Consider the following 57,671-nt stretch of genomic DNA (forward strand, 5'->3'; position numbering starts at 1 on the left):
CGGTCTCGGCCCACGGGACAGGCACGGTCCTCACGCCATGCTCCGGGCATGTCACGCGCGGCACGCCGGCATGGATGAACGCCTTGTACTGGAAGAAGTTCAGATGCCGTCCACACGCGCCCGCGCGTGTCATGCACCGGGCACTCGTCCCGCCGGCACCCCGGCTCGGGACAACGGAACCCGCGAGCCCGCCTCGAAACCGATCCCGATATGCAACTCCTGCCTGCCGTCGTCGCCGTCCCGGAAATCCACCGACTCGACCCTCCAAGGCTCCCGCAACTGAAGCGCGGCCGTGAACAAACGCGAGGTATCCATGCCTCCAACCTACCCGACAGACACCACACCGCACACCATCACCCACCACAAACAGCGAAAGGCCTTTTTTCTTCTATCCTGTGGGCAGTTTTGGATTAGAGAGGAATTTCAAACATCATGTCTTCACGCGCGTTCGCTGTGCTCAAACGCGCCTCGGCCGGCCTGTGCTCGTCAGCCGCGGCGCTGTTGGCCGTGCTCATGATCGCCGCGCTCGCCGTCGCCCCGTTCGGGGGATCGGCCCGGAACGGTCAGAGCGGCCCGCTGGCGATCCTCGCCCCGCAGACCGCCTCGGCGGCCGAATCGTCGACCAGCTCCGCCACCGACTACGAGTCGTGGACCGCCGTCGCCAAGGCGATGGACAAGCAGCTCAAGTCCGGCGTCAAGGAATACAAGTCCGGCAATACCGCTGGCTCCACCTCCGACTTCATGGCCGCGTACAACTCGATCTACGTGGCCTCCAATTTCACCGCCGTCGTCAGCCAGACGATCGGCGCCGACAAGCAGGCCGCCCAGCAGCAGGCGTTCCAGGACATCCAGAACCTCTCCTACGTGCCCGGCAACGATGCGCAGATCGATGAGAAGATCGCGGCCCTCACGGCCGACCTCGACGCCACCGGCCAGCAGCTCGACGCCAATGCGCAGCTCGCCAAGCCGCGCGCCTACGCCAAGGCCCTGCAGGATCAGCTCGCCAAGGAGCGCAAGGAGCTCGACGCCAAAAAGAAGAAGAACCCCGGCAAGGGCAACCGCTCCTGGACCGACGTGGCCAACGAGATGGTCCCGATCCTCGACAACGCCTACAAGGCGTACGAGAAGGGCGACGGCGCCAAGGGCGCGACCCTCGTCAACAACGCCTACTACCAGTACTACGAGAAGCTCGGCTTTGAGAAGAACGTGATGAACGCCATCAGCGGCAGCCGCGTCTCCGAGGTCGAATACCAGTTCAAGATGTCCCGCAAGGCGATGAACACCGGCGCCTCCCTCAAAGAGACCAAGAAGCTCATCGACGACCTGAAGGCCATGCTGGTCAAGGATGCGGGCATCCTCGACGGCGGTGCCGCGGACAAGGAGGGCGGCTTCACCAAGTTCATCACCAGCGCCGTCGGCCAGTCGTTCATCATCCTCGTGCGCGAGGGTCTTGAGGCGCTGCTGGTCGTGGCCGCCGTGATCGCCTACCTCGTCAAGTCCGGCAACAGGAAGCTCACCAAGTGGATCTACGTCGGCGTGCTCGTCGGTCTCGCCGGATCCGGCGTCATCGCCGTGATCTTCGGCCTGCTGTTCGGCGGCTCCGGCCCGCAGCAGGAGATCATGGAGGGCGTGTGCGCGCTCATCGCCATGTGCATGCTGCTGTGGACCAGCAACTGGATGCTCAACAAGAGCTCGGTCGAGGCATGGAACCGCTACATCAGGACCAAGACCGAAGCGGCCGTCAAGACCGCCTCCTCGCAGGTCGAATCCGGTGAGCAGATCGCGTTCGGCACGGTCGTCTCGCTCGCGATGCTGAGCTTCCTCGCCGTGTTCCGCGAGGGTGCCGAAACCGTGATCTTCTATGAGTCGATCTACTCGATGAGCCAGGATTCGAAGGGCATGTGGACCGGCGGCATCGCCGCGGCCGTCGTGCTCGTCATCATCTTCCTGATCATCCGATTCACGTCGGTGAAGATCCCGATCGGACCGTTCTTCCTCGTCACGTCGATCCTCATGTCCGTGCTCGTGGTCGTCTTCGCCGGCGGCGGTGTGCACGCGCTGATCGAGGGCGACCTGCTTCCGGCCATCTACCTGCAGGGCGTGCCAACGAACGACTGGCTCGGCTTCTACCCGTACGTCGAGTGCATCGTGGCGCAGGTGCTTGCCGCCATCGCCGTGATCGCGCTGTTCGTGGTCGGCTTCATCAAGCAGCGCAGGCTCAAGGCGTCCGCGAACGCCGGAGCCGTTGCCGCGAAGTGACCGGCCGAATCCACCATCCACCCATACAGACTTTCCCCGAGTAATCGATAATTCAACAACCAACCAATCTGTGAACTCCAATCACAACCCCAACATAGGAGAGAACAAGAAATGATGAAGAACAAGAAGATGGCCGCCCTGCTCGGCCTGCTGCTCGCCGGTTCGATGACCTTCACGATGGCCGCCTGCGGCTCCTCCAACACCAGCACCGCCGACACGAAGTCGGACTCCTCCTCGCAGTCCTCCGACTCCTCCAGCTCGGACTCCTCCAGCTCCGATGACGCCGCCGCCTCCGACGCCGGTGCCGGCTTCGAGGAGGTCCCGGTCGGCCCGTCCGGCACCGCCGAGGAGCAGGATCAGGAGGTCGGCCCGCTGACCGTCGGCGCCGTCTACTTCCAGCCGATCGACATGGAGCCGTCCTCCATGGGCCTCAAGGCCGCGGACGCCTCCTTCCACCTCGAGGCCGACATCCACGCCAACGAGAAGGGCACCGAGCTCGGCTACGGCAAGACCGACTTCATCCCGGACCTGACCGTCAACTACACGATCATCGACAAGTCCACCGGCAAGGAAGTCGAGGGCGGCACCGCCACCTCCGGTACCTTCATGCAGATGAACGCCTCCGACGGCCCGCACTACGGCGCCAACGTCAAGCTCGACAAGGCCGGCACCTACCAGCTGAAGCTCTCGATCGAGTCCCCGGCCAAGAAGGGCTGGATGCTCCACGTCGACCCGGAGACCGGTGTCAAGGGCCGCTTCTGGACCGAGCCGATCGAGGTCACCTTCGACAACTGGGAGTACACCCCGCGTCAGTGGTGAGTGCGTAAAGCAAACAGCCCGGTGGGCTGTTTGTAGCACTCATGGGCGATGCGGCAGCGTCGCCCGGGACAGTCGGCCGAAGGCCGTCCTCCAGTGCACGGCGGAGTGGCCGAGCCGTTAAGAAAACGCCAGAGGCGTTTTTAGGCGAGGACGAGCGACAGCGAGCCAGAAATGCAGTCGTTCGCGAACGCGAACGTCCGTATTATCGGTGACGATTCGCCGTTACTATTCCGATCACTCCGCCGCATGACAACCCAACAGAGCCCCCTCAACTTCAAGAGGGGGCTTTCGGCCGATAAGGCGCATAGTATTCTGCGCCCGGAAGTCCGTTATCGCATTGACTACCCCTCAGACCCGCTTTCGCGGGCCAGCTCCCCTGACAAGGGGAGCCGAGGACGCGCAGGACAATCCAAACCCCACAAGGAAAGGGCGCGAATGCTTGAACAATTCGTTGCGGTGATGCCGGGGACGCTGGCCCCCGCGTTGCTGATCATGTGCCTGAGCGTGATGCTCACGGTCGGCGAGGGCAAGGACAAGCCGATCAGCTCCCATTGGCGCCTGTGGGGATTCATCCTCGGCACGATCGCGGCGATTGTGTTCGCCACCCTGCGCGCCACCGCCGTCATCAACCAGCGCACCTTCGTCAACCAGCCGGTCCTCACGGTCGCCGTCGTCGTCGACCTGCTCGCGATCGCCGCGGTGATCGCCTCCCCGTGGATCGTCAAGGACTGGCGCAAACACGCGATCTGGATGCACCTCGCGAACGCGGTGTCCGCGATCGCGATCGCCCTGACCCTCTTCTACGCCCTGCCGGACGTGATCCTCCAGCTGACGATCTGGGTGGAGCCGGACGCTCCGGTCTTCACCTCCGACATGCTGCTGCGCGCCCTCGGCTTCCTGCTCGGGCTCGCGATGTCGGCGATCGTCGCCCTGATCTTCCGCACGATGCGTTCGACCGCCGTGCGCATCTCGTTCACCGTCGCCTCGGTGCTGATGATGGCGATCCTGTTCATCCAGCACGCGACCGGCCTGCTGCAGATGATTCAGGCGCACTCCCTGTACTTCCCGCGATTCCTGTTCCAGCCGCTCGTCTTCTCGATCAACCACAACCAGCAGATGATCATGGTGCAGGCGCTGGTGTTCGCGATCCCGGCCGTCGCCTCGATGATCGCCGGATTCCGCATGACGACGAAGCCCGAGCCCGGCGTCAACGAGGCGACCGTGCGCCGTCACAAGGCGTTCCGTCGCCACGCGATCGCCTCGGCCGTGTGGAGCCTCGTCGCGATGATCGGCGTGACTCTGACGCTCACCGTCGGCGTGTCCGCCACCACCCAGCAGATCACCCTTTCCCCGCCGGAGGACTACTCGTTGAAGGACGGCGTCGCGACGATCACGTTCGCGCAGGTCGAGGACGGCCACCTGCATCGCTTCGAATACAAGGCGAAGGACGGCACCGAGATGCGCTTCATCATCATCAAGAAGAACGGCGGCGCGTACGGCATCGGTCTCGACGCATGCGAGAACTGCGGCGACGCCGGCTACTACGAGAAGGACGGCAAGATCATCTGCAAGAAGTGCGAGGTCGCCATCAACCTGGCGACGATCGGCTTCAAGGGCGGATGCAACCCGATACCGTTCCCGTTCAAGATGGGCGGCGGCAAGATCACGATCCAAACCGCCGATCTGGACGCGCTGAGCGCCCACTTCCAGTGATGCAGTCAGCGATGCATTGAGACGGAGGCAACATCATGTTCTTTCTGCGTATGATCGCGCGGTCGTTCACGCGTCAGCTGCGTCGGCGACTGCTCATCGCCCTGACCGTGTGCCTGTCGGCCACGGTGTCGGTGGCGATGCTCGGCGTCGTCTTCGACGTGGGTGACAAGCTCAACGCCGAGCTGTCCACGTACGGCTCGAACATCACCGTCCAGCCGAAGGCCGACGCGGTGGTCTCCGACCTGTACAACACCGAGGCCGGTGCGGCGGCGGGCGACCAGTCCGACCCGACCGCGTTCCTCAAGGAGTCGGACGCGCCGAAGATCAAGACGATCTTCTGGGCGTTCAACATCACGAACTTCGCGCCGCAGCTCAACGTGCACGCCACCGTCGACGGCGTGGACGTGCCGATCGTCGGCACGTGGTTCAACAAGACCCTCAAGCTGGCATCCGGCGAGTCGACCGTGGTCGGCGTCGACGGCATGCGCTCGTGGTGGAAGCTCGACGGCGCATGGCCGAAGGACGACACCGATCAGGGCGTCATCGGCACGACCCTCGCCGGGAAGCTGGGAGTCAAGACCGGCGACACGATCACCCTCACCAAGAAGACCGCCGACGGCAAGACCAACGAGCAGAAGATCAGGCTCACCGGCGTCTACGACTCCGGCGACGACGACAACGGCTCGCTCTACATCGCCTCGTCCACCGCGCAGGTGCTCGCGAACCTGCCCGACTCGGTCGACAAGATCGAGGTCAAGGCGCTGACCACGCCGGAGAACGATCTGGCGCGCAAGGCCTCGCAGAACCCGGCCGCGTTGAGCCAGGATGAGTGGGAGACGTGGTACTGCACTGCCTACCCGAGCTCGATCGCCTACCAGATCGAGGAGGTGATTCCGGGGGCCGTCGCCAAGCAGGTGCGTCAGGTCGCCGCCCTGCAGGGCAACGTGCTGCAGAAGACGCAGGCCGTGATGATCCTGATGACCGCGCTGAGCCTCGTCGCCGCGGCGGTCGCGGTCGCGAACCTCATGGCCGCGTCGATCTCCGAACGCTCCAGCGAGCTCGCGCTGCTCAAGGCGATCGGCGCGACCGACGGCGCCGTCTCCCGCCTGATGCTCGCCGAAACCGCCGCGATCTCGCTCGTCGGCGCGCTCGTCGGCGCGCTGCTCGGCTCCGGCGTCGCGCAGCTCATCGGACAGGTGGTGTTCTCCTCGGGCATCACGATGCGCCCGATGGTGTTCGTGCTCGTGTTCGTGCTGCTCGCGTTGACCGTGCTCGTCGCCGCATCCTCGTCGATCCGCTCGATTCTGAGCGTCAAGCCCGCGGAGGTGCTCCATGGACGCTGAGTCGGAGCGCGTGATGCGGGGAATCGCAAACGACATCGTGATGGAGGGAGCCGACCTATGACCAATACCGGTATGTTCTTCCGCATGCTCTTCGGCGCGGTGTTCCGCCGCCGTTCGCGTGCGATCATGGCCGTCGTCGCGTCGCTGGTCGGCGCGGCCACGCTGTTCTGCCTCGCGGCGATCTGCATCGCCGTGCCGCAGCAGATGAACGATGAGATGCGCGCATACGGCGCGAACCTCATCGTCACCCCGACCGGCGAGACGGATGATTCGTCATCGTCCGACTCGGCTGGTTCCTCCGCCGCGAAGTCGGGCATCGACGCGGCGATGGTCAAGCACACCACCGAAATGGTGCGCGCCAAGGGCTCCGCCAAGTACGCGACCTATCGCTACGAGAACGTGCGCGTCAACGCCGCGCCGTACGTGATGGCCGGCGTCGACCCCGCGCAGGTCGAGAACCTCAACCACCACTGGAACGTCGAAGGCTCCTGGCCCACCGACGGCAAGGTGCTCATCGGCCGCGACGTCGCCGACGCGCTCAACGCCAAGATCGGCGGTGGCATCACCATCGGCTACCGAGCCTCCGACAACGCCTCCTCCTCCTCGGCCTCCGCCGGGACGTCCTCTTCCTCCTCGGCCCAGTCCGGTGCGACGGACTCCTCTTCCTCGGCCCCCTCTGACGAGGGGGCCGGCTCGGCGAATGCCGAGACCGGGGGAGAGACCTCCGCCCAGCCCACGCAGGACGGCCGCGTCTCCAGCGACATCATGGACACCAAGGGCACCGAATTCCGCGTCGCCGGCATCGTCGACACCGGCGGCAGCGAGGATTCGATCATCTACGCGACCAACGCCGACGTCGACAAGCTCACCGGCGTCACGCGCGGCGTCGACGTGATCGAATACTCCGCCTCCGCATCCGGCGACGACCTCGCCGCCACCGTCAAGTCGATCAACGACATGACCTCGATGCACGTCAAGGCGCAGCAGGTCACCAAGATCACCTCCTCCGACACGCGCATCATCACGATGCTGCAGACCCTGTTCTGGATCGTCTCCATCGTCGTGCTCGTGCTCACCCTCGTCGGCGTCTCCACGACGATCAGCTCGATCGTCTCCCAGCGCAGCTACGAGATCGGCCTGAGGAAGGCGCTCGGCGCATCCAGCGCCTCCATCGGCGTGGAGTTCTACGTCGAAAGCGCGCTGTACGGCCTGATCGGCGGCCTCATCGGCACCGGCATCGGCTATGCGCTGGCCCGTGTGCTCACCGGCGTCGTCTTCCAGCGATCGCTGCCCGTCAACTGGCCGCTCGCGATCGGATCGGTGCTCTTCAGCGCGCTGATCGCCGTGCTCGCCTCCATCCCGCCCGTCTCGCGCGCCTCGCGCATCGACCCCGCCATCGTGCTGCGCGAGGAGTAATCGCGCACAATCGCGAAGAACAAAGGAATCATCATGCTGCTTGAACTCGATCACATCTCGAAGATCTACGGCGACCTGCACGCCGTGGACGACCTGAACCTCACCGTGCCGCAGGGCGAATGGCTGGCGATCGTCGGCTCGTCCGGCTCCGGCAAGACCACGCTCATGAACATGATCGGCTGCATGGACTCGCCGTCCAAGGGCTCCGTGAAGCTGGAGGGCCGCAAGCTCGAGGACTTGAACGCCGCGCAGCTGGCCGACGTGCGCAAGAACATGATCGGACTGGTGTTCCAGAAGTTCTACCTCGTGCCGCATCTGACGGCCGTCGAGAACGTGATGGTCGCCCAGTACTACCATTCGGTCGTCGACGAGAAGCAGGCGCTCGAGGCGCTCGATCGCGTCGGACTCAAGGATCGCGCCCACCACCTGCCCGGCCAGCTTTCCGGCGGCGAGCAGCAGCGCGTGTGCATCGCCCGCGCGCTCATCAACGATCCGAAGCTCATCCTCGCCGACGAGCCGACCGGCAACCTCGACGAGAAGAACGAGAAGATCGTCCTTGACCTGTTCCGCCAGCTGCACGATCAGGGCACGACGATCATCGTCGTCACGCACGACGCGCTGGTCGCCAGCTGCGCCGAACGCGAGATCATGCTCAACCACGGCGTGCTCGTCGGCGAGAAGTGGAACGATGAGAAGGCCCGCGCCGCATATGAGGCCGAGGGCGGCCGCCCGGCGTTCACCGGCTCCACCGAGGAGGGAGCCCAGCGCGAGGGCGACCTGCCGATCGGATTTGCCGATCCGACCAAGGCCGCCAAAACCGGCGGTGAGGAGTGAGAATATGAGCGATAGGAACGATAAGGCCGTCAAGGCTGTGGCCCTGACCGCCGCCACGCTGGCCCTCTTGGGCGGGGTGGCCGGCTGCGGCGAGTCGAAGGCCACGCCGATGGACGACCAGTATTCGGGCAACTCCGGTGAGACCCAGCAGTCCCAGGAGGAGCAGTCGCAGTCCAGCGGCGATGCGGACGCGGGGGCGTCCGACGACTCGTCCTCGTCCGACGCCGCAAGCGGCAAGGACACCGGCAACTACAAGGACGGCACCTACTCGGTCAACGGCCAGTACGGCCCGGTGGGCGAGGACTCGATCGACGTCCACTTCACGATCAAGGACCAGAACGTCGAGACGGTCGAGGTGATCGGCCACCCGTTCACGCAGATCTCCAAGCAGCATCAGACCGACTTCGCCAACGCGATCAACGGCGTCGTCGACGGCAAGCCGCTCAAGGGGCTCAAGGTCGACAAGGTCGCCGGCGCCAGCTGGACGTCCGACGCCTTCAACAAGGCCCTCGACGTCGTCCGTCAGCAGGCCTCCGTCCAGTAGCGTTGCAGCGAATCGTTCTCAATAAGAAAAGTGTGAGGCTCCGCCGGGGCGCTATCGCACATCACTAGGCCGAAAACATTGGAATTGCAGGCTTTTTGGCAATGTGCGATTGTGCGATCACGTGCGATGGCCTCACACTTTTCTTATTGAGAACGATTCGCTGCAACGCTATGCGATCACCTTGGTGCTTTCGACCTTCTCCACGTACCACCGGTTGAACCTCACCAGCGGCTTGCGCAGCAGCAGCCCGATCAGCAGTAGCGGCGGCACGAACAGCAGCAGGGCGCCCAACGCCCACCAGTAATCCATCGCATAGATGCCCGCGATCGCGGCCCTCAGAGCCTTGACCGAATGCGTGATCGGCAGCAGCGGGCTGATCCGCCCGATCCACGAGGGCAGCATCTGCAACGGATACGCGGCGTTCGAGCCGGAGATCTGCACAATGAGCATGAGCACGCCGATCGCCTTGCCCACGTTGCCGAAGCTCACCGTCATCGTGTACGTGAAGAACGAGAACACCAGCGAGCTCACCCATCCGGTGAGCATGAACAGCATCGGGTGCACCGACTGCACGTGGATGAACAGCAGTGCGCCGGCCAGCGAGAACGTGCTCTGCATCAGTGCGATCAGCCCGAACACCCCGTAATGGCCGAGGAACAGCTGATGCGGCCGCGGCGCAACGCCGCCCGCCCGCTCGGTCAGCTCCTCGCGCACGCGGCGTGACACGCTCGTCTTGAGCGTCACCACCATGAGCAGCGCACCCACCCACAGCGGCAGGATGATGTACAGGGGAGCCAGCGCCGAACCGAAATTGCTCACCGGGAACAGGGCCTTGCGCTTGAGCTCGACCGGTGCCGACAGCACGCCCGCCAGCTTCTCCGGATCGTTGCCGAGCACCTCCTTGACCATCGCCATATCGCCGCTGTCGAGCGCCTTCGACAGCCGCTCGTTGAACGATCCCAGCTCCTTGCCCGCCTTCGCGAGCTTGGCGGACACCGATTCCAGCGTCGTGCGCACGCTGGCGAGATTCTTGCGTGCGCCCGACACCGTCGTGCCCAGTTCGTCGAGCGTGCCGTCGAGTTTCGCCGACGCCGTGTCGAGCGCGCCTGTCGCCTGATTGACCGACGACTCGATCTGGTCGATCTGCGTCTGGAGCGACGCGTTGAAATCGGATTTCACGCCCTCGATCGCGGCCTTCGCCTGCGCCGCCAGCTTTTTGATCTCGGCGCGACGCGCCTGCGAGTCGGCACTGCGATCGCGCACGGTCTTGGCCGCGTCGCTCAGACGCTGCTGCAAGGTCTTCTGCAGGGCGATCGCCGTGTCGAGACGATCCAGCGTCGGGTCGAGCAACCCCTGCAGCCGTTCGTCAAGCGCGGCCTGCACGGACGCGATATCGGCGCGGATCGACTCGTATTCGGCGATCTGATCGCCCACGTGAGCCGCCTGCGTGTCGAGGGCGGCGGCGGTATCCTCGGCCTGCGTGGCGGTCGAAGCGTACAGCTTGTCGGCCGCGTCGGACACCGCGCCGTAGCTTGCCGCGCTCGCCTTGAGCGCGTTCGACAGCGCGTTCGCCGCATCGTTCATCGCCCCGGACACGTCGTCGACCCCCGACTTGGCGCTTTTGAGCGTCTCGCCGGCGGCATCGGCCGAACCGCCGACTCCGGCGATCAGTTCGGCCGAATCGGCGAGCAGCGCGTCGGCCGAACCGGTCAGCGACGCGTAGTCGCCGATCATTGACGACGTGTTGCCGAGCGTCGTCGAGAACTCGCTGATATTCGCGCTGAACCGGGCCAGCGCGGTCTTCGACTCCGGTTTCGACAGGTCGTCCGCCAGCGACGACGCGACCGACAGCGCGGTGCTCGTCAGCGTCTTGGCGAACATCTCGTTGATCTGCGTCGACACCTCGCTCGCACCCTCCGTGGTGAGGTTCGGGGCGAGCGCGTTCTTCTTCTCGTTCTCGTAGTAGCTGATCTTCACGCTTTGCGCATCCGAGGAGAAGAACGTCATCATCTTGCTGCTGAAGTCCTTCGGAATGACGATCGCCGCATAGTATTTGCCTGATTTCGTCCCCTCGATCGCGTCCGATTTCGTCGTGAACGTCCAGTCGAGCTGCGAATTGGCGCGCAGCGTGTTGACGACCGTGTCGCCGATCGTGATCCTGACCGGGATCAGATCCGATTCGTAGCCCTCATCGACGCTGGCGACCGCGAACTTCAGGTTCTTGAGGTTGCTGAACGGGTCCCAGCTCGCCGCGACGTTGAACCAGGTGAACAGGCCGGGAATCACCGTGAGTCCTATCACGATGATGATCGAGACGATGTTGCTCGTGATCCTGCGCACATCGCCGGTGAACAGACGCCACATGGTCCTCATCGCTCGTTCCTTTCCTCGGTGGTGTGTGCGGTGTCCTCCGCATCTGCTGTGTCCTCGGGGCTTTCGGCGGGCGCGGTCTGCTGCTCCGTCTTCGCGGTTGGCTCCGCCTCCGTCTTCGCGCGGGCCATCGCCTTTGCCTTGCGCGCCTGCGCCCGCCTCTCCCGCGCCTGCTCGCGTCCCCGTTCGATGCCGTGGATGTACGAGCGGATCGCCTCGTCGTCCAGATTGCCCAGTTCGGTCTGGCGGCGCAGACTGTCGCGCACGTATTCGATCGTGATGAGGAACGCGATGATCAACAGCACCCAGATCAGCCAGGCGAGCATCGCCTCGAGCTTCGTGTTCGGCGTCAGCGAGAACGTGACGACGAGGATCGCCGGCACCACCAGACCCGCGATCAGCGCGCCGCGCTTCAATCGCGGATACTGTGCGGCGAACGCCGCCGCCTTGCGCTCGATGCGCTCGCGATACCCCTCGTGGTTGGCGAGCACGCGCACCGCCGCGGTCATTCGGTACTCGGTGCCGGGCATGTGCACCGGCTCGCCGATGATCATGTCGCTCTCGTCGATCTGACGCGCGAACAGGCGATTCACGTTCGCCATCAACGGTCGCACGACCAGTCCCAGCACGAACGCGACGACGGCGAACAGCAGCAGCCGGCCGATCTTCGAGAACCAGTAGCCGCCGTAGAAGCCGCCGATCGTCTCACGGAACGCGTCGATCGAATACGTGAACGGGAAGAACGGGTACAGATTGCGGAAGAAGTCGGGCATCATCTCGATCGGATACAGGCCCGACGCGCCCGGGATCTGCAGGATGATCAACGCCACGCAGATGCCCTTGCCCACATGAAGGAACGTCGTCGAGAACGCGAACACGATCGACGCGTACACGAGCGAGGTGATCACGCCGGTCGCGACGAACGCGAATGGGTTCACGCTCTGCACGCCGATGATGAGATCGCCCAGCGTCGTGACCGCGCCCTGCGCCGCGGCGAACAGGCCGAACATCAGGAAACGGGCCATATATCCCTGCGTGATCGTCATATGCTCGATGCCCTCGTCGTCGGTCTCGAGCTTCATGATCACGGCGAGCGCGAACGCGCCCACCCACAGCGCCATGTTCGTGAACAGCGGTGCCATGCCCGAGCCGTACGCGTTGATCGGGTAGAGGATCTTCGTGTCGATCACGGTGGGGGAAAGCATGAACTTGGCGATGCGATCCGTGTCGAGCTTGCCGGAACCGTCCTTGCCGCTGCCGCCGAACAGGTCGGACAGCATGCTGGACGTGTCGAGGGCCTTCAGATCGGTGGAGGTCGTCTCGAGCTTGGTCTCCATCTGCTTGAGCGCCTGATCGGTGTGATCCAGCGAGCTGATCGTGCTCGCGGCCGCATTGTCGAGCTGATTCAACACGACGTTCGTCTGCGAGATCAGCGCGTTCTGACCGCCCAGTCCTCCGGCGATCGTGCCGGCTGTGCCCGCCAGCGTGTTGAGACCGCCGTTGAGCTTCGGCAGCGCGCCCGAGGTGATCGCCTTGCGTGCCGCCGAGTTCGCGGCGAGCGACGACTGTGTGGCCGTGTCGAAGCTCGTGGCGAGCCCCGACACCGAGGTGATGGTCGCGCCGGTGTCGGTGTTGAGCTGTTTGATGTCGGCCAGCGTCTGCGTGGTGTGCCGGTTCTCGGTCTCCAGCTTCGCGATCGCCTTGGTGAGCGCCGCGCCGCCGCCGTTCGGCAGCTCAGCCGCGATGGCCTTGAGCTTCGCGATCGCCTGCGTGTTGGCGTCGTTGACGGTCTGCAGCGTCGTGATCGCATCGCCTGCCGCGCCGTTGGCAACCGTCAGACCGGCCGTCACGTGGTTGACGCCCGCGCTCGCCTGCTGCGAGGTCTGCGACAGCAGCGACGAACCGCTATCGAGCACGGTGTTCGCGTTCATGGTGAACGTGGTGATCCGCGACTGCGCGCCGTTGATGCGGGTCGACAGATCGCCTAGTCCGGTGCTCGCCTTGCCAAGCAGCGTCTGCGTGCGGGCGAGCGCCTCGCGCGCGTCCTTCGTCTTGGCCGGGGTTTTGCCCAGCGTGGTTTTGAGCGAGCCGATGATCTTACGCGTGTTCGCGACATCCCGCCGCGCGTCGTCGAGATCGTCGAGCACGTCCGAGCGCATGGCGTCCGCCGTGCCGCCGGCCGCGTCCGTGGCCTTGTTGACCGCGTCGGAGAGCGCCTGGCTCACCGTGGAGACGAACGTGCTGTTGACCTGATTGTCGACCGTGCTCGCGCCGATGTCGGTGATCTTCGGGGCAATAGCGCTCGCCTTTTCGTTGACGTAGTATTCGAGCTGCGGCTGGTCGCCGCCGGTGATCGCGCCGATCATATCGTCGCTGAAACTCGCCGGGATGACGATCGCCGCGTACGCTTCGCCGGACTGCACGCGGTTCAGCGCCTCCGATTCGTCGGTGAACGTCCATCCGAGCTGATGGTTCGCCTTGAGCTGCGTGACGATCTGCTTGCCGAGGTTCGTCTTGCCGACGAGCGCGTTCTCGGTGCCCTTGTCGTTGTTGGCGATGACCACCTGGATGCCCTGCGTGTTGGTGTACGGGCTCCAGAATCCGATGATGTTGAACCACGCGTACAGCGGCGGGATGAAGATCAGTCCGGTGACGATCACCCATGCCGCCGGTACCCTGAGGATGCGGATGAGGTCGCGTTTCAGTATCGCGAAAACGTTGCCCATGACCTTATGTTCCTTCTCTCGTCCGTGTGGCCGTTGTGCCCGTTCCCGTTCGGAGCCGTCGGACGTTGCCGTCCGGCCGTGAGGAGCTTCGTGCCGGTTCTCCGCTCCATGGTGTCGTCGTGGTCGTTGTGATTGGACAAAGTTGACTTGTTGTCAACTTTTTGGCATCCAATGATCCAAGTATCGCAACACACCATAGACCATGTGTTCGGAACAACGGGGGCAGTGGTGCCGGATTGCCGTGTCGATGGGTAAAGTGTCTAATTTTGGTTGACGCTGGTGATTGGTGAGCGTCATATATTCCCGAGCACAGGGAGGATCTCGGGAAAAAGTGACGCTGACCAATCACCAGCGTCATATATTCCCGAGAGTAGGGGAAATTTCGGGAATTTGTGACGCCAACATTGGGAGAGGGGGATGGGGGCTAGGGTTGAAACACGACGATCCCCGTCGAAATCGTATTCGACGGGGATCGTTGGGATTATCAAGGTTATCAGGCGGTGATGCCGTCACCGGAGGAGGAGCCAGTGGTCAGACCGGTGTCCGAGGAGTTGGAGCTGGAGGAGCTGCTGGAGTCGGAACCGCTGGTATTGCTGTCGCTGCCACCGTTGCTGTTGCCGTCGCCACCGTCGCCACTGTTGCCGCCCTGGCCGCCGCTCGGCGGCTGACCCATCTGGCCGTTCTGGCTGTTGCCGTTGCCATTCGTCGACGAGTCGGAATCGGAGGAACCGCCGGAGGAATTGCCGCCGGGCATCTGGCCGTGACCCATGCCGCCGCCCATGCCGCCCATCTGGCTTGACTGGCCTGCTGTGGAACCGGAATCGCCCGACAGCGCGTTCACCGTGAACCCGCCGGCCACGCCGCCGAGCAGCCCGCACACCAGCGTGACGCCGGCGACGATCGCGATCGCCTTGCCGCTGATCTTCGAGACGATCGCGCCAGCGCCCGCGGCACCCGCACCCGGCGTGCCGAACGTCCCGTTTCCATTGCCTCCGATTCCGGCGCCGCTTCCGCCGGCGAACGGATTGTCGCGATACGGCTGCTGATACGTTTGCCCGTTCTGCTGTGCGACATTGTCGTGGACGGTGCCATAGACGGTACCGTTGGAGACGGGCTCACCGTTGTTGCCGGCAAGAGGAGCGTTGCCAGCCGCACTCGGTGTCCCCTTGGGTGCCCCTTGGGGCTGGGCGGCATACTGCGAAGGAAGTGCGTCGGGCGTTCCCGACGGGGTGTTGGCGGCGATGCCATTGGCGGCGGCGGAGGCTTGCCTGTTCTGGTTCGACGCAACGAGCGGTACTGTCGCCGCCGTTTCGTCGGCCTTTGGGGCTGCGTTCGACGGCAGTACCGTGGTCTGCTGGTCGGGGATCCGCCCCTGTCCCTGACGGGGATCCTTGTTCTGGTTGATGATGTCGCTCATGATTGGTCCTTTCGTGAAGAAGTGGATTGTGAAGCAATGGAGAATAAGAGTTATGCGTGGAAGCGATGGGAGACGCCTGTCGCAGGCCCCCATCGGCTGTTCGGAGTTATTCGGGGATATCTGAATATCGGCGGGCCGGTCAGACCATGGTCCACGAGGTCGAGGTGCCGAACTGCGTGTCGTAGTCCGATCGGTCGATGAGATCGGTGGAGAGCGTCGTGTCGTCACCGGTCGCCGTATCGGGCAGCGTCGTCGAATAGTCGCCGCTCACTGTGACCGTCACCGATCCGGTGCCCTTGACCACGGTCTTGCCGCCGGCCTTGATCGTCACCGTATTGCCGTCGGAGTCGACGATCTTGCCGCCGGATGCCACGTTGAGTGCGGACACGGTCGTGTCATCGGTCACGACCCACGTCGAGGTGCCGTCCACATTCACCGTGATCGGTGCGTCACTCGTCGAATCGGAGGTCGCGCTCGCGTTCTCGGTGATCGAGGCGATGCCCGTCCACGTCGAACCTTCGAGCAGGTTCAGCGTGACCGACGAGATCGTATCGGCCGCAACCGTGCCCTCAAGCGTCTGTCCGCGGCCGGTGAACGACACCGTCGCGCCGTTCGACCCGGCCTGGCCCCAGTTGTTCGAGTCATTGCCGGCCGCCGTGATCAGCGCCGCCTTCGACGAATCGAAGTCGAGCGTCGTGTTCGAGAGCACCACGTCGGCCGTCGTGTTCGTGAAGTAGAACATCGACCCCGATTCGATCGACGATTTCAGCGTCGAATCGGCCGCTTGGAACGTCGCGTGCTCGCCGGTCGAGGCTTCGGCGTCACCGGAGGTCGACTGGTAGATGATCACGCCGTTGGCCACCGGATCGCTCGCCGTTTTGCCGGTGATCGTGCTGGTGAGCGTGGAATCCTTGATGAGGATCGTGTTGAGCCCCTCCATGCCCGCGATCTGCGAGCCCGACGACGTGCCCGTCACGTTCGTAACCTCGACGTCGCCGGTCGAGTACAGCAGCGGCGAACCGGATCCCGCGGTCGACAGCGTGGCGTCGTTCAGGGAGATCGAACCGCCGCCGCGATCGGTCGCGACGGTTGCGGAATGGTCGCCCTTCGTGTCCGCGGTGACCTCGCCGGCAAGGATCGTGCCGCCGTAGGTCGCGTCCAGCGCTCGCGAATTGTCGCCGGTCGTGGCGATCGTCGTGTCGTTCACGAGCGCGGTGCCCGAGTCGGTCGCGAACACGGCGTTCGACCCGGACGAGTCGGCGGTGAGCTTCGAGCTGGAGATCACGGTCTTCGATCCCTCGCCGACGGTCAGGGAGACGGAGTTCGTCCCGTAGAAGTTGTTGTTGTCGGCGTTGTCCGAATCGCCCGACTTGGTGAGCGTGCCGTTCGCGATCGCGAGCGTGCCGCCGTTCTGTGCGAGCGCCGCGTTCTGGTCGGCGTCGGTCGCGGACGTGGTCTCGCCCTTCGATTCGACCGATTCGCCGTCGGCGGTGAGCGCGGCGGTGTACGTGCCGGAGTAGTCGTAGGTCATCGTGTTCGCGCCGCCCATGCCGGTCGGCTGCCCGGTGATCGATGCGTTCGCGCCGTTCGCGCCGCCTGCGCCGGATGACGTCGCGCGGAGCATCGCGGTGCCGGCCGCGCCGCCGCCGAATCCGACGACGAGGGCCGCTGTGGCGGCGATCGCCGCGATCCTGCCGGTCGGGGGTTGGATGGTGCGGACGCGGGTTGCGTCGTTGCGCCGCCGCTTGCCGGTCGCATGCCTGTTATCGCTCATGGTTGTTGCCTTTCGTCGGGGATCCGCGGTGTCGTCCGGCCCCGTGGTGCCGGGCCGTGACGGTGGTCTCGTCTGACCTGCTACGGCTGGCATGACGATCGCTCGTCGACTGTCCCGTCGAATCCTGTCCGCCGCGACGCTTGCGGTGCGACGGACCTCGTTCGTTGCTGGTATTAGTACACCGCCCGTTCCCGGATAGGGCCTTGGGTGACCGTGCACGGGCTCTGAAACCTTCCGACGACCTTTCCGAACGTTCCTTGAACGTTTCCTGAACGCCGAAGCCGATGTGCTCGGCTGAGCGGCAGCGCTGTGGAATCACCGATGAGTAGAGTGGACGCAACAGATCTTGCAGGAATGGAGAACCCGATGTCCACTGAGCATCGACCCGAGAATCCGAGTCGGACCGGCCTGTCCTCGGCCGCGATCGCCGATCTGGCCGCGGATGAGGTCGACGAGACCGTCGACCTCGACGCGAAGCGACTGCCGCTCATCATCCGCATCTACGGCGTGCTCGTGCTGCTCGACGGCCTGGCCACGCTGCCGATCGTCGTATTCGCCTCGATCGACGCGGTCAAGGCGATCATGCGTGGCGAGCTCGCGTTCAACGCGATGAGCCTGACCGCCGACCTGAACGCGCTCGACGCCGTGGTCCTCATCGTCTCGGCGGCCGCGATGATCGTCTTCGGCGTTCTCCTCATCAGAAACCGCCGCCGCTACGCCGCGCGATGGGCGTACGTGCTCATGCCGATCACACTCGCCGAGGGCATGCTCTCGCTTGCGCTCGAGGGACTCGGCCCCAATATCCTGCCGTCCGGCATCCGGATGATCATCCTTGTGGCCGTATCGATCGCGGCCGATCCGTCCCTGATCGAGGAGCGACGACTCCAGCGCGCCCTGAAGCGCATGGAGGATCGCGATGCCTACGAGCAGGCCGTCAGAGCCGGTACGCTCGGCCGCGACCCGTCCGGCAAGGGCTACATCTCCCTCGACTTCTTCAACATCTTCTGGCTGTTCACCGTCGCCTGCGTGTTCGGCCTCGCCATCGAAACCGTCTACCACATGGCGATGTACCACGGCGAGCTACAGGATCGCGCGGGCCTGCTGTGGGGTCCGTTCTCGCCGATCTACGGCTGCGGCGCCGTGCTCGTCACCGTCGCGCTCAACCGATTGTGGAAATCGAATCCGTTCCTCATCTTCTGCGCGTCCGCGGTGATCGGCGGCGCATTCGAATACGCGACCAGCTGGTTCATGGAGGTCGCGTTCGGCATCACCGCGTGGGACTACACCGGCCAGTGGCTGTCGATCGACGGACGCACCTCCGGCAAGTACATGTTCTTCTGGGGACTGATCGGCGTGGCCTGGGTGCGATGGATCCTGCCGCGCCTCCTGCGCCTGATCAATCGCATCCCCTGGAAGGTCCGCTATTCGCTGACCACCGTATGCGCCATCCTCATGGTCGTCGACATCGTCTTCACCCTGATGGCGCTCGACTGCTGGTACGGGCGCATGGCCGGCCTGCCGCAGGACTCCCCGATCACGGCCTGGTTCGCGCGCAACTTCGACAACGATTTCATGTCCGCGCGATTCCAGACCATGACCCTCGACCCCTCCAAGGCCGGCCGTATGTGACGTATGTGATCAGAGTCCGTACTGCTCGCGCGCGAAGCGTTCGAGCGCCGGGATCGAGCGCTTGACCTTCTCCGTGTCGATGCAGTACGCCATGCGGAAGTATCCCGGCACGCCGAAGCTCTCCGACGGCACGAGGATCAGATCGTACTCCTTCGCCTTCATGCAGAACGCGGTCGCATCCTCCTCGAGCGCCTTCGGGAAGATGTAGAACGTGCCGCCCGGGCGCACCACGTCGAAGCCGATCGAGGTCAGCGCGTCGTACAGCAGGTTCATGTTCGTCTCGTACACGCCGAGATCGGAGGTCTCGTCGAGCACCTTCGCGACGCCCAGCTGGATCGAGCTCGGCGGGCAGTTGTGGCCGGTGCCGCGCGAGATCTGGCCCATCATCGGCACGAGCAGCTCCGCGTCCGTGGCACGCGGGTTGACCGCCACGTAGCCGATGCGCTCGCCCGGCAGGGACAGCGACTTCGACCACGAGTAGCAGGTGAGCGTGTTGTCGTAGTACTTCGCCGGGTACGGCTGCGTGGCGCCGTCGAACACGATCTCGCGGTACGGTTCGTCGCTGATCAGGAAGATGTCGTGGCCGTACTCCTCCTGCTTGACGCGCAGAAGGCCCGCGAGCTTGTCGAGCGTCGCGGCCGAGTACACGGCGCCGGACGGGTTGTTCGGCGTGTTGATGAGCACCGCCTGCACACCCGGGTTGAGCGCCGCCTCGAACGCCTCGAAGTTGATCTGGAAGTTTTCGGTGTCGGCCGGGATCACGGTCAGATGCGCGCCCGTGCCCTCCACGTACGGCTGGTATTCGGGGAAGTACGGCGCGAACGTGATGACCTCGTCGCCCGGCTTGGTCACGGCGCGCATCGCGTGCGCCAGTGCGCCCGCCGCGCCCGTGGTCGGGAAGATGTGATTGCCGGTGTAATCCATGTCGAACCGGCGATTGAGCGATTCGGCGATCGCGTCCTTCACACTCGGAATGCCCAGCGACGGCGAGTAGCCATGGATCGCGACCGGATCACCGTGCTCGTACAGGTCGACCATCGTGCGCGAGAAATCGGCCGGCGCAGGCACGCTCGGATTGCCTAGGGAGTAGTCGAACACGTTCTCGTAGCCGATCTCCTTGCCTCGTGCCGTCGCGTATTCGCTTAAGGTGCGGATGACGGATTTGCCGCCCAGCATCGCCTTGTAATGCTCGTTGATCATCGATTACTCCTTTGCCTGATGACAGTTGTCTGATGTCTGATCTGATGTCTGACATGTGACGTCCGATTCATGTGCCTTCTATTCAACCACTTCAACCGCTCGACGTGACGATTCGCTTCCGATGCTTGTCCGCGTTCCCGTGTCCATCCGTGGTCCCGTGGTCCCGTGGTCGTCCGTGGTGCGACGTATCCGACGGCAGATCCGCCGCAAACGGATTCCGCCGCGGGTAAGACGCCCCTCGCCTTAGGCCGCACACGGCGATAGACTCGGGACTGTGGGGGATCTCCGCACGCCACGTTCGCGCGGACATGTCCCCGTAAGTATTGTTGTCAGTCGACTGAAAGGCAATGCAATGGCCGAAGCTACGGCAAACATCGGTGTGATCGGATTGGCCGCGATGGGCTCGAATCTGGCGCGCAATCTGGCGCACCACGGCAATACGGTGGCCCTGTTCAACCGTCACTACTCGCGCACCGAGAAGCTGATGGAGGAGCACGGCTCCGAGGGCGCGTTCGTGCCGGCGAAGACGCTGGAGGAGTTCGCCGCGTCCCTGAAGCGCCCGCGCACCGCGATCATCATGGTCAAGGCCGGCGCCCCGACCGACGCGGTGATCGAGCAGCTCGAGGAGGTCTTCGAGCCGGGCGACATCATCGTCGACGGCGGCAACTCCTTCTTCAAGGACACGATCAAGCGTGAGAAGGCCGTGCGCGCGAAGGGCTTCCACTTCGTCGGCTGCGGCGTGTCCGGCGGTGAGGAGGGCGCGCTCAACGGCCCGTCCCTGATGCCCGGCGGCACCGTGGAATCCTGGAAGACCCTGGGCCCGATCCTCGAGTCGATCGCGGCGAAGGTCAACGGTGAGCCGTGCGTGACGCACATCGGCACCGACGGCGCCGGCCACTTCGTCAAGATGGTGCACAACGGCATCGAGTACGCCGACATGCAGGTCATCGGCGAGGCGTACGACATTCTGCGCCGTGGCCTCGGTATGGACGCCGAGGAGATCGCCGACGTGTTCGACGAGTGGAACAAGGGCGATCTCGACTCCTACCTGATCGAGATCACCGCCGAGGTGCTGCATCACAAGGATGCCGCCACCGGCAAGCCGTTCGTGGACGTGGTCGTCGACCACGCCGGCATGAAGGGCACCGGCACGTGGACCGTGCAGACCGGTCTCGAGTTCGGCTCCCCGGTCGCCTCGATCGGCGAGGCCGTGTTCGCCCGCGCCCTGTCCTCCCATGGCGAGCTGCGTGAGGCCGCCCAGCAGGAGGGTCTGGCCGGTCCGAACAAGACCATCGATCTGGACGGCGAGGATAAGGCCGCGTTCATCGAGGATGTGCGCAAGGCGCTGTTTGCGTCCAAGGTCGTCGCCTACGCCCAGGGCCTCAACGAGATCCAGGACGGTGCGAAGACCTACGGCTGGGACATCAACCTGTCCGAGGTGGCTCGCATCTGGCGTGGCGGCTGCATCATCCGCGCGCAGTTCCTGCTCGATCGCATCACCGAGGCGTTCAAGGGCGACAACCCGCCGGCCTCGCTGCTGTTTGACCCGTACTTCGAGAAGATCATCGGCGAATCGCAGGATGCGTGGCGCCGCGTGATCGTCAAGGCGATCGAGGCCGGTATTCCGACCCCGGTGTTCTCCAGCTCCCTGGCCTACTACGACGGCCTGCGCTCCAAGCGCCTGCCCACCGCCCTGACCCAGTCCCAGCGCGACCTCTTCGGTGCCCACACCTACGGCCGCGTCGACAAGCCGGGCGTGTTCCACACGCTGTGGGCCGAACCGGGCAAGCCGGAAATCGAGGAGTAGCCTCGATTCCCGGCTTGAGGACTGTCCGGTGGACTGTCCGACCGGTTCGGTGGTTGGCGGCTATGCCGCCAACCCAGCATCGGGTCTCGCCGTAAGACAAGTCGGTAATTGTCGATCGAATCGGTTCAGCCGGGGATCGAGGAGCCGCCTCGATTTTTCGGTTTTCGGCTTGAGGACAGTCCTGTGGACCGTCCGACCGGTTCTCGGTGGGTGGCGGCTATACCCGCCACCCCGGCACTGGGAGGGACTCGCCGGAGGAACGCTCGTGAATCTGTGGCACTCGTTGTGGTCACTGCTGTGTATTCAAATGAAAGTGGGCCGTGTGAGCGTGTGGATAGTCTGCGTTGTGGTCGCTGCGTAGAGGCCGGTGCAACATATTCACGAACTCCTGCCACTCAAAGCAATAATCGTCGGAAATCACGTTGAGCGGCACAGACCTCTGCCGCGTAATGCAATTTTCGACGATTTTCTCGTTGAACGGCAGTCGGCTCTCCCCATCGTCTTATCAAGTCAGCGATCTCCATATCCGGGATCGTTGGAAAATAGGCATTTTGACGATACGTCAATTTCTGGAATCATTGTCTTCTGTGCCGTTCAACGTAAAAAACAGTGAAATATGCGTTGAGCGGCACTGATTTCTGCCATGCAACGCAATTCTCATGGTTTTTCGCGTTGAGTGGCAGACAGCAACGCATGAAGTGCAACGAAGAGAGTTGAATTCTGTCACCAACCCTTGCAAGTTCGGTGAGATCGGCCATCACGGATTCTCCCCATGCTCCCGTTTGTTGCTGTGTGGCGATCATCCGAACAACGAAAACGGTTCCATGAACGGCGATCGGTGAGATTGGCCATTCACGGAACCGTTTTCTATATCTTGGATTCTCTCAGCGTCACATATTCCCGAAAATAATCCACCTCCCGGGAATAAGTGACGTTGAGTTTAAGGTAGCGTCATATATTCCCGAGAATAATCCGCTCCGCGGGAATAAGTGACGTTGAGTTGGAGGCAGCGTCACATATTCCCGGGGTGTCGGGTTATTTCGGGAATAAGTGACGCTGAGGAGGAGAGAAGCTCCCCTTGGGGCTGGGCTTATGTCCTCGGGAGGTTATTTGTCCGCGGATTGGGTTGGGTGTTGTGGATTGGGTCTTGGGGCTGTGTCCTCGGGAAACCTAGTGGTCCGTGGTTGGGAGGGGTATCCTCGGGGAACTTTGTCTAGTTCGGGCGAATAGTCCTCGGGAAACCTAGTGGTCTGTGGTTTGGGCTTTGGGCTGTGCCCTGTGTCCTCGGGGAAGCCGGGGACACAGGGCTGGTGCCTATGTCATCGACCGATGGGAGGGAGAGGCAAAAACCCTGAGTTCCGTCAGTCACATCGGCCCGTCACAGCTTGACGACCGTCTCCTCGGTGGAGAACCAGATGAACTCGTCCACGCCACCGGCGAATGACGACGGGTACTCCGGGTCGCCGCCCTTGTCCGCACCCGCGAACACGTGTGCGAGTGATTCGGCCTTGCCGGCACCGGCCGCGAAGAACCACGTACGATGCGATCGCGCGATCAGCGGCGCGGACAGCGAGACGCGCAGCGGCGGCATCTTCGGCGAGTGGCTCACGCCGACGGCAAGACGATCGCGCACCTCGACCTCGTGGTGACCGGACGACGCCGGGAACAGCGAGGCGTAGTGGCCGTCCGGTCCCATGCCGAGGATCATCAGATCGATGACCGGTTCCGGTCCGAGTTCGCGCGTCAGCTCGTCCTCATACGCATGGGCCGCCGCGTCGAGCAACACGTTGTTCTCGGCGTCCGCGGCCGATCGCACGAACTCGTCGGTGGAGGCCGCATCGGCCGTGACCTTCGCGATCTCGTCCGCCGGGCGCACGTCCGGCGCCATTTCGTGGATGTTCGATTCCGGCAGCCTGCCGTCGGCGACCAGCTGGTCGAGCAGCAGTCGTCGGGCCTCAAGCGCGTTGCGATCGGCGGAATCGGACGGCACGAACCGTTCGTCGCTCCACCAGAAGTGGACGCGCGACCAATCGATGGACGCCGCCAGCGGATCGGCAAGCACCAGTCCGAGCGGCTGGGCGGCCGAACCGCCGGAGAGCGCGACGTCGACACGTTCGCGCCGGCTGCCGTCGGGCAGTCGTTCGGCGAGCAGATCCAGCAGCGTCAACGTGAGTCGCTGCGCGCCGGCCTGGATCATCAGATCCTTGTTCGGGTAGACGATGAGTGTGCGGTTAGCCATGGATCAACTCCTATTCCGTGCGATGACGTGCGATTCAGTGACGAATCAGATCCCATCCCTCGTTGATGACCTCGGCGTAGATCTCATCCGGGTCGATGCGACGCAGCTCCTCGGTCAGGCAGTCCTCGATCGTGCGCACCGGCACGGAGATCGGCTGCGGCGTCTGACCGGGCATCGAGATCAGCGCCTGATCCTCGTACGGGCGTTCCAGCGACACCACGCCGTCGGCGCGCGTCAGGTACACGCCAGTGACGGCTTCGGCGTCATCCACGTATTCCACGTCGACCGGCACGCCGAGCTTGAGTCGCAGCCATGCGCACAGGAGATCCATGGGCAGGAACTCCTTCGGGCCACTCACCTTCACGGCGGTGATCGGCAGGTGCGGCGGCTGGTCGAGCATCGAGGCGAGCATCGCGCGCCAGACGGTCAGTCGCGTCCACGACAGGTCGACGTCCTCGGGTGTCCAGTTGCGGCGCAGGCGTTCGATCGTCGCCTCCGGGTTGTTGGAGTGCATCGCGTCGGTGAGACGGCTGCGGGCCATCGCACCCATGAGGTCCTTCGACGGGTTCGACGGGGCGGTGGTCGGCCACCACGCCACGACCGGCACGTCCGGCACGAGCAGCGGGATGACGAGCGTGTCCGGGTGATTGATGAGCCCGTTGCGGGGACGCAGGATGATGATCTCACCCGCGCCGGCGTCCGCGCCGAAGCGCACCTGCGCGTTGAGGTTCGATCCCGCGGGGCCGTCGGTCAGGTCGACCGCCGGATTGTCGGTCTTCTCCATCGCCTTGACATCGTCATCGCCGTTGCCGTTGGCACCGTTGGTGCTGTTGGCCGTCTTGTCCGGCACGATCGCGATCACGCGGCACGGGTGCTCGCGGCTGGCCGCGTTCGCAATGGCGAGCGCGTGCTCCAGATCGGAGTCGTCGGTGGCGATGAGCAGCGTCAGCACGCGGCCGGTCGCCGACTCGCCGCGCTCCTCGTGCAGCTGTTCGATCTTGTGGGCGATTTCGCGCGTACGCGTGTTCGGCATATCGATGATCATGGCATCCTCCAGTGGCGGCCCTCGCGCGCCAGCATCTCGTCGGCCTCGGCCGGACCCCACGTGCCTGCACGGTAGGGCTGCGGCTGACCGAGCGTGGACCAGAAGTCTTCAATCGGATCGAGGATCTCCCAGCTGAGGTTCACCTCTTCGGTGGTCGGGAACAGCGGCGGATCGCCGAGCAGCACGTCGAGGATCAGTCGCTCGTAGGCCTCGGGGGAGTTCTCGGTGAAGGAGCGGCCGTAGCTGAAGTCCATGTTGACGTCGCGGACCTCCATCGTGGAGCCGCCGGGGACCTTCGCGCCGAATCGCATGGTCACGCCCTCGTCCGGCTGGACGCGGATGACGATCGCGTTCTTGCCGAGCTCGCGCACGGCGGTCTGCTCGAACGGCAGGTGCGGCGCGCGCTTGAACACGACGGCGATCTCGGTGACACGCTTGCCGAGGCGCTTGCCGCAGCGCAGGTAGAACGGCACGCCGGCCCAGCGGCGCGTGTCGATGTCCAATTCGATGGCGGCGTACGTCTCCGTGGTCGACTTCGGGTCGATGCCCTTCTCCTCCAGATAGCCGACGACCTCGTGCGAGCCTTGCCAGCCCTTCGCGTACTGGCCGCGGGCGGTGTGCAGCGAAAGGTCCTTGGGCAGACGCACGGCGGAGAGCACCTTGGTCTTCTCCGCCGTCAGGTCCTTGGCGGTGAAGCTCACCGGCTCCTCCATGGCGGTCAGGGCCATGAGCTGGAGCAGGTGGTTCTGGATGACGTCGCGCGCGGCGCCGATGCCGTCGTAGTAGCCGGCGCGGCCGCCGATGCCGATGTCCTCGGCCATCGTGATCTGCACGTGATCGACGTAGTTCGCGTTCCAGATCGGCTCGTACATCGAGTTGGCGAAGCGCAACGCGAGCAGGTTCTGCACGGTCTCCTTGCCGAGGTAGTGGTCGATGCGGAACACCGAGCTCGGATCGAACACCTCGGAGACGACGCGATCGAGCTCCTTGGCGCTGGCGAGGTCATGGCCGAACGGCTTCTCGATGATGACGCGTCGCCACGCGCCCTCACTCGAGCGTGACAGTCCGGAGGCCGCCAGCTGCTTGGCGACGATCGGGAACGCGCGCGGCGGCACGGACATGTAGAACGCGTGATTGCCGCGCGTGCCGCGGTCGCGGTCGAGCTCCTGCACGGTGGCGCTCAGTCGCTCGAACGCCTCCGGGTCGTCGAACGTGCCCTGCACGAAGCGGATGCCGGCGGCGAGGTTCTTCCAGGTCGACTCCTTGAACGGAGTGCGGCAGCGGGCCTTGACCGCGGTCTTGACGAATTCGATGAAATGCTCCTGCGTCCAGTCGCGTCGCGCGAAACCGGTCAGGCCGAAACTTGGCGGCAGCAGACCGCGGTTCGCGAGATCGTACACGGCCGGCAGCAGCTTCTTCTGCGCCAGATCGCCCGTGACACCGAAGATGACCAGACTGCACGGTCCGGCGATGCGGGGCAATCGCAGGTCGCGCGGATCGCGCAACGGATTGATCCATGTGGGTGCTTCACTCATGGTTCTTATCGTAGCCGCGGGCGAGGGGCTTTCGTCAAGGGCGTACCGCGTGGAATGCGTGATTTCGCGCACGCAGGATATAGACCGTGGTTATGACGCGTGTGAACGGTTCAGGCTAAGGCGTGACGCCCCGAATGCCGAGGCCGCTTCATCGGAGCGTGATCAGGGCGATGAGGTTGTTCACGCGGCGGAAGCCATAGGTCATGCGGATGGCGACCTTGATCCGATTGTTGAGCGCCTCGAGTCTTCCGTTCGAGTGGCCCGGCTCGATCGTCCTAAGGTTGTCGGAGCGGCGTCTGATCTTGCGTGAGAGTTCGACGATCTCGGGAATGTGCGAGCGGGACGCCTGGAACACCCAGTGCTTCAATTCGGCCCCGGAGTTCCCTGAGCTACCAAGCCCGGTAGAGCTGTTTCTTGTCGTGTTTGTTGAGTCCCCTGCTCGTTTTGTCCGCCCGTCTCGCGGGACTCAGCGCGAGAATCGCGGGAAATCGCGCTGAGTCCCATGAATCCGGGGGATTCAATGCGGTTATGGGCGATTTCGTCGCTGAGTCCCACGGCCTGAACGCCCGTTCTACGACCGACTGTCGGTCGTGGAATGGAAATCGTTGGAATTCCGCCGTTTCATGGCGGTGTTGACGGGGCGTTTCCGGTCCGGTGACGGTGCGGGCGGGGGTTGTCGTGGGACTCAGCGTGAAAAACGTGGGGAATCGCGCTGAATCCCACGGATTTGCGGGACTCAGGGACGGAATCGGCCTTGGCTGCACTGAGTCCCTCGCGAGACTGCCGACAACGGACCATGGGGGCGTGCGCAAATGGCGGCTCGACCCGCCAGCAGCCGAAATCCTGGTGGCGTCAGCGGCGCAGGAATGCCGCCACGGTCATAGTCCTGGGCCATCCAACGTAGGCGGGATGTTCACAACGAGATGGGGCGAGCGAACATGTCGAGCCATTCATCAGGGATAGAAATGGGAAAGCCTCGAAACCGTTGGAATGATTGGCTTCGAGGCTTGTTTGTGGTGCCCCCCGTGGGATTCGAACCCACAACCCACGACTTAAAAGGACGCTGCTCTAACCGTTGAGCTAGAGGGGCAACATTGCTAAGATACACGTCGTGACACGACAATTCAAGCCATGAAGTGAAACGGCGTTGCGCGGGGCGCCGACGCGGGGACGCATCAGTCGCCCGTCTTGCCGTGATTGCGATCGCGTTCGCGGGTCAGTTCTCGTATCTCGCGTTCGAGTTCCTCGATGAGCCGTTTCTGGCGGGCGATGATCTCGTCTCGCGGATCGGCAGGCTGTCCGTCGGCTGATTCATCAGCCGATTCGCGAACGGGTTCGTCAACGGGTTCGGCGATCGGTTCGTCTATTTCGTTCGGTTCCTCGTTCGGTTCCTCATTCGACTCATCCGATTCATCCGGTTCGTCCGACTCGCCCGGTTTCTCGTCCGGTTCGCCGGCGATCCGGATGTCCGCCGCCGAAACGCTCGTGTCAGAAGCGCCGTCGCCGTGATCAGCGTCGAAATCGTCCTTCGCGAAAGGGCCCTGCCGAACGAGAATCGAAGCGGGGGGGGTCATTCCGCGGGATGTCGCGCTCGCCGCCTGATTACCGGTCATCACATCACCGCCGTCGATCCCGCCCGACAGCTCCAGCTCCTGCCGCTTCCAGCGCGCGAAGCAGCGTTCGATGCGCTTGTATCCGACCAGTTTCGGGTCGAGTCCGGCCTCGCGGAACAGCGCCGTCGGACTTTCGCCGTGACGGTAGCGTTCGAGGCATGCGCGGCGGAAGTCGTCGGCGTACCTGATCCGCGTCGCACTGGCGCGCGCGACGGCCGGCAACGATTCGAGATAGGCGATCTGCTCCTGAGTGAACGTCATGATCAGTCCCCCTTATCCGTGAGATCTGTGAGATCTGCGAGCCATCCGCGTGCGTCCACGCGCGAGGACTGCGATTTCGCCATTGCCAAGGCCGTCGTCCTAGCGCGTACCAACCTTGCGCATATGATAGCCCTGTCGCCTGATTTCAGCGCACTCGTGTGAATTGCCACGTTCGATGAGACACCATCCGTGAATATCCGTGAACATCCGTGAAAGGGGAAACGAATCATGCATCTGACCGTTTTGGCCTCCGCCGCCTCCGCCATCTCCGCCGTTGACCTGAGGAACGTCGATCTGTCGAATCTCGACCTGTCCGCCGTGGACCGGTTCGTGGTGTGGTATGGCACGCTGCCGCAGGGGGTGCGCACGCTGCTGAGCGTCGCTGTCGGTGCGGCCGTCGCGTACGTGATCTTCAGGATCGTCGTGAAGATCATCAAGGGGGTGATCGTGGCCGTGATCGGTGCGGTGCTGGCGTTCCTGCTGACCACCGTTCCCGGCAACATGATCCTCTCCAACGCCTACGACCGCGTCGAACAGCAGGTGACCACCAGCTTGCAGAGCGTACAACGCTGAAAGCCCGGCCGATCGGGGCCGGGCTTTCGAGAGAGGAGAAGAAAGGAGAAGAAGGAAGTTCAGTTGTTGCGGTCTGTTCGACTGCAATTCCTATATAACCGCATCTTCTTCAACGCTTCATGCGCGTTTCCTGAGAGTTGTATGAGAAGCGCGATGGGGTGCGATTCAGCTCACGAAGACGTGTTCGTCCAGTCGCTTGAGCGCCTCCTCGACGCGCGTGAGCGGCAGCGCGAAGTTCATCCTGACCGTGTGCGATCCACCGAACGGGCGGCCGTCCTGCCAGGCGACGCCGACGTCCCAGCCTTGTCTGAGCAGCTCGTCCATTGTCAGTCCGTGCGTTCGGCACCATCCGGAACAGTCGAGGAACAGCATGTACGTGCCCTGCGGCCGTGCGAGCTCCACGCCCTTGATCGCGTCGAAATACTCGAATCCGGTGCGCAGGTTGTGCGACAGCACCTTGAGCAGCTCGTCGAGCCACGCCTCTCCGTCCTCCGAGTACGCGCCGATGAGCGCGTGCATCGACAGCACGTTCATATGGTTGTATCCCGTGCGTGCGCCGGACGATTCCAGCCGATCGCGCAGGTATCTGTCGTAGACGATGTGATAACTGCCGATCAGTCCGGCCAGATTGAACGTCTTGCTTGGCGCGTAGAGCGCGATCGTGCGATTGCGCGCATCCTCGCTCACCGACTGCGTCGGGATGTGGTGATGCGCGTCGAGGATCAGATCCGACCAGATCTCGTCGGAGATGACCACGCATTCGTTCGCGCGATACACCTCCATCGCCCGCTCGATCTCCTCGCGCTCCCACACGCGGCCGGTCGGATTGTGCGGCGAGCAGAACACGGCGACGTGGATGTTGCCGGCCTTGAGCCTGCGATCCATGTCCTCGTAGTCCATGCGCCACACGCCGTCGGCGTCGCGCTTCAACGGGCTGTGCTCGATGCGGTATCCGGTGCCCTCGATCGCATGCGTGAAGCCGATGTACGTGGGGGAGTGCACGAGAATCGACTCGCCCGGCGCGGCGAACGCGCGCAGCGCCGATACCAATCCGCCGAGCACGCCGTTCTCGTACCCGATGTGTTCGGGCCTGAGCCCCTTCACGTCGTTGCGTCGGGCCTGCCAGTCGATGATCGCGTCGAAGTACTGGTCGGTCGGCTCGAAATAGCCGAACATCGGGTGTTCGAGACGACGTGCGATCGCACGGGTGATGGATGGCGCGGTCGCGAAGTTCATATCCGCGACCCACATCGGAATCGCGTCGAATCCGGGCATCGGCGCTCCCGGCGCCATGCCGTCCCTCCGCCCGATGGCGTCGACGGCCAATGCGTCATGGCCGTGACGTTCGGGAACCGTCGTGAAATCGAACGTGGTGATCAACCGTTCACCCCTCACGCGTAGATGCTACGCGGACGCATGTCGTCAGGCAGGCCCTCCAGCAGCGTCTGGACGGAACCCTCCTCGAACACGGAGCGGATGCCCGCGGCCAGCAGCGGCGCGACGGACAGCACGGTCATATTCGGCAGTCGCTTCTCCTCGGGGATCGGCACGGTGTCCATCAGCACGATCTCCTTCGCGCCGCACTTGGACAGACGCTCGACGGCCGGGCCGGAGAGCAGGCCGTGCGTCGCCACCAGCGTGACGGAGCGGGCGCCGGCCTCGCGCAGCGCGCGCACAGCCTCGCAGATCGTGCCGGCGGTGTCGATCATGTCGTCGACGACCACGCAGTCGCGATCGAGCACGTCGCCGATGATGCCGTGGGCGACCGCATGGTTCGGGCGCGTGATGTCGCGCGTCTTGTGGATGAACGCGAGCGGGACGCCGCCGAGCTTCGCGGCCCAGCGCTCGGACACCTTGATACGGCCGGCATCAGGGGAGACGACGGTGGTGTTCTCCAGCGGCATGTGGTTGCGCACGTAGTCGATGAGCACGGGGGTGGCGGTCAGGTGGTCGACGGGCGCGTCGAAGAAGCCCTGCTCCTGGGCGGCGTGCAGATCGACCGTCATGATGCGGTCGGCGCCAGCGGTGCGGAACAGATCGTAGATGAGACGCGCGGTGATGGGTTCTCGTCCCTGATGCTTCTTGTCCTGACGCGAGTAGCCCATGAACGGTGCGACCACGGTGATCGTGCGGGCGGAGGCACGCTTGAGGGCGTCGATCATGATGAGCTGCTCCATGATCCACTTGTTGATCAGTCCGGAGTGGCATTGCAGCACGAACATGTCGGCGCCGCGCACCGGTTCGGTGAAGCGCACGTACATCTCGCCATTGGCGAAGTCATAGGCCGTGGTCTCAAGCACCTTCGTGCCGAGGCACGCGGCGACCTGATCAGCCAGCTCGGGGTATGCGCGGCCGGTGACCAGCGCCATACGTTTGTCCGGAGTGCCTTCAAGCAGCGACGACATGTTTCGTTTCCGTCCTTCGTGTTTTTCCGCGTACGTAATGTCAGTGTGCCTATATCGGGCCATCGGGTCGGCGCGATGGCGCCGGGCCCTCGAAACAGCTTCTCACCAGTGTACTAGGGGCCTTGGGAAAAGCCCGCGGGCGTTGCGCGTGTGTTCTGTCGCACCGATGCGTTATCTTGGTGAAGTTGTGTTTTGTGGCCCTCGCGGCCGCGGAACAGTAACGCGTAAGCACACTCCTGCCGCGGAAAGTCCGTGGCCGAATAGTCCGAAGGAGGTGGGTGATGTCTGCGCACAAGTACGAACTGATGTTCATCGCCGATCCTGAGCTGGATGAGCGCGGTCTGAAGAAGCTGACCGAGCAGTATCTCGAGCTCGTCACCAAGGAGGGCGCCGTTGTCGATGAGCCCGATTACTGGGGCCGTCGCAAGCTCGCCTACGAGATCGCCGGTAAGACCGAAGGCAACTACGTCGTGGTGACCTACACCGCCGAGCCCGCTGTCAGCGATGAGCTCGACCGTGTCCTCAACCTCAACGAGTCCGTGATCCGTACGAAGATCCTTCGTAAGGACGCCAAGTAAAGCGTAAAGCGTTAGCCCAGCGTTCGCGCTGGATATGGATAAGAAGGTAGCGTCATGGCAGGCGAAACCACGATCACCATCATCGGCAATCTCACCGCGGATCCCGAGCTGCGAACCATCGGTTCCGGCGCGACCGTGGCGAGCTTCACCATCGCGTCGACGCCGCGCACGTACAACCGCCAGTCCGGCCAGTTCGAGGACGGTCAGGCGCTGTTCATGCGTTGCTCCGCGTGGCGTGACCTCGCCGATCACTGCGCGCAGTCCCTGTCCAAGGGCATGCGCGTGATCGCGCAGGGTCGTTTGCAGCAGCGTTCCTATCAGGCGCAGGACGGCTCCAACCGCACCGTCGTGGAGATGACGATCGACGAGATCGGTCCCTCCCTGCGGTACGCCACCGCTCAGGTGACCCGCCAGTCGTCCGGTCAGGGCGGCTTCGTGGGTCGTCAGGGCGGCAACGGCGGATTCGCCGGCAACAACGGCGGATACGGCAACGGCGGCAACGGCGGCTATTCCGGCGGTGCCAGCTACTCCGGTGGCAGCGGCTACCAGGGTGGCGGCGCCTTCGGCGGCGGTCAGCATACCGCTGCACAGGCCCCGTCCGCTCCGGCGCAGAGCCAGGCTCCCGCGGCGGATCCGTGGAGCAGCGACGCCGGCTCCGGCTCGAGCTTCTCGACGTTCGGTGGCTCCTCCGATTTCGGTGGCGGCTCCGACGACGATCCCGAGTTCTGATCCCGGCTCCGGTCCTTTCCGATATCCAGCCAGTCGCATTCGCGCTGGCCAATGATTCTTAACGCACAGGGCGCCATGCGTCCGAAACTTCCAAGCATCACATCGTAAATAAGGAGAACATCATGTCACGCAAGAGGCCGCAACCGCCGGTCAAGCCGTTCAAGAAGAAGCCGAACCCGCTGAAGGCCGCCAAGGTCACCGAGATCGATTACAAGGACGTCGCGCTGCTGCGCAAGTTCATTTCCGATCGCGGCAAGATCCGTTCCCGTCGTATCACCGGTGTGACCGTGCAGGAGCAGCGTGATCTCGCGAAGGCGATCAAGAACGCCCGCGAGATGGCCCTGCTGCCGTACGCCACGTCCGGTCGCTGAGTTAGGAGCTGAAGAACATGGCTGATACCAAGGTTATTCTCACTCAGACCGTTGCCAACCTCGGTCACTCCGGTGACGTCGTCGAGGTCAAGGCCGGTTACGCCCGCAACTTCCTCGTCCCGCAGGGCCTCGCCTTCGCGTGGAACAAGGGTGCCGAGGCCCAGATCGTCGCCATGAAGCGCGCCCGTCTGGCCAAGGCCGTCGCCACCCGCGAGGACGCCGTCGCCGCCAAGGCTGCCATCGAGGCTCCGCCGTCGAGATCACCGCCAAGGTGTCCGAGTCCGGCAAGCTGTTCGGCTCCATCTCCAAGGAAGCCATCGCGATGGCCCTGCTCGACAAGGCTCCGGTCGATCCGAAGTCCATCACCGTCGAGTCCATCAAGACCACCGGTGAGTTCCCGGCTGAGGTCCAGCTCCACCCGGAGATCTCCGCGAAGTTCTTCGTCAAGGTCGTCGCCGAGTGATTGATTCCGGCGAGTCGCTCTCGCGCGCCTGTCGCGTCGAGGCATCGCCGGACCCCATCAGACTGCAGGTCTGAGCTTAAGCACTGAGAACCCCGCTGCATCCGCGCGCGTTAATGCGCACGAGGCAGCGGGGTTCTCGTATATGCACAGGGCGATTTCTCGGCGAGAGAATGACGTTACACCGTGACGGGATTCTCTCGCCAGTATCCTGCGTTGTGTTGAGATGCGCCACTGGTCCGTAAATCAGGGGGTCGCGGACCTGCGGCGGGAGTGCGACACGCCGAAGGTTGCGCTCAGATGAAATGCGTGTATATTAATCACCTGTTGCAAGGAACACTTCAACATCTAACCAATGCCCCTGTAGCTCAGTTGGTTAGAGCAGCTGACTCTTAATCAGCGTGTCCAGGGTTCGAATCCCTGCGGGGGCACAACTAAGGCACCGACCTCAAGTCGGTGCCTTTTTCGTTTACGCTCACTGTTGACGGTGGATCCTGCGGTATCGGACGGGGGCCGGGTGGCGCGACACGCGGGGGAGTGGGCGAGTTGCGTCAAGACCAAAGTCGTGTATATTAGTCACCTGTTGCAAGGAACACTTCAACGTCTAACCAATGCCCCTGTAGCTCAGTTGGTTAGAGCAGCTGACTCTTAATCAGCGTGTCCAGGGTTCGAATCCCTGCGGGGGCACGATCAAGGCACCGAATTCAGATCGGTGCCTTTTCGTTTTGCGGTATGTTCTGTTGGTATCCCAGAAACCCTGCGGAACCCAGTCGGAAGTAGCGATTGCAGCGTTTCGTAAGGGAGGGCTCGGTTCAGCCCTCGGCGTACACTTAGGGCGTTTGCCTGACGCATGTTGCGTCTCCGCCGCATTGTCGTCTTACCAATGCGCTGTACCGCAATCACGACACAAGAGGAAAAGAAGAGCAGTGGAATACTCCCTCATGACCAAATTGGCCGCCGAGTTCTTCGGCACCGCCATTCTGATGATCTTCGGCAACGGCTCCGTGGCCAACGTCGAGCTCAAGAACACCAAGGGCCATCACGCCGGTTGGCTCAACATCGCCATGGGCTACGGCTTCGGTGTGATGTTCCCGGTGCTCATGTTCGGTGCGATCTCCGGCGCGCACATCAACCCGGCTATGACCATCGCACAGGCCGTCAACGGCCTGTTCCCGTGGAGCGACGTGATGCCGTACATCGTCGCCCAGCTGCTGGGCGCCGCTCTCGGCCAGTTCATCGTCTACCTGACCTACTACCCGCACTACAAGGAGACCGAGGATGCGGACGCCATCTTCGCCACCTTCTGCACCAGCGATGCGGACGATAAGAAGGTCAACTACTTCCTCAACGAGATGTTCGGCACGCTCGTGCTCGTCTTCGGCGCCCTGTGCTGCCTGCTGGACCCGTGGGGCGAGAAGGATCCGGCCGCGGCCGCGATCGTCGTCGGCTTCATCGTGTGGGGCCTCGTGACCTCCATGGGCGGCCCGACCGGCCCTGGCCTGAACCCGGCCCGCGACCTCATGCCGCGAGTGCTGCACGCCATCCTGCCGATTCCGTCCAAGGGCTCCTCGCGTTGGGGCGAGGCGTGGATCCCGGTCGTGGCTCCGATCGTCGGCGCGATCATCGGCTGCTGGCTGTTCACCATGTTCTTCGGCTGATCGCCAGTGCGAAGATCCTGATCTCATCGCAACAGCAATGGGAAGGGCTCCGATCCCCGTAAGTGGGACCGGAGCCCTTCCCATTGCTGCTGTATCGCCCGACTACGCCGTTCTCGCGCCCCAGATCGACTGGTTGCCTCCGATGGCGGAGAACGTCAGCGTGGGCGTGTGGTCGCGTTCGTCGGGCAGTACGGCGAATACGCCCGTATAGGTCACGCCGTCGATGGTGATGGCCATGTCGCTGGCGCAGCAGCGTACACCGGCCGGGGTCTCACCGATCAGTCGCCATGATCCGCGGGTGACCGGGCCGTCGGTGGACCGCGGCAGGTTCGCATCCGGGGTGTCGAAGAAGTCGATCGCCTCGCCGCTGGTCACCCTGCCGTCCGCCTCCAGCGTGATGGACTCCGGGCGATTGACACCGAAATACGCGCCGTCATCGTTGCGGGTGTCGTTGAAGAAGGTGTGCGGGTCGTGACGCACCAGCTCGTATCGTCCGGCGAGCGCCGACGGGTGGGATGTGAGGACAGGGCCGCAGTCGGCGTGCACCTGCGGCGCGACGGCGGCATCGCCCTGATAGAGGAACGGCGCGGTGGTCAGCCAGCCGTCCGCGGTGGGCAGCAGCTCGCGGATGCGCGACTCGTATTCGCCGTCGTCGCGCCCGACGAAGCGCGTGTGGTAGACGAGAAACAGTCTGCCGTCGCTGCTGCGCGTGAGCACCGAATTGTGCCCCTGCGACGCCTCGATGTCGCGCTCGTGCGCAGGGGAGAATCCCCATTCGACCGAGGAGGTGAGGCGGATGCCCGTGTCCTTCTCGTGATTGTCGGGGATCTCGCCGTTGGAGATCGCCGGATTGCCGTTCTGATCGACGTACGGGCCGATGAGGTTCCGTGAGCGGAACAGCCGCACCTGATAGCCTCCGGTCCGGCCGAGCCAACCGTACGACATGAACAGGTACCACCAGCCGTCATGCCGGACGAAATACGAGCCTTCACCCGAATTCCAGTAGCCGCCGGCCACCTTGACGCCGTAGTACGGGTCGGAGGCGTCGTGCACGAGCGGATAACGGACGCGATAGTCGCGCAGTCCGGTGGCGGGGTCGAGCTTGAGCATCCAGATGCCGCCGAACCATGAGCCGAAGCTCATCCACAGTTCGCCGTGTGTGCAGCGGATCGGTGCGGCGTCGATCGCGTTGATCCGCGTGTCCTTCAGCGACATGTATCGGCTCAGATCGCCGTGGGCGGCCGCCTCGCCCAGCACGCGCGGCACATCGGTGCGATCCACGGTGTCTGGGGAGAAGCCGGAGTAGACGACCGGGCCGACGTACGTCCAGTCGCCGTCGAGCCGATCGGCCGTCAGCAGCACGATGACCGACCGGAACTCGTGCCCGTTGACCGACAGGTACATGCACCATTTACGCATGGTCTCGTTCCAGATCACGTCCGGAGCCCACGTGTTGCTGGTCAGATCGGGGTTCTCGGGCTGCTCCGGCCAGTCGCGCCAGATATCGCCGAGCAGGGCGTACGGGTCGCGGCTCAGATTGTTCTCGAAGGGCTCCCAGTGCACGAGATCGGTGCTGCGCGCGAACTGGCGATGCGTGCCGACGATGTAGTACGTGCCGTGGTCCTCGATGATGGCCGGATCGTGGATGAGTGCGGGCGTCGCGTTGCTCGACGGGCTGCCTGACGTGGCGGCCGACGTGGCGATGTGCTGTTCCTCCATGGGGATTCCTCGCTTTCGTTCAGTCCGTCTTACTTACTTCTGCGAACCCCAGGCGCACAGGTTGTCGCCGATGACGGAGAAGGTCATCACGTCCTTGCGGTCCTTGTCTCGCGGCAGCTTGTCGAATGCGCCGTGGTATTCGACGCCGTCGAGCGTGATGGTCATGTCTCCCGTGCCGTCGGACTTGTCCAGCTTCCACGTGCCGGTCTTGTCTCCGGTGACCGTGCCGTCGGCCGAGAGCGTGATGTCGACGGGCTTGTTGACGCCGCGATAGTCGGTGCTGGTCTTGTCGGTGACCTTCTTCGGCCCCTTGAACACGGTGTTCTGCGCGTGGATCACGAACTCGTAGTCGCCGGCCACGTCGTCGGCCGTGTACTTGGTGTCGGCCGCCTTGGTGCCGGTGTACTCGTACGGCGCGGCGACGAGCCAGCCGTCGTCGGTACCGAGCAGCTCGTGCACGCGCACCTCGTGCTTCTCGCCGGTGCCGGAGAAGCGGCTGTGGTACACGACGTACATGGTGCCGTCATCGTCGGTGAGCAGCGAGTTGCCGCCCTGCGCGACCTCGATGTTCGCGTTGTCGTTGCCGCTCCACTGGATCGAGCTCATCAGGCGCACGCCGTTCTCGCTCTGCCAGTTGTTGCCGATGGCGCGCGTGCTGATGGCGGTGTTGCCCTTCTCATCGACGTACGGTCCGGTGAGCTTGTCGGAGCGGAACACGCGCATCTGGTAGCCTCCGGTCTGCGTCAGGCCGCCGTAGGAGAGGAACAGATACCAGTGGTCGTTGGCGTGGATGATGGCGTTGCCCTCGCCGGAGTTGCCGAAGCCGCCGGCGATCTTGATGCCGTAGTAGGCGTCGGACTGGTTGGCCACGGTCTGGTAGGTGGTGGTGTAGTCGCGCAGTCCGGTGGCGGGGTCGAGCTTGAACATCCAGATGCCGCCGAACCACGAGCCGAAGCTCATCCACAGGTCGCCGTTGTCGTCCTCGGAGATGTACGGGTCGATCGCGTTGATGCCGGTGTCGGTCTGCGAGGTGTAGCGCGTCAGGTCCGCTCCCTCGCCGAGGACCTTCCACACGTCGGTCTTGCCGGCGTTCACCTTCTCGAATCCGGAGTAGGTCACCGGTCCGACGTACGTCCAATCGCCCTCGATGTCGTCGGCGGTGAGCAGCACGATCGCCGAACGGTAGTTGGCGCCGTTGATCGACATGTACATGCACCACTTGTTCATGGTCTTGTTCCAGTACACCGCGGGCGCCCACATGTTGCCCTTGACGTCCGGGTTGGACGATTGCTTCGACCAGTTGGTCCAGATGTCCTTGAAGATCGTCTCGTAGTCGGTGCTCAGGTTGTTCTTGAACGACGTCCAGTTGATCAGGTCGTCGCTTTTGAGCCAGGCGAGGTGCGATCCGAAGATGTAGTACTTGCCGTTGGCCTTGACGATGTCGGGGTCGTGCGATTCGCCGCGCTTGATCGAGGCGGTGTCGGTCTGGCTGTCGGCTTTGGCCGAGCTGGACGACGTGGTCGCCGCATCGGACGAGGATGCCGTGCCGGAGGTCGAGCAGCCGGCCAGCGTGCCGATGAGCATGGCGGCGGCCAGTGTGGTGGTGATTGCCTTGCGCAGTGCACCTGGGATTGTCATGGTTCCTCCTTTGAACGCATGCCGGATGTGCCGGATGATCGGCGCATGGCGATGCCGGTGTGAGTTGTCGGGCAACGCCGCATTTGTACATCGATGTAAATCCGTCTATAATATACATCGATGTAAACGACTTGTCGAATCGAAAGGACAAGGAATGTCCGATTCCTACTCCCTGCTGTGCTACACGCGCATCCCCACGGCGCGAGAAGAGGCGAACAACGAGGACATCGCGTTCAGCATGCACCTGGCGCTGCGCTCGCATCTCGACGGTTCATGGACGCCGCTCAACGAGAACTACGGCATATTCTTCGCCGCGGGAGTGCCGATCGCCGCCGCAGACGAGCGGTCGCGCCGCGCGTGCACCGCGGCCGCGCGATTCAAGGCTGATCCGTACGAAGGCATTGCCCGTGACGACCGGGATTGCCGATCCGACCAAGACGGAGCGGCAAGGCGGCTCAGGCCCAGCGGCGCCGTCGCCCACGGCGCGGTGATGCCGGGCGTGGACATCGAGCTCAAAAGCCTCAAGGACCCCTATCTCTTCCGCACGTCCTCCGGCCGATTCGCCGTCGCCGCGACACGCACCGCCCGCGGGGGCGCGCCGGACGGCTCCGAGCGCTCCTCGTTCCTACTGGCGACCAGCCGCGATCTGACCTCCTACGACCAGCGCGGTCTGGTGCGTCTCGACACCGAGTCCGGGGTGCATCGCCCGTCCGTCGCATACGATGCGGCGGCCAAGCGCTATGTCATCCGCTGGCGTGGCGACGACGGCATGCCGATGCGCGCCACCTGCCCCGACATCATCGCCGCGGCGGGCGGGGATCCGCTGCCGGTCGAGGCGTCGGGTGCGTCGGCGGATGCGTCGGCGGGCCGGGACCTCAACGAGGTGACCTCCGCCGGTCGCGCTGATGGCGGCGATGCCCGAGCCACCGCGCACTACGGCATCGCCGACGTCGTCCCCGGCAATGAGATCGGCATCAGCGAGAAGGAGGCCGCCGCGCTTATCGCCCGGTTTGGACGGGTCTACAACACCGGCGTCAGCGTGCCTCGGATGACCGTCTCGTCCGCGCTGCGTGACGGCGAGGCGCGCGATCTGATCGGATCGTTGCGCCGCGTCACCGCGAAGCTGCACTACTCCGACGGCTCCAACGCCATGCGCGCCGTCGACTGGGACGCCGCGCAGCTCGAGGCGCTCGTCGACGACGCCGAGGCCGGGAGGCTCCACGCCGGCGAGCGCCGCAGCATTCGCGGCGTCGTCCGCCAGAGCGTTTATCCGGTGCCGTTCGCCGTCGAACGCGCCGATCCGTCGGTGTTCGCGTGGAGCTTCAACGGCGAGCCGATGTTCCTGTTCATCGCCACCGACGACACCGATGGCAACTGCGTCGACCCGAACGATGGGGCCACGCACATGCCGTTGCGGACGGCGTCGACCATCGCCGATCTGGCGGATGCGAACGGCGGCCGGGCGCGTGAGGTCGATCTGCTGCGGTGCGGGGACCTCAATTCGGAAGGTCGTGCGATGACCGGCTGCTTCTGGGCGCCGGAACTGCATGTGATCGGCGGAAGGCTGTCCATCCTGTTCATGCCGTGCTTCGACGGCGAGGCGACCAATCCCGACGGCAGTGCGAACGATCGCGCCGGCAAACCGGACATGTGGACCGGCCGATGCCATATCATGCAGCTCAAGCGGGATGCGGATGGACGCGATCTCGATCCGCGTGAACCGGGCAACTGGAGCGTGCCCGAGCCGATTCTCGGGCCGGGGGAGCGGATCCTCAATCCGGTGGAGCGCATCTCGCTCGACATGACCGTGATCGTCGACTCCGGCCGCTGGTACTACGCGTGGCAGCAGGTGGGCAGCGTGTGGATCGCCCCGTTCGATCCGTCCCGTCCGGCTCGTCTGACCGGCGAGCCGACGCAGATCGTCGTGCCGGAGTTCGCGTGGGACAACATGATCGCCGAAGGGCCGAACGCGTTCGTGCATGAGGGGCGGATCTTCCTGATCTACTCCGGTTCGGCCGTGGGCATCGACTACACCACCGGACTGGTGACGGCGCCGGCGGGCGTGCGTGCCGATCTGACCGATCCGGCCTCATGGACGAAGCTCGACTATCCGCTGCAGAAATCCGGCATCTACAACGGTGAATGGCAGTTGGGCACCGGGCATGGCATGTGGTCGCATGACGAGGACGGCAATCTCATCTACGTGTTCCACAACGCGGAGTATGAGCACGGACGTTACGGCGGGCGGGATGCGCAGGTGCGCCGCGTTCATTGGTCGAGCGAGGGCATGCCGATCCTCGACATGCAGCGAGACGAGGAACTGAGCCCGGTCTATGCTGATATAACGATGGAAATCGCCGTGCGGTAAGGCCGCCATGCGGCGTGAGGCCCGTTTTTCGGCTTCCGTTCCGCCGGGCATCGGCAGTGCAAGTGCGTGACGAGCATCCGTCATCAACGAGAACAGAATATTGGGGATTATCCATGGTCAAGAAAACATCCGCAAAGGGCGGCGATCACGTCGTCACCATGCGCGAGGTCGCCAAGGCCGCCGGTGTGTCCATCAAGACCGTGTCGAATGTGGTCAACGACTATCAATTCGTCTCTGATGCGACGCGTCAGAAGGTGCACCGGGCCATCGACGAACTCGGCTATGTCATGAACGTGTCCGCACGCAATCTGCGTCGCGGCCGTTCCGGCATCATCGCGCTTGCGATTCCCGACCTGCAGCTGCCGTACTTCGCGCAGCTGTCGTCGCTGGTCATCACCGAGGCGAAGAAGGTCGGATTGCGCGTGATCGTCGAGCCGACGCTGTATTCGCGCGAGGGCGAGCTGGATGCGCTGCACGGCACGCAGACGGCGATGGTGGACGGGCTGATCTACTCTCCGCTGGAGCTCGGGCCGGATGATGCCGCCGAGGTCGACGTGGATTATCCTCTGGTGCTGATCGGCGAACGCATCTTCACCGATACGGTCGATCACATCGCCACCGAGAACGTGGAGGGCGCCAAGCACGCCACCTCGTATCTGCTGCAGAGCGGATGCAAGCGTGTGGCCGTGGTCGGCGTGCACGAGGGGGAGGAGGTCGGCTCGGCCGCCCTGCGATTCCGCGGCTATCGTGAGGCGCTGGAGGAGGCGGGAGTGCCGTTCGATCCCTCGCTGGTGGTACCGATGAAGATGTGGCATCGCGTCGATGGCGTCAACGCGATGAACGCGCTGCTCGACTCCGGCGTGCGGCCGGACGGCGTGGTGGCGCTCAATGACATGCTCGCCTCCGGCGTCATGCATTCGATCCAGATGCATGATCTGCGCATCCCCGAGGACATCTCGGTGATCGGCTTCGACAATTCGGACGATTCCCAGTACCTGTCGCCGTCGCTGACCTCCATCGCGCTGAATCTCGAGGCCGTGGCGCGTCTTTCGGTGCGTGTGCTCAAGAACCGCATCGACGGTCTGCCGCCGCTGGACGGCGACTCGACCGCGCCCGTGTTCCGCAAGGTGTCGTCCTCGCTGGTGGTGCGCAACTCCACCCGCAGGATCTAGTGCCGCCCGCGCCGCCCGCCCGTTCCTTCAGGCGCAGGACTTCCGGTGTTCTGCGCCTGTCCCGACATGGCTTTACATCGTTAGAAACGCCGAGTTGTTACATCGTTGTACATCTGGTATATTCATCGATGTAAACACTGAGCCACTTGGATTGCGGAAGGAAGAAACAATGACTGTTTACAACAATCCGATCGTGCTCCAGCGTGCGGATCCGTGGGTGGTCAAGGTCGACGGCGAATACTATTTCACCGGCTCCGATCCCGAATACAACTGCATTGCCATCCGTCACGCCTCGACGATCAACGGCTTGCAGCAGGCCCCGGAGACCGTGGTCTGGCGCAAGCACGAGTCCGGTGCGTGCAGCAAGTACATCTGGGCTCCCGAACTGCATCGCGTGAACGGCGCGTGGTACATCTACTTCGCCGGTGCGGAGCATGAGTTCGAGCCGAACGGCATGCCCACGCATCGCATGTTCGTGCTGGAGAACACCGACGACGACCCGACCTCCGACAACTGGGTGGAGAAGGGCCGAATCGTCACTCCGATGGACTCGTTCTCGCTTGACGCCACCACCGAGGTGATCGACGGCGTGCAGTATCTCGTCTGGGCGCAGAAAGACTACGACATCCCCGGCAACTCCAACCTGTACATCGCCCCGATGGCCAACCCCTGGACGCTGGCCGCCGATCCGGTGATGCTCTCCAAGCCCGAATACGACTGGGAGTGCATCGACTTCCTCGTCAACGAGGGGCCGGCGTTTCTGTTCCATGAGGACATGATCTACCTGACGTACTCCGCGTCCGGTACCGGTGTGCCGTATGCCGTGGGCCTGCTCAGCGCGCGTCGCGGCTCGGACCTCATGGATCCGGCGAGCTGGACCAAGAGCCCGGTGCCGGTGTTCAGGACCTGCGCCGAGAACGGCCAGTACGGTCCCGGTCACAATTCGTTCACCAAGTCCGAGGACGACTGCGAGGACCTGATGATCTACCACGCCCGCAACTACACCGACATCAAGGGCGATCCGCTCTTCGATCCGAACCGTCACGCCCGCGTCGGCGTGGTGCGCTGGAACGAGGACGGCACCCCCGACTTCGGCGTCCCCGAACCGGACAGCCTCTGGACTCCCGTCACGACCGATGTGCTGCCGCCCGATGGCGGTCCGCACGCCGGAACCCGGGTCGAGGAGATTCAGGTGGAGGCCGCGTAGGCTTGCTGATATAGCCCACAATCCGCCATTTTCGTCGGTGTGTCACCCATTTGTACAACGATAGAAATGGCGTTATAATAAATTCCAACGTTGTAAACGAGCGCTGCGGCTCGACGATAGCAGACCCAAAACAGAGATGTTCATACGGTCTGCACCCATTTGCTCCACCCGGTAAGGCGGGAACTACTAGGGATTCGTCAGGCCCCGGCCCCACGTGCAACACAAGATTCTCGGGAAACCAAGAGAACCAAGGAGGAAATCCAATGAAGATCAAGAAGAACCTCATCGCGGCCACGGCGGCCGTGCTGGCGGCCGGCATGGCGCTGGCCGGCTGCGGTTCCAGCAGCAATGGCGGCGATGTGCAGAAGACGGCCGACGGCAAGGTGAAGATCACCATGTGGCATGGCTTCTCCGAGGCCGACGGCAAGACGCTGGAATCCATCGTCGACGACTTCAACAAGTCCCAGGACAAGTACGAGATCGACGCCCAGCTGCAGCCGTGGAGCACCATCGGCGAGACGATGGTCACCAAGGTCACCACCGGCGATGGCCCCGACTTCGTGACCACCGGCGCCGACAACGGTCAGGGCTGGTCCATCGACGGCACCTTCCAGTGCGTCACCGACTTCTACGACGACAAGGACAACGGCACCGACGACTACCTCGAGAACGTCGTCAAGCAGGTCACCTTCAACATCGACGGATCCGAGGAGAAGTGCGCCGTCCCGATGGGCTACGCGCCGACCTCCGTGTGGTACAACACCGACATGTGGAAGGCCGCAGGCCTGACCGATGCCGACATCCCGACCACGTGGGACCAGATGCTCGAGGTCGCCAAGAAGCTCACCAAGTCCGACGGCTCCCAGTACGGCCTCGCGATGGCCGATTCCGGCTGGGCCGCCTTCATGAAGGGCAACGGCTCCGGCCTGTACACCACCGACGGCAAGGTCTCCATCAACTCCAAGGAGAACAAGGCCTTCCTCGAGAAGATGCGCGCCTTCTACAAGGGCGGCTACGCCCTGTCCGGTCTGGACGACACCGCCGCCCGCGAGTCCTTCGAATCCGGTCAGTCCGCGATGGTGATCGTCGGCCCGTGGGAGGATCAGGCCGCCACCGACAAGGGCATCAACCACGACACCTTCGCCGTTCCGGACGGCGACGGCACGTACAAGTACTCCGACGGCAAGACCGGCTCCAACACCGGTTCCACCGGCCTGTACTGGTGGGTAACCTCGCAGGTCGGCGACTCCGAGAAGCTGCCCGGCATCTACGAGTTCTTCAAGTTCTACAACAACCACGACAACCAGGTGAAGTGGTCCCTCGGCTCCGCCTACCCGCCGAACAACAGCACCGTCACCGAGGATGAGCTGTCCGAGCGCCCGCTGATCGCGAAGATCTCGCAGTACACCGACAACTCCTACATCGGCATCGCCGGCCTCAAGGGCGGCTTCGGCGACATCTCCGCCTCGCTCGACACCCTGACCCAGAACACCGTCCGTACCGACGATGACATCCAGGGTCTGCTCGACCAGGCCGAGACCTCCATCCAGGGCTACCTCGACGAGTACGCCGACAACTGATCGGACTGATCCGGACGATTGACCCGCGATCGGCGGATTCTCGCGAATCGCCCGCCGGGCCGATCGTCTCGGGCCGATCATCTGCGAAGAGCAGTCCCACGTTCCGCCTCCCCTCCCGCCCATGGCGATGAGACGGGGAGGGGAGGCGGAACATCCCCATCGTCAAATCCACGTGTTCTTTTGGAGGAGCAAAATGACCACAGCAACTTCGCCGCGAAGCGAAGCGCATCAGGTCGCCAGGGAGAACAGGAAGGCCATCCAGATGCGCAACCTGCGCACCGGCATCCTGTTCACCGCGCCGGCGCTCATCGTCCTCGCGATCTTCGTCTTCTACCCGGCCGTCCAGACGTTCATCACGTCCCTGACCAACGGCCGCATCAATTCCAACGCCCGCCGTCCCGCCAAGTTCATCGGCTTCCAGAACTACATCACGCTGTTCCAGAGCCGCGATTTCTGGACCGACGTCAGGAACACCCTCGTATACGCCGTGCTGTACGCACCGATCGTCGTCATCGTCGCGCTCGCGTTCGCACTGCTGCTCAACCGCAAGGACCTGAAGTTCGTCGGATTCTTCCGCACCTGCATGTTCCTGCCGTTCGTCATCTCGCTGACCGTCGCCGCCATCGCCTGGCAGTTCATCCTCTCGCCGTCCCTCGGCCTCGTCCCGTACTGGATCTCGCTGCTCGGCGGCCCCGAGCACATCGATCTGCTCGGCACCCGCGAGACGTCGATGGCCACCATCGTCTTCATCACCGTGTGGAAGAACTTCGGCTACTTCATGGTCATCTTCCTCGCCGGTCTGCAGGGCATCTCCGCCGAACTGTACGAGGCCGCATCCCTCGACGGCGCGAGCGCATGGCAGAAGTTCCGCTACATCACCCTGCCGGCCCTCAGCCCGACCTTCAACTACGTCGTCATCTTCGGCCTCATCGGATCCTTCCAGGTCTTCGATCAGGTCTTCATCCTCACCTCCGGCGGTCCGGCACGCTCCACCGAGACCATCGTCTACCGCATCTACACCGAGGCGTTCGGCAACGGCAAGCTCGGCTACGCATCCGCACTGTCGTACGTGCTGCTCATCATGACCCTCATCGTGGGTCTCATCCAGCTGTACACCAACAACAAGCATGAGAAGGAGGAGATCGCATGAGCACCGCAACCGCAACCTCCGTAAGGCTCTCCGCCGCGCAGGAGGCCGAGAACGCGCGCATCAACGCCGAGAACGAGAAGCTGCGCAGGAAGGCGCGCACCAAGCGCAACATCAGCCTGACCCTGAGCTACATCGCCCTGATCCTGGTAACGTTCCTCATGATCTTCCCGCTGATCATCGTCGTGCTCGTCTCGTTCACCCCGAACGCCGTCACCCAGACGTGGCCGCCGAAGGTCATCCCGAGCGCGTGGACCCTTGAGAACTACACCAGCCTGTTCCAGCGTCTGCCGATCGGCCGCGAGCTGCTCAACACCGTCGTGTTCGCCGGCGCCGTGACGATCATCTCCGTCTTCTTCGACTCGCTCGCCGCCTACGGCCTGTCCCGCGTGGACTTCAAGGGCCGCGGCGTCCTCCTCGCCGTGCTCATCGCCACGATGATGATCCCGGGCATGGCCCTGCTCATCCCGGTCTACAAGCTCCTCGGCTCTCTGGGCCTGGTCAACAGCTACCTCGGCATCATCATCCCGCGTATGGCCGATGTCGGCGGCATCTTCCTGCTGCGCCAGTTCTTCATCTCCATCCCGAAGGATCTCGACAACGCGGCGCGCATCGACGGCGCCGGCGAGTTCCGCATCTTCACGCAGATCATCCTGCCGAACGCCATGCCGGCGATCCTGACCGTGGGCATGTTCAACTTCATGGGCAACTGGAACGACCTGCTCTGGCCGTTGATCATGACCTCCAAGCCGGAGACCCGCACCATCACCGCGGGCCTCGCGATGCTCACCGGCCACGGATCCTCCGTGACGCCGTACGGCGTGGTCATGGCCGGCGCGCTGATCTCCGCCCTGCCGCTGCTCATCGTGTTCTTCTTCGTGCAGAAGCGCTTCGTCGAAGGCATCGCGATGACCGGCATGAAGTAGCCAATCCGTATCGCGTCGGCTGCTTCCCTTCTTCCTCGGCCGTACGCGATATCTCCACCGGGTGCCGTACCGCAGCTCCTCCTGCGGTACGGCACTTCTGCCATTTGCTCTGCCATCTGCCCGGAAAACACCGTTCGGCATCGCCCGGCTGCGGTCGGCCCGCGCACGAGTCAGTCGGCTGCCTGCGTCAGACTCGACTCTCGCTCCCTGATCGTGGATGGTGCGGTGAACTGCACGCGTCCATGAACCGTAACACCTGCCAGCGTCGGCGACTGTCCTTCGATGCGATCGCAGATGAGCTCGACCGCCGTCCGGGCCACCTCCCTAAGATTCGGGTTCACCGAGCTGAGCGACGGGTACAGGTACTGCGAGTCGACGGAATCGTCGAACCCGAACACCTGGACGTCCTGCGGCACCCGAATGGACTGCCGGCGCAGCTCCTGCAGCACGCCCGCGGCCAGCAGATCGCTCATGCACACGATGCCGTCCGGATTTAGGCCTGCGGCGAGCATCCTGCGCACGGCCTCTTCGCCGCCTGGCTGATGCCACATGGCCGCCGGGATCTCCAGCGCCGGGTCATTGGGCAGTCCGGCGTCGCGCAACGCCTGTCGATATCCTGCGAGCCGCAATGGGGCGGCGCCGGTGGTCTGCCCGTCATGCACGCCGATGATCGCGATGCGTCGGCATCCGTGTTCGATCAGACGGGTGGTCGCATTGTAGATGCCGACGCGGTTTTCCGTGGTCACGCGATCGAACGAGGTCAGCGGCAGCTGATCGCCGATGATGACCAGCGGGTAATCGACGTCGATGATGGGTTCATCCTCCACGGACAGATGCAAGGGGCTCATGATCATGCCGTCGGCGAGCGAGGCGAGCGGCCCGTGCAGCAGATCGAGCTCGTGCTGCCTGCTGACTCCCGAAGGGCTGAACATCACCTGTCTGCCCCGCAGATGCGCCTCCTCGATGATCGAGGACAGCAGTCGCGCGAAATACGGCACCTGCGGGTCGGGAATGCACAGACCGATGATGTCGCTGCGCCCCTGACGCAGGCTTTTGGCCGTCACGTTGACGCTGTAGCCCAGTTCGTCGATCGCCTCCAGCACCTTGCGCCGGGTGCTCTCCCTGACGAACTCGTACCCGTTGACGACGTTGGAGACGGTTTTCAGCGATACTCCGGCCAGTTTGGCGACGTCGTTCATCGTGACGCGCCTATGGGCCATTCCGTGGGCCATGACCTTCCCTTTCTTCGGCTCCGTCCGTTGATCCGTCCGCCAGTATGCAACGACGGCTCCCCTCACACGAGGAGAGCCGTCGTTCATGTGACAGTGTGAACTACCCCTCAGTCCCGCTTTGCGGGCCAGCTCCCCTGACAAGGGGAGCCGAAAGAGGAGGCTCACTGCTCGAGGAAGAGCTGCGGGGCCTTGTCGAAGTTCTTCGCGCAGTGCTCGCCGCAGAAGTAGTAGGTCCTGCCGTCGTGCTCGCGCGTGATCGCGTCGGCGTTCACCGCGACGGTCATGCCGCACACCGGGTCGGTGGCGGTCTCGCCGTCGGTGGGGGCTGCGTGATGCATGTGCATGTGGTTCATTTCCATGGTGTTCTCCTTGTGATTGGTGTTATGGGAAGTGTTGTCCGTGGTGAGCGTGGTCCGTTCGTCGATGATCACGTGCGGGCCATCGCCCGACGGCTCGGCGGACTCGGCGGTGTCCGCCGCCCGGCGTCCGGTCACCGTCTCCGCGCTCGGATGCGCGAGATTCAGGCGATTCGCGTTGAGCACGAGGCACACCGAGCTCAGCGCCATCGCAAGCCCCGCGATCATCGGGCTCAGCAGCCATCCGGTGAACGGGTACAGCACGCCGGCCGCGATCGGGATGCCGATCACGTTGTAGCCGAACGCCCAACCGAGGTTCTGCTGGATGTTGCGCATCGTCGCCTGCGAGAGGTTGATCGTCCTGACCACACCGCGCAGGTCGCCGCTCATCAGCGTCACATCGGCCGACTGCATCGCCACGTCGGTGCCGGTGCCGATCGCGAGGCCCAGATCGGCCTTGGCGAGCGCGGGCGCGTCGTTGATGCCGTCGCCGACCATCGCGACGAGTCCGTCGTGCGGCTCCTGCTGCAGCTTCTCGATCCAGTACGCCTTGCCGTCGGGCTTCACTTGGGCGATCACCGTGTCGATGCCGACCTCGCGCGCGATGTGCGCGGCCACGTCGGCCTTGTCGCCCGAGAGCATGACCGTGCGGATGCCGGCGGCGCGCAATGCGGCCACCGCCTCCTTCGATCCCGGCTTGATCGGATCGCGCTCGTAGCTGGGCCTGCTCCAGTCGGTCGAATCGGCGTCGGCCACGCCGCGCGTGATCGTGCCGGTCTTGTCGAAGACGACCGTGCCGATCCGGCGCGCGTTCTCCAACGCCTTCGCGCTGGTGACGAGCACGCCGTTCGTCGCGCCGACGCCGGTGGCGGCCGTCACCGACAGCGGCGTCGCCAGTCCCAGCGCGCACGGGCAGGCGATGATGAGCACGCTCACCGCCGTGACGAGTGCATGCGCAAGCGCCGGATCCGGGCCGATCGCGAACCAGATCGCGAACGTCCACACCGCGATGATGAACACCGCCGGCACGAACACGCGGGCGATGGAGTCGGCCATGCGCTGCACCGGCGCCTTCGTCGCCTGCGCGCGGGCTACCATCGCGACGATCTGCGAGAGCACGGTGTCGCCGCCGACCTGCGTGGCGCGCATGAGGAGGTTGCCCTTGAGGGTGATCGTCGCGCCGGTCAGAGTCTCGCCCTCCGCCTTGCCTACGGGCTGCGATTCGCCGGTGATCATCGACTCGTCGACCTGCGCCTCGCCCGCGACGACCACGCCGTCGGTCGGGATGCGCTCGCCGGCCCTGACGACGATGAGATCGTCGGGCCTGACCTCGTCGATGTCGACGTCCGTGTAGGCGTGCGGATCGAGCCAGTCGGATGTGACGGTCGCCGTCTCGTCGTGCGAGGCCGGCAGTCGGTGCGCGGTGCGCGGACGCAGCCCGATCAGCGCCTGCACGGCTTTGCCGGTGCCTTCGCGCGCCTTCGTCTCCAGAAGACGCCCGACGAGCACGAGCGTGATCACCACGCCGACCGATTCGAAGTACGGTTCGCGCGATCCCTCCGGCAGCAGCCACGGCGCGATGCACACGAGCAGGCTGTACAGGTACGCGGCGCTCGTGCCGAGCGAGACGAGGGAGTTCATGTCGGGGGAGCGATGCTGGAGCGCGGGGAATCCGACGCGATGGATCGGCGCGCCGCAGTAGAACATGACCGGCGTGATGAGCACGGCCTGCAGCCACGGGTTGATGAGCCAGTCCGGCACGAGCATGTGGTCGACCATGTGCAGCATCATCCCGGCGAATACCGGCAGGGTGAGCACCGTGCCGAGTGCGACGAGCCTGGTGAGGTCCCTGATCTCGGCTCGACGCTCCTCGGCCTCGCGCGCCTGCGCGGCGGCGAAGTCGGCGCCTGAGGTGGATTCGGTCTGGGTCGTGGTCGGGGTTGCGGTGTCCTGCGCATGCGCCGTGACGTGTGCCGCATCGGCGGCGTCGCCCTCGCCCTCTCCTTCGACGCGCAGCAGGCCGTGCACCATGTTCATGCCGCAGGCGAACGGGTAATCGCCCGCCTTGAGTGCGGGAAGACGGACCTCGGTGGCGGTGTTGCCCGGCAGCATCGCGTCGAGTCCGAGATCGCCGAAGACGACGTGCGACGTGCATTCGCCGGTCTCCTTGCGATCGAAGTTCAGCACGATCGGCACGCCGGCTCGCATCGTCACCACGTCGGGCGAGTAGCCGCCCTTGACGGTGATGGTGGCGCGCTGCTCGCCGTCGCCCATCTCGCCCTGCGCGGCCTTGCGCGTGCCGAAGAAGAACCTCAGGATGAGCCATGTGAGCAGGACCGCGCCGATCAGCGACGCCCCGATGGTGAATATGTTGAGTTCCATGCGCCTCTCGTCTCCTTGCCGTGTGCCGGTCTCATTGTATCCCTGATGACAGTGTATACCCTATACCCCTATAGGGTATAATGAAGGGGGGTTTTCCCCTGACGGAGAATCGCCCGGAAGAAGCGGCGGGCCGGAATGGACGGCAAGGAGGACTGTCATGCATGGGTATGGTGACGACAAGGCGAAGGTGCTGGCGCGACTGCGCCGCATCGAGGGTCAGGTGCGCGCGATCGAGCAGATGGTGCAGGACGATAAATACTGCATCGACGTGCTCACGCAGATCGCGGCGTCGAACTCGGCCCTGAAATCGGTGGCGCTGCTACTGCTCGACGACCACCTCAAGCACTGCGTGTATCAGGCCACGCAGGACGGCGGCACGGTCGCCGACGAGAAGATCGACGAGGCCTCCGCCGCCATCGCCCGCCTCGTCAAATCCTGAAAAAGGCGGGCTTCGCGCGCCCGTGGTTTACTTGGGATCATGACTGATAACGCTGTTGTATGGATCATGGCCGCGGTCGTGCTGCTGATCGGCTTCGCGCTGGGCGCGGGCATCGGCTTCGTGCTGGGCAGGTCGAAGGGGCAGGAGAGCGCACGCGGCGTGCGCGTCGCCGAACTGGAGGACGCGAAGTCCAACGTCGAATCCGCGCATATGGAGATCGCGCGACTCAACGCCGCATACGCCGAGGCGCGTGCACAGCACGAGGGCGCCATCCAGCAGCTCTCGTTCGTCAAATCGCAGCTGGCGCAGGCGCAGCAGGCCGAGCAGATCCGCATCCAGCACGATCGCGAGCGCGCCGAGGCCGAAGCCGAGGAACGCCGTCAGGCCGCGCTGGAGGCCGCCGAACAGCGGCGTCAGGCGGAGGCGAAGGCCGCGGCCGAGCAGCGCAGGATCGAGGCGCAGGCCGCCGAACGCCGTCAGGCCGAGCAGGCGCAGCGATTGAAGGAGCAGAACCGTGTCATCGAGGCGCTCGCCCCGGTGCAGAAGAACCTCGACGCGCTGCAGGCCAAGGTCGCGCAGATCGAGGAGGGGCGCAAGCGCGAGATGGGCGCGCTCGGCGAGCAGCTCAAGGGCCTTGGCGAGCAGCAGACGCGACTCGACCGCGAGACCAGCGCCCTGTCCGCCGCATTGAGCAACAACAAGGTGCGCGGCGCGTGGGGCGAGGCCCAGCTCAAGAACATCGTCGAATCGGCCGGTCTGCTCGAGCACGTCGACTTCGACACGCAGGTCGCGGTCAAGGGCGACGGCGATCGCGACCAGCGTCCGGACATGGTCGTCCACCTGCCGGGCGGCAAGACCATTCCGATCGACGCCAAGGCGCCGTATTCCGCCTATCAGCGTGCCTGCGAGATCCCCGACTCCGCCGGTCCCGAGGAGCTCGCGCGTCGAAGCGAACTGCTCAAGGAGCACGCCAAGGCCCTGCGCGAGCATGTGAACGTGCTTGGCGCCAAGGCCTACTGGAAGGCGTTCGACACGACGCCCGACTTCGTCATCGCGTTCATCCCGAACGAGGCGCTGCTGCAGGCCGCGCTCGTGGCCGATCCCACGCTGCTCGACGACGCCTTCTCGAAGAAGGTGGCGCTCACCTCGCCGGTCACCCTGTGGGCGGTGCTCAAATCCGTCGCCTACGCGTGGCAGCAGCAGAACCTCACCGAGGACGCGAAACTGCTGTTCGACCTGTCGCGCGAACTCTACGAGCGATTCGCCAAGCTGGGCGAGCACGCCACCAAGCTCGGCGCGCAGATCACCCGCACCGTCGCCGCGTACAACACCTTCGCCTCGAGTCTCGAGCGTCGTGTGCTACCCACCGCGCGCAAACTGCAGAAGATCGACGCGACCAAGGTCATCGCCGAGGTGCCGCTGCTCGACCCCGACAAGAGCAACATCACCGAGCTGACCGCCCCGGAGGTCAGCGGCGACGCGGCGGACGGGACGGGTGACTCGGCGGATGCGGGTGATGATGCGGGTGATGCTTCGGCCGGTGCCGTCGGTGCCGTCGGTGCCGTCGGTGCCGTCGGTGCCGCGGACAAGTGACGAGACCGGGCCGTATTGTTGGCCCTATGACTGATTCCGGTTTCCGTTCCACTGGTCCCGCCGATCTGCGCGGCGACGCCATCGACTTCGCGGCCCTCGACCCGCGCGATCAGCTGCGCTCCCTGTTGAAGGAGCGCGTGGTCGGCCGCCCGTTCTCCGAACTGTACGGTGTCACGCTCGACCATCATGGCGCCGCGGTGATGGGCCACGTCCTGCTCGACACGCTCGAGGACGCCGGATACTCCGTGGACGACTTCGACGCGGTCGGCGCCCTGACCGCGGCCTCCGTGCCGCTCGTCAGCTCCGTGATCCAGGCCGCCGCCTCCCGCGGTGAGGACCTCGACGGATTCGTCATGGACTTCGTCTTCCCCTCGATCAAGGGCCCGTCGATCAAGGGCAAGCGCGTGGTGCTGCTCGACGCGTGGCTCTCCGAGAAGTCGTACGTGCAGACCAGCTCGCTGGTGACGCTGCGCAACGGCAACGAACTGAGCCTCGACTTCTCGATCGTCGAGCATGAGGGTGCCTCGGTCGTGGCCGTCGCCTCGCTCGTCGGCGAGGTCGGCGAGGGTGCGGACGAGCACGAGATCACCGTCATCAACCCGGTCGACGACTCGCGCCACGAGGTGCCGTTCATCCAGGTCTTCCACGAGTCCGAACTCAAGGCCTGACAGGTCGCATGCATCCCCGTAATCCCATCGATATCGAGGCCGAACGCTCCGGCGAGCCCGTCTTCCGCGAGGTGGGCGTTGGCCCATGGGCCCAGACCCATCCCGGCGAGCCGCGTCCCGACGACCCGGCGTCGCCGGCCTTCGATCCGTACCGGTACGACTCCGCCCTGCTCGACGAGGGCGATCGGCGCAACGTGCTCGACCGCTACCGCTACTGGAGCGTCGCCGCGATCAAGGCCGATCTCGACGCGCGCGGTCGCCACGACTTCGAGATCGCCTGCGAGAACTGGACGCATGACTTCAACATCGGGTCGATGGTGCGCACCGCCAACGCGTTCCAGGCGCGGCGCGTCCACATCGTCGGCCCGCACAAGTGGAATCGCAACGGCGCGCTGATGACCGAGCTGTACAGCCACGTCGAGCATCACCCGTCGATCGCGGAACTGGTCGAATGCTGGCGCAACCGCATCGCCGGCGAGATCGCCTACGAGCGTTCGCGGATGGCCTCCGACGCGCGCATCCGGGAGCTTGAAGCGGCGCGCGTCATCGCGATGGACATCATCCCCGGCGCCGTGCCGATGGAGACCTACGCCTTCCCCAAGCGCTGCCTGCTGCTGTTCGGCGCCGAAGGGCCGGGGCTGACGCAGACCGCCCTCGACCTCGCCGACGACGTGGTCTACATCTCCCAGTTCGGCTCGGTCCGCTCCATCAACGCCGGAGCCGCCGCCGCCGTGACCATGCACGCCTGGATCGCCCAGCACGCCGTCATCCGCTGACCGGCGGGGCCGGCGGGACAGACGATCCTCGGTCGGCTCCACCCCTCGGGGGCTTCCACGTCATCGGATCCCGGCTGGCGATCGGTCCTCGCCACTTCCTGACGAAAACCTCTCGCTGAGAGCCGCTCAGTGAGAGGTCCGCATCATGGCATGACGGCGATCTCTCGCTGGAGTGCTGCTTGGCGAGAGATGCGTGATACCGGCGGTCGCCGACCTCTCGCTAGAGAGGCGTCAGCGAGACGCCATCGTTGCCTCTTGGCGGAAATCTCTCGCTGAGATGGTTCTCCGCGAGAGACTCGTGTCACCGTTGCTATACGAGCTCTCGCTATGGTGGTGATTCGTCGCCGTTTGTGAGAGATCCGCGCCATACGGTGAGAGGGATCTCTCGCAGACATGCGGGCTTGGGGCAGACTACGGTGGGCATCAATCGACGGCGTCGGTCGAGCTCATGGACATGCGGGTCTGGGGCAGACAGAGGTACTGGTGCGCGGAACGCGGCTCTAGGCGGCTGAATCAGCCGACTAGAGCTGATTCCGTGGTACCCCGGCGGCGAGCAGCTTGCCGATGAGCGGTTCCCGCCGGATCGCATCATCGAACGTGAATCGGAATATCGTCGTGACTCCGGCCCGACGCAGCGCGGCCTCGCGCTCCCGTTCCGCGAGCACCACGCCCTGAATGCTTCTGCGATTGGTCATCTCCGGATTCACGTACTTCTCCGTGCCGTCCAGCTCGCCGACGATGACACGCCCATCGGTCAAACGCCAGACGAAGTCGACCCGATATGTCTGCCCTGTGGTGGGATCGACGAATGTCGTCTGGATCTGCGGAACCATGAATCGCTGCTCGATGATCGTGCCGCGCGCCAGCGACTCGCCCCCGTTCTCGCTGGCGGGATTCGCATAGTGCAGCAGTCGGAGCACCGGCGCGGAATCCTGTTGTATACGGGAGCATGCGACCAGCATGTCCGCTATGGACAGGCCGTCGGCCATCGCGGAATCGACGATGGCGAGCGCATCGCGGAACTGCAGGGTAAGACCGCAGTCCACCACCGTGCGAGCCTGATCCGTAACCGGAATCCCGCTGGCGGTGACGATGCGCTGATCCGGAGGGATGCGCAGTCGTTGGATGCGTTTGCCGGCGGTGGTGTCGGTACTGCGAGTGGTGGTGGTCACGGTGATCCTGCCGTCGTGCAGCCTCCAGCGGTGGTCGAAGCCGTGTGCGGCCGCGGCGGTGAGGCCGCCGAAAGCCCAACCGGGATGTTTCCTCGACAGGGTGCGGGCCATGTGCAGCGTCCGCTCGGGAGGACTAAGCGATTGCCAGTATGCGGCGTCGGCGTACATGTTGGGCATCGCTTGATGGAGTTCGTTCGCATGCGCGCGGCGGGACAGCGCCTGACGCTGTGCATGTGTGGTCCCGAACGCGCATCGGCGTTCGGATTGCGCCGTCTGAATCAGCGCCGTGACTTCGTGGTGTTGTCTCATAGCCCGACCATAAGGGGCGGAGCCTGCTGCGGTGGGATCCGAACGGTGTCGGTGGACGAAGCCTCCCGAGGCTTGGGATTCCGCCAGCGGGTTTGCTGCGGAATGCTGTGGAAAAGTCGCGGGAGGCGTCTGCGTGATGCCGGTCGTGTGCGTTAACGGGTCGTTGTTGCCCGCCTGTGACGGGTTCCTCTCGCTGTGGACGCGATTGGCGAGCCGTTTATGCTGGCCGGTGATGCGGAACTCTCGCTGAGGAGGTTCCAGTGAGAGATCCCCGTCGTCGGTGGCCGTCGGTCTCTCGCAGGAGGAGCCCTTGGCGAGAGATGCGTGATACCGGCGGTCGCCGACCTCTCGCTTGGGAAAGGATGGCGAGAGGTTTTCGTCACCGGCATGCTGACACCTCTCGCTGGCGTGCAGGGCGGGGCCGCAGGACGGGGCGGATAGGGCTGGACGGGGTGGGGAGGAGGCAGGTAGACTGGAATCAGGCGTTGTGCAGACGTTGCAGGCGCTGCAGACACTGCAATGGAGCGGGGTCACGGTGAAGCGAATCAGGTGAGGTGAGGATCATGGGCGGCAATGGAGCATCACAGACATCGCACGGTGGTTCGCAGGGTATGACCGGCGGGGGTATGCCTGATAGGGGATCGCACAACGGGGGAATACCTGGAGGGGGTGTACCCGGCGGAGGAGTACCTAGTGGAGGCGCGCCCGGAGGCGGCGGGGGCGTGCCCGGAGGCTCCGGCGGACATGACCGCATGCGCCGGAACCGTCAGGATGGTCGTCGCCGGTGGGCGATCGCGGGAATGGTGGTGCTGCTGGTCATCGTGTGCGCGACGGTGGTGTGGGCGTGGCATCGCAGCAACGCCGACGCCGAAGTCGGTCCCTACCAGCTGCCTGCGCAGAGCGACCGGCGATACACGCTCAAGAACATGACCGACATGATCACTGACTGCAACGATCCGGACAACGCAGACGGCACGAAGGCCCAGTTCCAGATCGTGCCCGAAGGCGCGGCAGGTGAGAACGAGCATCCCCCGAGGGACATCTACCTCACCGTCCCCGCGAACGAGGCCAGACATCCGCTGCAATCGGAAGGATTCCAATGCATGGCCGAGGAGCTCGGCATGCCGGACGAGACGCAGCGGGCCCTCGTCGGGCAATCGCAGCCCTCCACCGAGGAGGCCGCGATGCCGATGAGCTGGAACGAACTGGGATTCCGTGCATGGCAATCCAACGACGGCACGTTCCGCCTGCACGTCATCTGGTACGACCCGGCCGCCTTGGAGGAGTAGAAGGACGAGTAGGGCGCGGATAACAGACATGTCCCGCGCGTGTCACAAACCGCTCGTATAGTTAGGCGCATGCCTACATTCACACGCGAAGAAATCGTGCATTTGGGCGATCTGGCCCGAATCGCGCTCACCGATGAGGAGATCACCCGCCTGCAGGGCGAGCTGAACGTCATCGCCGACTCCATCAACAAGGTCCAGGAGGTCGCCTCCGACGACGTGCCGCCGACCGCCAACCCGGTGCCGCTCGAGGCCTACCTGCGCCCCGACGAGCCGGTCACCCCGCTCACGCAGGCCGAGGCGCTCGCCGGCGGCCCGAAGACCGAGGCCGGCATGTTCGTCGCGCCGCGAATCCTGGGAAGCGAGGAGTGAGAGCGAAGATG

General features: G+C 64.3%; 43 protein-coding genes, 3 tRNA genes and 3 pseudogenes (1 of these 49 running past the window's edge). 30 read left to right on the top strand and 19 right to left on the bottom strand.

The features are described 5' to 3' along the window. Nucleotides 1-315, bottom strand: a pseudogene (locus tag BCAL_RS12775) (transposase family protein); the annotation flags it as partial. A 117-nt stretch (nucleotides 316-432) separates the two neighbouring features. On the opposite strand from BCAL_RS12775, the gene BCAL_RS07435 reads away from it, so the two are divergent. The 7 genes from BCAL_RS07435 to BCAL_RS07465 all read left to right on the top strand — a co-directional run bounded on the left by BCAL_RS07435 (nucleotide 433) and on the right by BCAL_RS07465 (nucleotide 8,928). Continuing rightward, nucleotides 433-2,259, top strand: a complete 1,827-nt coding sequence (locus BCAL_RS07435; RefSeq protein ID WP_052119300.1) for an FTR1 family iron permease — start codon at nucleotides 433-435, stop codon at nucleotides 2,257-2,259. Nucleotides 2,260-2,370: 111 nt separating this feature from the next. Continuing rightward, nucleotides 2,371-3,078, top strand: coding sequence for an iron transporter (locus BCAL_RS07440; protein ID WP_081887352.1), 708 nt, complete (start codon nucleotides 2,371-2,373; stop codon nucleotides 3,076-3,078). Between the two features lie 435 nt (nucleotides 3,079-3,513). Next, a complete protein-coding gene (locus BCAL_RS07445; protein ID WP_043167377.1) occupies nucleotides 3,514-4,791 on the top strand; it encodes a DUF2318 domain-containing protein in 1,278 nt (425 codons plus the stop codon). A 35-nt stretch (nucleotides 4,792-4,826) separates the two neighbouring features. Continuing rightward, nucleotides 4,827-6,134: an ABC transporter permease gene (locus tag BCAL_RS07450; RefSeq protein WP_043167375.1), complete on the top strand. Its 1,308-nt coding sequence runs from the start codon at nucleotides 4,827-4,829 to the stop codon at nucleotides 6,132-6,134. 57 nt (nucleotides 6,135-6,191) lie between these two features. Beyond that, a complete protein-coding gene (locus tag BCAL_RS07455) occupies nucleotides 6,192-7,550 on the top strand; it encodes an ABC transporter permease (RefSeq protein ID WP_043167373.1) in 1,359 nt (452 codons plus the stop codon). 33 nt (nucleotides 7,551-7,583) lie between these two features. Next, nucleotides 7,584-8,384: an ABC transporter ATP-binding protein gene (locus BCAL_RS07460; RefSeq protein WP_043167371.1), complete on the top strand. Its 801-nt coding sequence runs from the start codon at nucleotides 7,584-7,586 to the stop codon at nucleotides 8,382-8,384. 4 nt (nucleotides 8,385-8,388) lie between these two features. Then, on the top strand, nucleotides 8,389-8,928 hold the full coding sequence (locus tag BCAL_RS07465) for an FMN-binding protein (RefSeq protein WP_043167369.1): 540 nt from the start codon (nucleotides 8,389-8,391) through the stop codon (nucleotides 8,926-8,928). Between the two features lie 168 nt (nucleotides 8,929-9,096). Here the strand turns inward: BCAL_RS07465 and BCAL_RS07470 are convergent, their stop codons facing one another. From BCAL_RS07470 to BCAL_RS07485, 4 genes are all read right to left on the bottom strand, one after another. Continuing rightward, a complete protein-coding gene (locus BCAL_RS07470; protein ID WP_043167368.1) occupies nucleotides 9,097-11,301 on the bottom strand; it encodes a YhgE/Pip domain-containing protein in 2,205 nt (734 codons plus the stop codon). Continuing rightward, entirely contained in the window at nucleotides 11,298-14,024 is a 2,727-nt protein-coding gene (locus BCAL_RS07475; RefSeq protein WP_081887353.1) for a YhgE/Pip domain-containing protein, read from the bottom strand. The genes BCAL_RS07470 and BCAL_RS07475 overlap by 4 nt, the downstream gene beginning before the upstream one ends. Before the next feature lie 493 nt (nucleotides 14,025-14,517). Next, nucleotides 14,518-15,441 carry a hypothetical protein gene (locus BCAL_RS12255; protein WP_052119299.1) on the bottom strand — a complete coding sequence of 308 codons (924 nt, stop codon included), beginning with the start codon at nucleotides 15,439-15,441 and terminating at the stop codon, nucleotides 14,518-14,520. A gap of 139 nt (nucleotides 15,442-15,580) precedes the next feature. After that, complete coding sequence (locus BCAL_RS07485; RefSeq protein WP_238549663.1) at nucleotides 15,581-17,215, bottom strand: beta strand repeat-containing protein; 1,635 nt, start codon at nucleotides 17,213-17,215, stop codon at nucleotides 15,581-15,583. Between the two features lie 366 nt (nucleotides 17,216-17,581). Here BCAL_RS07485 and BCAL_RS07490 point away from each other — a divergent pair, with 366 nt between their 5' ends. Then, nucleotides 17,582-18,844: a putative ABC transporter permease gene (locus BCAL_RS07490; RefSeq protein ID WP_081887354.1), complete on the top strand. Its 1,263-nt coding sequence runs from the start codon at nucleotides 17,582-17,584 to the stop codon at nucleotides 18,842-18,844. Between the two features lie 9 nt (nucleotides 18,845-18,853). Here BCAL_RS07490 and BCAL_RS07495 read toward each other — a convergent pair whose 3' ends face one another. Continuing rightward, nucleotides 18,854-20,044, bottom strand: a complete 1,191-nt coding sequence (locus BCAL_RS07495) for a pyridoxal phosphate-dependent aminotransferase (RefSeq protein WP_043167366.1) — start codon at nucleotides 20,042-20,044, stop codon at nucleotides 18,854-18,856. Between the two features lie 352 nt (nucleotides 20,045-20,396). Here BCAL_RS07495 and gndA point away from each other — a divergent pair, with 352 nt between their 5' ends. Next, a complete protein-coding gene (gene gndA / locus BCAL_RS07500; RefSeq protein ID WP_043167365.1) occupies nucleotides 20,397-21,851 on the top strand; it encodes an NADP-dependent phosphogluconate dehydrogenase in 1,455 nt (484 codons plus the stop codon). Nucleotides 21,852-23,229: 1,378 nt separating this feature from the next. Here the strand turns inward: gndA and pgl are convergent. The 6 genes from pgl to BCAL_RS14085 form a co-directional block, all read right to left on the bottom strand. Continuing rightward, nucleotides 23,230-24,090, bottom strand: a complete 861-nt coding sequence (pgl, locus tag BCAL_RS07505) for a 6-phosphogluconolactonase (RefSeq protein ID WP_043167363.1) — start codon at nucleotides 24,088-24,090, stop codon at nucleotides 23,230-23,232. A 34-nt stretch (nucleotides 24,091-24,124) separates the two neighbouring features. After that, nucleotides 24,125-25,135 (bottom strand): glucose-6-phosphate dehydrogenase assembly protein OpcA, encoded by a 1,011-nt coding sequence (locus tag BCAL_RS07510; protein ID WP_043167361.1) that lies wholly within the window; start codon nucleotides 25,133-25,135, stop codon nucleotides 24,125-24,127. Beyond that, a complete protein-coding gene (gene zwf / locus BCAL_RS07515) occupies nucleotides 25,132-26,670 on the bottom strand; it encodes a glucose-6-phosphate dehydrogenase (RefSeq protein WP_043167359.1) in 1,539 nt (512 codons plus the stop codon). Before zwf ends, BCAL_RS07510 begins: the two co-directional genes overlap by 4 nt. A gap of 148 nt (nucleotides 26,671-26,818) precedes the next feature. Beyond that, nucleotides 26,819-27,037, bottom strand: a complete 219-nt coding sequence (locus tag BCAL_RS07520; RefSeq protein WP_052119297.1) for a transposase — start codon at nucleotides 27,035-27,037, stop codon at nucleotides 26,819-26,821. Nucleotides 27,038-27,684: 647 nt separating this feature from the next. Next, nucleotides 27,685-27,760: transfer RNA gene (locus BCAL_RS07525), tRNA-Lys, on the bottom strand. Between the two features lie 85 nt (nucleotides 27,761-27,845). Continuing rightward, entirely contained in the window at nucleotides 27,846-28,544 is a 699-nt protein-coding gene (locus BCAL_RS14085; protein ID WP_052119296.1) for a hypothetical protein, read from the bottom strand. Between the two features lie 228 nt (nucleotides 28,545-28,772). Here BCAL_RS14085 and BCAL_RS07535 point away from each other — a divergent pair, with 228 nt between their 5' ends. Next, nucleotides 28,773-29,117 (top strand): hypothetical protein, encoded by a 345-nt coding sequence (locus BCAL_RS07535; protein WP_052119295.1) that lies wholly within the window; start codon nucleotides 28,773-28,775, stop codon nucleotides 29,115-29,117. Between the two features lie 165 nt (nucleotides 29,118-29,282). On the opposite strand, the gene BCAL_RS07540 is transcribed toward BCAL_RS07535, so the two are convergent. Both BCAL_RS07540 and BCAL_RS07545 read right to left on the bottom strand, forming a co-directional pair. Further along, nucleotides 29,283-30,512, bottom strand: a complete 1,230-nt coding sequence (locus BCAL_RS07540; RefSeq protein WP_238549664.1) for a MalY/PatB family protein — start codon at nucleotides 30,510-30,512, stop codon at nucleotides 29,283-29,285. Then, nucleotides 30,509-31,522 (bottom strand): ribose-phosphate diphosphokinase, encoded by a 1,014-nt coding sequence (locus BCAL_RS07545; protein WP_043167355.1) that lies wholly within the window; start codon nucleotides 31,520-31,522, stop codon nucleotides 30,509-30,511. The genes BCAL_RS07540 and BCAL_RS07545 overlap by 4 nt, the downstream gene beginning before the upstream one ends. Nucleotides 31,523-31,803: 281 nt before the next feature. On the opposite strand from BCAL_RS07545, the gene rpsF reads away from it, so the two are divergent. The 7 genes and pseudogenes from rpsF to BCAL_RS07580 all read left to right on the top strand — a co-directional run bounded on the left by rpsF (nucleotide 31,804) and on the right by BCAL_RS07580 (nucleotide 35,318). Continuing rightward, the gene (gene rpsF, locus BCAL_RS07550; RefSeq protein WP_043167353.1) at nucleotides 31,804-32,100 is read left to right on the top strand and encodes a 30S ribosomal protein S6; all 297 of its coding nucleotides are present in this window, start codon (nucleotides 31,804-31,806) and stop codon (nucleotides 32,098-32,100) included. Between the two features lie 54 nt (nucleotides 32,101-32,154). Next, on the top strand, nucleotides 32,155-32,829 hold the full coding sequence (locus tag BCAL_RS07555; RefSeq protein WP_043167351.1) for a single-stranded DNA-binding protein: 675 nt from the start codon (nucleotides 32,155-32,157) through the stop codon (nucleotides 32,827-32,829). Nucleotides 32,830-32,951: 122 nt separating this feature from the next. Further along, nucleotides 32,952-33,200 carry a 30S ribosomal protein S18 gene (gene rpsR, locus BCAL_RS07560; protein WP_043167349.1) on the top strand — a complete coding sequence of 83 codons (249 nt, stop codon included), beginning with the start codon at nucleotides 32,952-32,954 and terminating at the stop codon, nucleotides 33,198-33,200. A 17-nt stretch (nucleotides 33,201-33,217) separates the two neighbouring features. Continuing rightward, nucleotides 33,218-33,663, top strand: a pseudogene (gene rplI, locus BCAL_RS07565) (50S ribosomal protein L9). Between the two features lie 354 nt (nucleotides 33,664-34,017). Continuing rightward, a tRNA-Lys gene (locus BCAL_RS07570) sits at nucleotides 34,018-34,091 on the top strand. Between the two features lie 182 nt (nucleotides 34,092-34,273). After that, nucleotides 34,274-34,347 (top strand) — tRNA-Lys (locus BCAL_RS07575). Between the two features lie 254 nt (nucleotides 34,348-34,601). Beyond that, nucleotides 34,602-35,318, top strand: coding sequence for an MIP/aquaporin family protein (locus tag BCAL_RS07580; protein WP_156101970.1), 717 nt, complete (start codon nucleotides 34,602-34,604; stop codon nucleotides 35,316-35,318). Nucleotides 35,319-35,420: 102 nt separating this feature from the next. On the opposite strand, the gene BCAL_RS07585 is transcribed toward BCAL_RS07580, so the two are convergent. Continuing rightward, nucleotides 35,421-37,037 (bottom strand): glycoside hydrolase family 43 protein, encoded by a 1,617-nt coding sequence (locus BCAL_RS07585; protein WP_081887355.1) that lies wholly within the window; start codon nucleotides 37,035-37,037, stop codon nucleotides 35,421-35,423. Nucleotides 37,038-37,070: 33 nt separating this feature from the next. Further along, entirely contained in the window at nucleotides 37,071-38,675 is a 1,605-nt protein-coding gene (locus BCAL_RS07590) for a glycoside hydrolase family 43 protein (RefSeq protein ID WP_043167234.1), read from the bottom strand. 154 nt (nucleotides 38,676-38,829) lie between these two features. Here BCAL_RS07590 and BCAL_RS07595 point away from each other — a divergent pair, with 154 nt between their 5' ends. The 6 genes from BCAL_RS07595 (at nucleotide 38,830) to BCAL_RS07620 (ending at nucleotide 47,075) form a co-directional block, all read left to right on the top strand. Then, entirely contained in the window at nucleotides 38,830-41,043 is a 2,214-nt protein-coding gene (locus tag BCAL_RS07595; protein ID WP_043167232.1) for a family 43 glycosylhydrolase, read from the top strand. Nucleotides 41,044-41,156: 113 nt separating this feature from the next. Beyond that, nucleotides 41,157-42,215 carry a LacI family DNA-binding transcriptional regulator gene (locus BCAL_RS07600; RefSeq protein WP_043167230.1) on the top strand — a complete coding sequence of 353 codons (1,059 nt, stop codon included), beginning with the start codon at nucleotides 41,157-41,159 and terminating at the stop codon, nucleotides 42,213-42,215. Nucleotides 42,216-42,384: 169 nt separating this feature from the next. Beyond that, complete coding sequence (locus BCAL_RS07605; RefSeq protein WP_043167228.1) at nucleotides 42,385-43,422, top strand: glycoside hydrolase family 43 protein; 1,038 nt, start codon at nucleotides 42,385-42,387, stop codon at nucleotides 43,420-43,422. A 263-nt stretch (nucleotides 43,423-43,685) separates the two neighbouring features. Beyond that, on the top strand, nucleotides 43,686-45,002 hold the full coding sequence (locus tag BCAL_RS07610; RefSeq protein WP_043167226.1) for an ABC transporter substrate-binding protein: 1,317 nt from the start codon (nucleotides 43,686-43,688) through the stop codon (nucleotides 45,000-45,002). A gap of 193 nt (nucleotides 45,003-45,195) precedes the next feature. Next, nucleotides 45,196-46,152: a carbohydrate ABC transporter permease gene (locus BCAL_RS07615; RefSeq protein ID WP_043167224.1), complete on the top strand. Its 957-nt coding sequence runs from the start codon at nucleotides 45,196-45,198 to the stop codon at nucleotides 46,150-46,152. Further along, nucleotides 46,149-47,075 carry a carbohydrate ABC transporter permease gene (locus BCAL_RS07620; RefSeq protein ID WP_043167222.1) on the top strand — a complete coding sequence of 309 codons (927 nt, stop codon included), beginning with the start codon at nucleotides 46,149-46,151 and terminating at the stop codon, nucleotides 47,073-47,075. Before BCAL_RS07615 ends, BCAL_RS07620 begins: the two co-directional genes overlap by 4 nt. A 170-nt stretch (nucleotides 47,076-47,245) precedes the next feature. Here BCAL_RS07620 and BCAL_RS07625 read toward each other — a convergent pair whose 3' ends face one another. Together BCAL_RS07625 and BCAL_RS07630 are read right to left on the bottom strand one after the other, a co-directional pair. Next, complete coding sequence (locus BCAL_RS07625) at nucleotides 47,246-48,307, bottom strand: LacI family DNA-binding transcriptional regulator (RefSeq protein WP_043167220.1); 1,062 nt, start codon at nucleotides 48,305-48,307, stop codon at nucleotides 47,246-47,248. A 161-nt stretch (nucleotides 48,308-48,468) separates the two neighbouring features. Then, entirely contained in the window at nucleotides 48,469-51,045 is a 2,577-nt protein-coding gene (locus BCAL_RS07630) for an HAD-IC family P-type ATPase (RefSeq protein ID WP_043167218.1), read from the bottom strand. A gap of 157 nt (nucleotides 51,046-51,202) precedes the next feature. Between BCAL_RS07630 and BCAL_RS07635 the strand changes: the two genes are divergently transcribed. The 4 genes and pseudogenes from BCAL_RS07635 to BCAL_RS07650 all read left to right on the top strand — a co-directional run bounded on the left by BCAL_RS07635 (nucleotide 51,203) and on the right by BCAL_RS07650 (nucleotide 54,521). Continuing rightward, nucleotides 51,203-51,484, top strand: a complete 282-nt coding sequence (locus BCAL_RS07635; RefSeq protein WP_043167216.1) for a metal-sensitive transcriptional regulator — start codon at nucleotides 51,203-51,205, stop codon at nucleotides 51,482-51,484. 39 nt (nucleotides 51,485-51,523) lie between these two features. Next, nucleotides 51,524-52,996, top strand: a pseudogene (locus BCAL_RS07640) (DNA recombination protein RmuC); the annotation flags it as partial. Nucleotides 52,997-53,103: 107 nt separating this feature from the next. Continuing rightward, entirely contained in the window at nucleotides 53,104-53,745 is a 642-nt protein-coding gene (locus BCAL_RS07645; protein WP_043167213.1) for a type I phosphoribosyltransferase, read from the top strand. Nucleotides 53,746-53,753: 8 nt separating this feature from the next. Beyond that, entirely contained in the window at nucleotides 53,754-54,521 is a 768-nt protein-coding gene (locus BCAL_RS07650) for a TrmH family RNA methyltransferase (RefSeq protein WP_043167211.1), read from the top strand. A 521-nt stretch (nucleotides 54,522-55,042) separates the two neighbouring features. Here the strand turns inward: BCAL_RS07650 and BCAL_RS07655 are convergent. Beyond that, the gene (locus BCAL_RS07655) at nucleotides 55,043-56,002 is read right to left on the bottom strand and encodes a hypothetical protein (protein ID WP_043167210.1); all 960 of its coding nucleotides are present in this window, start codon (nucleotides 56,000-56,002) and stop codon (nucleotides 55,043-55,045) included. A 752-nt stretch (nucleotides 56,003-56,754) separates the two neighbouring features. On the opposite strand from BCAL_RS07655, the gene BCAL_RS07660 reads away from it, so the two are divergent. From BCAL_RS07660 to gatA, 3 genes are all read left to right on the top strand, one after another. Continuing rightward, complete coding sequence (locus BCAL_RS07660) at nucleotides 56,755-57,291, top strand: hypothetical protein (RefSeq protein WP_156101971.1); 537 nt, start codon at nucleotides 56,755-56,757, stop codon at nucleotides 57,289-57,291. A 69-nt stretch (nucleotides 57,292-57,360) separates the two neighbouring features. Continuing rightward, nucleotides 57,361-57,660, top strand: coding sequence for an Asp-tRNA(Asn)/Glu-tRNA(Gln) amidotransferase subunit GatC (gatC, locus tag BCAL_RS07665; RefSeq protein WP_043167208.1), 300 nt, complete (start codon nucleotides 57,361-57,363; stop codon nucleotides 57,658-57,660). A gap of 8 nt (nucleotides 57,661-57,668) precedes the next feature. Continuing rightward, on the top strand, nucleotides 57,669-57,671 hold the 5' portion of the coding sequence (gene gatA, locus BCAL_RS07670; protein ID WP_043167207.1) for an Asp-tRNA(Asn)/Glu-tRNA(Gln) amidotransferase subunit GatA. Its footprint extends 1,539 nt past the window's final position; only the first 3 of its 1,542 coding nucleotides appear in the window; its start codon is at nucleotides 57,669-57,671; its stop codon lies off the right edge, out of view.

This window comes from Bifidobacterium callitrichos DSM 23973, from assembly GCF_000741175.1.
Classification (GTDB): domain Bacteria; phylum Actinomycetota; class Actinomycetes; order Actinomycetales; family Bifidobacteriaceae; genus Bifidobacterium; species Bifidobacterium callitrichos.

Coding starts and splice junctions, on each gene's coding strand:
- BCAL_RS07610 (WP_043167226.1), top strand. CDS start 43,686: ATGAAGATCAAGAAGAACCTCATCGCGGCCACGGCGGCCGTGCTGGCG.
- BCAL_RS07555 (WP_043167351.1), top strand. CDS start 32,155: ATGGCAGGCGAAACCACGATCACCATCATCGGCAATCTCACCGCGGAT.
- BCAL_RS07510 (WP_043167361.1), bottom strand. CDS start 25,135: ATGATCATCGATATGCCGAACACGCGTACGCGCGAAATCGCCCACAAG.
- BCAL_RS07490 (WP_081887354.1), top strand. CDS start 17,582: ATGTCCACTGAGCATCGACCCGAGAATCCGAGTCGGACCGGCCTGTCC.
- BCAL_RS07440 (WP_081887352.1), top strand. CDS start 2,371: ATGATGAAGAACAAGAAGATGGCCGCCCTGCTCGGCCTGCTGCTCGCC.
- BCAL_RS07535 (WP_052119295.1), top strand. CDS start 28,773: ATGCATCTGACCGTTTTGGCCTCCGCCGCCTCCGCCATCTCCGCCGTT.
- BCAL_RS07655 (WP_043167210.1), bottom strand. CDS start 56,002: ATGAGACAACACCACGAAGTCACGGCGCTGATTCAGACGGCGCAATCC.
- BCAL_RS07580 (WP_156101970.1), top strand. CDS start 34,602: ATGACCAAATTGGCCGCCGAGTTCTTCGGCACCGCCATTCTGATGATC.
- BCAL_RS12255 (WP_052119299.1), bottom strand. CDS start 15,441: ATGAGCGACATCATCAACCAGAACAAGGATCCCCGTCAGGGACAGGGG.
- BCAL_RS07445 (WP_043167377.1), top strand. CDS start 3,514: ATGCTTGAACAATTCGTTGCGGTGATGCCGGGGACGCTGGCCCCCGCG.
- BCAL_RS07450 (WP_043167375.1), top strand. CDS start 4,827: ATGTTCTTTCTGCGTATGATCGCGCGGTCGTTCACGCGTCAGCTGCGT.
- BCAL_RS14085 (WP_052119296.1), bottom strand. CDS start 28,544: ATGACGTTCACTCAGGAGCAGATCGCCTATCTCGAATCGTTGCCGGCC.
- BCAL_RS07615 (WP_043167224.1), top strand. CDS start 45,196: ATGACCACAGCAACTTCGCCGCGAAGCGAAGCGCATCAGGTCGCCAGG.
- BCAL_RS07485 (WP_238549663.1), bottom strand. CDS start 17,215: ATGAGCGATAACAGGCATGCGACCGGCAAGCGGCGGCGCAACGACGCA.
- rpsF (WP_043167353.1), top strand. CDS start 31,804: ATGTCTGCGCACAAGTACGAACTGATGTTCATCGCCGATCCTGAGCTG.
- BCAL_RS07590 (WP_043167234.1), bottom strand. CDS start 38,675: ATGACAATCCCAGGTGCACTGCGCAAGGCAATCACCACCACACTGGCC.
- BCAL_RS07645 (WP_043167213.1), top strand. CDS start 53,104: ATGACTGATTCCGGTTTCCGTTCCACTGGTCCCGCCGATCTGCGCGGC.
- BCAL_RS07545 (WP_043167355.1), bottom strand. CDS start 31,522: ATGTCGTCGCTGCTTGAAGGCACTCCGGACAAACGTATGGCGCTGGTC.
- BCAL_RS07650 (WP_043167211.1), top strand. CDS start 53,754: ATGCATCCCCGTAATCCCATCGATATCGAGGCCGAACGCTCCGGCGAG.
- BCAL_RS07495 (WP_043167366.1), bottom strand. CDS start 20,044: ATGATCAACGAGCATTACAAGGCGATGCTGGGCGGCAAATCCGTCATC.
- pgl (WP_043167363.1), bottom strand. CDS start 24,090: ATGGCTAACCGCACACTCATCGTCTACCCGAACAAGGATCTGATGATC.
- BCAL_RS07470 (WP_043167368.1), bottom strand. CDS start 11,301: ATGAGGACCATGTGGCGTCTGTTCACCGGCGATGTGCGCAGGATCACG.
- BCAL_RS07630 (WP_043167218.1), bottom strand. CDS start 51,045: ATGGAACTCAACATATTCACCATCGGGGCGTCGCTGATCGGCGCGGTC.
- gndA (WP_043167365.1), top strand. CDS start 20,397: ATGGCCGAAGCTACGGCAAACATCGGTGTGATCGGATTGGCCGCGATG.
- BCAL_RS07435 (WP_052119300.1), top strand. CDS start 433: ATGTCTTCACGCGCGTTCGCTGTGCTCAAACGCGCCTCGGCCGGCCTG.
- BCAL_RS07600 (WP_043167230.1), top strand. CDS start 41,157: ATGGTCAAGAAAACATCCGCAAAGGGCGGCGATCACGTCGTCACCATG.
- BCAL_RS07465 (WP_043167369.1), top strand. CDS start 8,389: ATGAGCGATAGGAACGATAAGGCCGTCAAGGCTGTGGCCCTGACCGCC.
- BCAL_RS07620 (WP_043167222.1), top strand. CDS start 46,149: ATGAGCACCGCAACCGCAACCTCCGTAAGGCTCTCCGCCGCGCAGGAG.
- BCAL_RS07635 (WP_043167216.1), top strand. CDS start 51,203: ATGCATGGGTATGGTGACGACAAGGCGAAGGTGCTGGCGCGACTGCGC.
- BCAL_RS07585 (WP_081887355.1), bottom strand. CDS start 37,037: ATGGAGGAACAGCACATCGCCACGTCGGCCGCCACGTCAGGCAGCCCG.
- BCAL_RS07660 (WP_156101971.1), top strand. CDS start 56,755: ATGCGCCGGAACCGTCAGGATGGTCGTCGCCGGTGGGCGATCGCGGGA.
- BCAL_RS07605 (WP_043167228.1), top strand. CDS start 42,385: ATGACTGTTTACAACAATCCGATCGTGCTCCAGCGTGCGGATCCGTGG.
- BCAL_RS07455 (WP_043167373.1), top strand. CDS start 6,192: ATGACCAATACCGGTATGTTCTTCCGCATGCTCTTCGGCGCGGTGTTC.
- BCAL_RS07460 (WP_043167371.1), top strand. CDS start 7,584: ATGCTGCTTGAACTCGATCACATCTCGAAGATCTACGGCGACCTGCAC.
- rpsR (WP_043167349.1), top strand. CDS start 32,952: ATGTCACGCAAGAGGCCGCAACCGCCGGTCAAGCCGTTCAAGAAGAAG.
- gatC (WP_043167208.1), top strand. CDS start 57,361: ATGCCTACATTCACACGCGAAGAAATCGTGCATTTGGGCGATCTGGCC.
- BCAL_RS07475 (WP_081887353.1), bottom strand. CDS start 14,024: ATGGGCAACGTTTTCGCGATACTGAAACGCGACCTCATCCGCATCCTC.
- zwf (WP_043167359.1), bottom strand. CDS start 26,670: ATGAGTGAAGCACCCACATGGATCAATCCGTTGCGCGATCCGCGCGAC.
- BCAL_RS07595 (WP_043167232.1), top strand. CDS start 38,830: ATGTCCGATTCCTACTCCCTGCTGTGCTACACGCGCATCCCCACGGCG.
- BCAL_RS07625 (WP_043167220.1), bottom strand. CDS start 48,307: ATGGCCCACGGAATGGCCCATAGGCGCGTCACGATGAACGACGTCGCC.